Origin of the sequence: Agaribacterium sp. ZY112 (assembly GCF_041346925.1) — a bacterium.
In the GTDB taxonomy this organism is placed as follows: domain Bacteria; phylum Pseudomonadota; class Gammaproteobacteria; order Pseudomonadales; family Cellvibrionaceae; genus Agaribacterium.
The window spans coordinates 4,114,045-4,171,715 of sequence record NZ_CP166840.1 but is presented as its reverse complement, the minus strand read 5'-3'; the positions used below and the strand labels follow the sequence as shown (position 1 = coordinate 4,171,715).

The following is a 57,671-nucleotide window of genomic DNA, read 5'->3' as shown; positions in this document are numbered from 1 at the left end:
TACCGCTACTAGCGGAAAGTTTTCCAGTGATCGCACGATTCGGGAGTACGCGCAAGATATCTGGAAGCTTCTATAAAACCAATGGAGTAGAACTATGTTAGATCCTAATTCACGCTATGTAAGTCGTCTGACGCGTGACACTGTTGCGGTTATTCTCGCTGGTGGGCGAGGCAGTCGTCTGCATGAGTTGACGGATTGGCGTGCCAAGCCGGCTCTGCACTTTGGTGGGAAGTTTCGTATTATCGACTTTCCATTATCAAACTGCGTGAACTCAGGTATTCGCCGTGTTGGCATCCTCACTCAATATAAAGCGCACTCCCTTATTCGACATATTCAAGCGGGTTGGAGTCACTTTAAGAAAGAACTGGGGGAGTATGTTGAAATACTTCCTGCATCGCAGCGCTATTCACCAAACTGGTATCAAGGCACTGCCGATGCTATTTACCAAAATATGGATATTCTGGCGGAGCAAAGCCCTAAATACGTGATTGTTTTAAGTGGTGATCATGTTTATCAAATGGATTATGGTTCGATGTTGGCTGCTCATGTAGAGAGTGGCGCAGATCTAACGGTTAGCTGCATAGAAGTTCCTATCGAGGAGGCTGCAGGTGAATTTGGGGTGATGACGGTCGATGGTGATAACCGTATTGTTCGTTTTGATGAAAAGCCAGCTCACCCAACTGAGCTTGCCGATAAGCCCGGCCACACCTTAGCGTCGATGGGTAACTATATTTTTAATGCCGACTTCTTATTTAATCAGCTAAGAGAAGACGCGTCTGAAGACGACAGTGAACATGATTTTGGTAAAAATATCATTCCTAAAATCATCGACAACCAAAAGGTCTGCGCTTATCGTTTCCGTGATCACGATACGGGCGAACAGTCGTACTGGCGTGATGTCGGTACCTTGGATAGCTTCTGGCAAGCAAATATGGAGTTAGTGGAGCCGAGTCCGGCTTTAAACCTTTATAATCATGATTGGCCTATTTGGACCTTTCAGAAACAATTGCCACCTGCGAAATTTGTTTTTGATGACGATGAACGTCGCGGTTCAGCAGTTGATTCTATGGTTAGTGGTGGTTGTATTATTAGTGGCGGAACCGTACGTAAGTCTTTGTTATTTTCTGATGTTCGTGTGAACTCTTATGCCGAAGTCGAAGAAAGCGTGGTACTGCCAGAAGTAGAAATTGGCCGAGGGGCAAAAGTCCGTAAGGCTATTATTGATGCCGGTTGTAAAATTCCCGAGAATACGGTTATTGGTTATGATCACGAGCACGATCAAGCTCGTGGCTTCCGTGTAAGTAAAAAAGGCGTTGTGCTCGTCACACGTAAAATGCTTGGTCAGCAAGAAGCTTTCTAAGTGCTGAGGGAGGCTTGTCTTTGAGTCTCCCTTTAATATCTGCAAAAAGCACTGTTATATAAGGTTTAATAAGCAGTAATGGAAAATAAAAAAATACTCATGGTCGCGGCTGAAAACGATGCGCTTCCAGGTGCTAAGGTTGGTGGTGTTGGTGATGTTATTCGTGATCTTCCCAAAGCTTTAGTTGAACAAGGCTACTCTGTACAAACCATTATTCCCTCTTACGGTATGCTCTCACGTTTACCTCAAGCTAAAGTGGCCGGTGAAATCAAGGTTGATTTTGCAGGTGCGTCTCACCGTGTTCTTTTTTACCGCTATCAGCATAGCGGTGTGGATGCTTGGATTGTTCACCACACACGCTTTTCTCCTCAAGGGGAGACAGTGTATTGCCATGACGGTGCCGATGCTCCTTTTGCTACAGATGCGACTAAATTTGCTTTTTTCTGTATGGCCATTGCCGAAGCCTTAGAGCAGGGGGTAATTGAGCGTCCTGATATTATTCATGCCCACGATTGGCACGCCGCGTTTTTATTGATACTAATGCGCTTGGCACCACAGTTTGCCAACTTAAACTCTATACGTACGGTGTACAGTATTCACAATTTGGCGATGCAAGGTGTTAGGCCGTTTCGTGGACACGAGTCTTCATTTGAGCAGTGGTTCCCCCAGCTAGTACTCGATCCTCGTGGTATTGCAGACCCAGATTATCCGCACTGTATTAACCCAATGCGTGCAGGTATTGTCATTGCAGATAAAGTTCATACCGTTTCGCCGACCTACGCTGAGGAAATTCAGCAAGCTTCGAACCATGCTGCGGGTATTTATGGTGGCGAAGGTTTAGAAGCAGATTTACAGATGCGAGCAGAACAAGGTGCTTTATTTGGTATCTTGAACGGCTGTGATTACAATGCAGTCAAAAAAGTAAAACCACTCGCTAAAGTCTCATTTGTAAAGTTGGCGCAAGCAACTCTACTTAGTTGGGCGGCGAAAGAGGCATCGTTAAAAACGGCGCACTGGCTAGCCGAAAAACGCTTAGCGTCTTGGGCCGCCTCTCGCAAAGCTAAAATGATCTTAAGTTCTGTTGGTCGTGTGACTGAACAAAAAATGCGTTTGTTGTGTGCAAGTACAAGCACGGGTGAAACGGTATTATCAGCGATGCTCAAACACGCAGGTAATGACGCCTTGTTATTGATGGTCGGTAGTGGTGATACGCAACTTGAGCAGCAGCTGGTACAGATAAGTGCAGAGCATGAGAACTTTGTGTTCTTAAATGGTTTCTCACCTGCACTTGCGGATCAGCTTTATAGCCAAGGTGACTTATTCTTAATGCCCAGCTCATTTGAGCCCTGTGGGATCAGTCAGTTATTGGCTATGCGTGCCGGCCAGCCTTGTTTGGTCAATCGCGTTGGTGGCTTAAAAGACACGGTAGCCCATCTGGAAACCGGCTTTTGCTTTGAGGGACACGATGAGCATAGCCAAGCTGAGGCCATGCTGAATTGCTTTAAAGACAGTTTGGCGTTGTTTAAAAACGATAAAACGGCCTTTGAAAAAATTGCCCAAAACGCCGAAGCGGTGCGTTTTAGTTGGGATAGTGTCATTTCTGAATACAAAGCTAAGTTATATAACTAACTTGGCATTAAGTCCAAAGCATGAGTCTGGGAGTTGGCTCATGTTTTCTCTGCTCTTTTTATTTCTAAGCTTGGTCTGCGTTGTCTTGTTGGTATAATTAGTGGTTTAGCCATTCCAGTTGCGATAATAATAAAATGGATTCCAAAGATAGCACAGAGACTAGCTCTGAATTAGGTCTTGAAACTAATAGCCCTTCTGCTTCTCAAACGCTTTTGTCCAATGAGCAGGAGTTTGGCGTAGAGGCAAGAAGTGATAAGCAAAACCCAAGTGAGCAAGCCGATTCTGTTAGTGACCTAGCCGGTGAGTCTGCCGAAGTTAAAGATATCACACGTGATGATGCGCCTTATTTTGATACTGCAGTGAATATCCCTCAAATTACGCCAAGTGTTATTAGTGCCAGTGAGGCTGCATTAATGCGCTCACGAGTGATGAAAGACGAGGGCCTTATCGCTCGCTCACAGTGGCTGAAGATATATCTTGTAGCGGCGCTGTTGTTTAATCTATTGGCTTTATTTTTATCGGGACATCTAAGCGACATGACCTTTTGGTCAAACTGGACCAAACAGTTGGCCGGGGGAGGTTATAAGGCGTTTCATGGAGACTACCCCCCTATTTATATTCACTGGCTGTGGCTGGTTTCTAAGTTTTACCTTGCCACAGAGTCGTTTATTGCAACAAATTTACAGTTAAAGTTCTTTGCCCAGCTTCCGATTGCTCTTTCGCATTGCGTGTTAATTTCTGTTGTTTATAAACTTTTAAATCATGAAAAAAGTTCTAAGGTTCAATTCCACTCGGTATTACTATTTACGGTATTTAACCCAGCATTGTTATTGGATGGGCCTATATGGGGGCAGGTTGATGTCTTCCCTACAACAATAGCGCTGATATCCATTCTCTTAGGGATGGATAAGCGTTGGGCTGTAGCAGCTGTACCCTTATATTGTTTAGCGTTGTTAACTAAGTTCCAGATGATTTGTTTTGCTCCTGTATTTGCAATTTTATTCTTCACAAGACCGAAAGTGCATATCATCGGTTGTTTACTAGCGATCCCTGTCTTTTTACTCGGTTTTGCTCCTTTTATTCTGGTTGGAGAGTTTAAAAGTGCCTTTGAGCATGCGTATATCAATACCTTGGGGCAATATCCTTACGGTTCACTAAATGCTGCAAATTTGCCGCTATTGTTGTTTGGCAATATGGGGGCAGATTCAGATCCAATACTGCAGTCGATTCAAGATCCGACCTTGCGTAATGTCTTGAGTGTTAAGCATGTGGGGATGTTGTCGTTTGCGTTGTTTTGCTGTGTAATTTTTGTACATGGTCTTTTTGATTTAATCAAGCAGAAGCACCTAGGTTTTGAGCGTGATTTTCAAGTTTATATCCTGCGGGTAGCGATGCTCTGTGCTTTGGGCTTTTTTACCTTACTACCAGCTATGCACGAGCGCTATATCATGCCTAGCGTGATTATCGCTCTTGCTTATGTCGGTTTAGCTCGAACTCACTATTTTTACGCCATTATGCTTACGCTGATAGCGTACTTAAATATCGATATTATTTTGCGTCATCACAGCTTAAATATATTTCCATCATTGGCTTTAATGACAAGCCTAACTTTTGCTTATGCCTTTGTAGATCATATGAGCCAGGGGCGTTTAAACAACGTCGTTGTGATGGGGCTAAGCAGGCTTATCAAATCGCCAAAGCTTGCATTAGTGGCAATGCCGCTAATGCTTTTATTTATGGCTTATTACCTTACCTTTGGAGGGCGACCAGACACGCTCACCCTAGATAAAGAGCAGCTTCTTTTAAGCAAGCTTGAGCCTCTCTATAGTCGTCAAGATCACGGTAAACTACATGTCGATCGAAGTTATGATGGTAATTTTTTAAGCCTTGATGGACAGCGCTACGGGGACGGTTTAGGTACCCATTCTAATTCTGTTATACGTTATAAATTACCGGATCAAGCTCAGCGTTTTAGTTTTATCGCCGGTATTGATGATGAGGTTGGCAAAGCCGGTGCGGTGGTGTTTGTTGTGCGAGCAGATAACAAAGAGATATGGCGCTCGCAGAGAATATCGGGCTCAGGCGCTGCGGTCAGCGCAGATTTGGATGTGAGTGGTACCAATATGCTCGAGCTTAAAGTGCTGTCGGTCGGTTCACCCAATAGTGATCACGCGAACTGGGTAAATCCAATCATAACACTTGATACTGAAGCGCCTGAATTGAACGCGGTTGATGCGGATAAAGAAGTAATTGTGCGTTAGACAGAGGCCGGCTATTTATCGTGCCGGCCCTTAGTGTTGTTTCTATTTGTCTTTTTCTTAGGCGCTTTATTCTTAAGTTGCCCTTGCCTAGCTTAAGATGTGATAAACAAGGTTCAGTCAGACTGATGTTTATTGCTGAGTGAGCTTAGCGGGTTTTGAGCTCTTTATTTGCGTTTTGGCTCTTTTCTATATGAAAGCGTGGGCGCCTTTTTACTTCATCAAAGATTTTAGCTAGATACTCACCAATAATACCAAGGCTGACTAGCTGTACACTGCCAATAAAGAGTAGGGGTAATAAGATGGATGCCCAGCCGGGTAGGGCGCTATCGGTAAATACTCGAGTTAGCAGCACCCAACATAGAATACTAATCGATACTAAGCTGGAGAAAAAACCAAGGACGGTAATTGCACGTAAGGGCGCTGTAGAAAAGGCACTAATGCCTTCCCAAGCAAAGCTAAGCATCTTGCGTAGAGGGTATTTACTTTCGCCAGCAACACGTTCTTCACGTTTATAGCTAACCGTTGAGCTTGCGAAGCCTAGCTCTCGAACGAGGCCGCGCAAAAACAGGTTGTGCTCGGGGTAGCTTAATAGGGCATCGAGTGCTTGGCGCGAAAGCAAGCGGTAGTCGGCATGATTAAATACCAAGTCTACGCCCATCTTACGCATCATGAGGTAATAGCCCTCGGCGCTCAGGCGTTTAAAGGCGGTATCTTTTTTTCGCTCTTCGCGCACACCATAAACCACATCTTTACCTTCTAAGAAGTGCTGCATCATTTGCTCTATGCAGTCTGGGTCATCTTGAAGGTCGGCATCAATACTGACAACAGCGTCTTCGGTTGTTGCGCATAAGCCTGCATAAAGGGCGTTTTGGTGGCCTCGGTTATGGCTTAATTTAAGAGCGCATACGTAGTCGTGCTCATCGGCAAGCTGGCTTAACGTTGCCCATGTTTGATCTGCGCTGCCATCATCAACAAAGTAAAGTTTGGAGCTGGAACTGATTAACTTGCTCGTAACAAGGCGTTCGCGTAAGGCATTCAATCTGGCAAAGCTAAATTCAAGAGCCTCTTCTTCGTTATAACAAGGCACAACGATTGCGAGGCTTTTATGTTCTTCTGTCATTGTATTATCACTTGTATTGATACGGGGCTTTAAGGTAGTGATGGCTTAAGGTGCTCCATCATAAGTGCAATAGAAGTATTTGTCGCTGGGAGGAAAGTCGTATTCACTCACAATTTTGATGATTGGAAAGTTTGAATTAGATCTGTCTGCGCTAGGAGAGTCGGTGAAATATGTTAGTATCCGCGCTCTGTTTTTAAGCATAGATAGTGCGTAGATACTCATGGCTAAGAAGAATAAACATAAGAATACGGGCCGTAGCTCAACACCCGAAATGCAAGATGTACAAGCGTCGTCGGCGGTTATTGCCAATCCTGTAGCGCAGGGGCTCGACTGGGGCTTATTGCTCAATGGTCGCCGCTATTGGGTTATTCTTGGGCTACTGACTTTTGTGGCTGCTGTGATCCGCTTTTGGACTCTATCGCGCTTTGATTCGATGGTCTTTGATGAAGTCTACTTCTCACAATACGCTTATAACTATCTGACCGATGTTACCTTCTTTGATGCCCACCCGCCCTTAAGTAAGTACATTATTGGTACGGGAATCTGGCTCTACAATTTGATGCCCTTTACCGAAACCTATGAACTCACTCAGGTCGAGTTGGCGGAGTTATCCCCTACGGCAAGGCGCTGGGTAAATGCGGTTACCGGGACTTTATTAGTACCTATCGCTGCTAGAACGGTATATGCACTTTGGCCAAACCGTCTCGCGTCCTTGGTCATGGCCTTTTTGGTGTGCTTTGAAGGTTTATTAATTGTTGAGTCGCGCTATGGCTTAAACAATATTTATATTGCCACCTTTGGTATGTCGGCGCTCTACTTTCTAGGTAAAGTGACGACGGCTGAGTCCCATAAGAAACTTTATTTCCTTGCCGCTTGCTCAGCAATGTTGGGCCTGACTTACAGTATTAAGTGGAATGGTCTTGGCTTCTCTGCCGTGGTTTGGGGTGCATGTGTACTGAGTTACATCTTGTATTTACGCTCTAAATACCTAGGTTTGGATCTAACTGCGAAACCCTTGGCGGTGTTTAAAGCCATTGTAAAAATAAACCCGTTTTTATTAATCCCCATTCTGCTGGTGCCGGGGTTCGTGCTGTATTGTTTGTTGTGGATTCCCCATATCAGCATGATTCCTGATTATGGTTTTGCTGAGGTTCACCACCAAATCTTTGCGTATCATGGCCGAGTAGAGGCGGATGCCCACCCTTATTGTTCCAGCTGGTACGGCTGGCCTGTTATGGCAAGGCCCATGAGTTACCTCTTTGAAAAAGAGGTGGTTGATGGTGTGAAGATGTTTACCGACGTACACCTAATGGGGAATCCGGCCATTATTTGGTTGGGTGCTGCAAGTGTCTTATTGATGTTACCGGTCTGGGATTACCACCTTCAGCGCGCTTTGCGTAAAGGCGTCATCCATTCTGAATTGATGTTTATGTCGATTTGTATTGGCGGATATGCTGCGAATTTCCTACCTTGGGCCTTTGTAAGTCGCTGCCTCTTTTATTACCACTATATTCCAGCGTCGTTGTTCTCTTTATTGGCTTTGGCTTGGGTAATTACGCATCTTTTAAGTGGGCGGCCATTGCTTGATCTTTGTAAAGGGTGGATATCACGTGGCTTAGGTATTTTTATTGTCTCGCTTATATTGGCCGCCTTTATTTACTGGCTACCGATTTATTTGGGTATTACAACAACTGCCGATGGTTTTTATCAGCGTATGTGGTTTACCAGTTGGATTTAATAGCTTGTTTGATTTGTAGACAGTAAGCGAACTTATTTACTTGTTACATTAGCCCTTATTTGATTGGTTACTGGTTAAATAAACGGCTTACAAAGCGCCCGTGTGGAAGGTCTTCATACGGGCGTTTTTAGTTGTGATTATTGTTGTCCACTGCGTTTTTTGGTGAAGCGAGTCGCTTGAGCTTGCACAGGATCATCTGGCCAAGGGTGTTTGGGGTAACGACCTCTCATTTCTTTTTTTACTTGCTCGTAGCTGTTTTGCCAAAAGCCAACGAGGTCTTGCGTAATTTGCAGGGGGCGTTGGGCGGGGCTCAACAAGTGCAACATCAAAGGCAGTTGGCCTTTTAAGATACTGGGGCCCTGCTGCCAGCCAAACATCTCTTGTAATTTACAGGCGAGTACGGGAGGTGACTGGCTGTAATCAATACTGTATTGGTTACCTGAGGCAACGCCGATGCGCTCTGGGCACAGTTCATTTAAGGCGCTTTGCTGGGCCCAATTAAGTCGTTGTTTTAATAGCGGCTCAAGCTTTATTTTTTTGAGTTCACTTAGGCGCTTTACCTTAGTAAGACTTGGCGCGAGCCAAAGCTCAAGCTCTTGTAATAAATCACTTTCAGTAAAACTAGGCCAGTCTTTACTTTCAAGCTGAAACGCGGCAAGCAAAGAGGCTTTATGTTTAAGCAGTTCGGCACGGGCTTGCAGGTTGATACAGCCGTCATCCCAATTAAGTATGTGTAAGCCTTGCTTGCGAATAAAATTAAGTAGCGCTTCACGGCGCTGCTCATCACTTACCTTCTTTTGCTGCTCACTGCCGATTAACAAAGCCCCTACATAAGATTCTTTTAAAGCAATAAAGCGGTCTTGATCGGCCTGCCATTCAAAGCGGTGCTGTTTGTGACAGAGCGCTTTAAGTTCGTTTTTTAATAAAAGCTCTGGCAGTTCAATCGCAGCGTAGATACGGTCAACGCTTTGTTCAGCATGACCGCCAAGTTCAGCAATAACGATATAGGGGCTGGCACTTAAGGCTTCGTTAGTGGCTAAGCTTGCTCGTCTTCCATTACTTAGCTTGTAGCTGCCTTGCTCAAGGTTTTGCAGCTTGGCGATTCGGTCAGGAAACGCACAGGCGAGCAGAAATGCCATGGCTTCTATGGGTTTGTCATACTCAGCTTGCATGCCTTTGCATAAGGATATAAAGCGTTTTTGCTGCTGCTTGATCTGATACCTAAAGCCTTGTATTTGCTTGTTAGCCGCTTGTTTCTTGCTATGCGTGCTGGCAGGCAGCTGCAGCTCGTTAAGTAGGGCTTGTAGATCGGCGCCTGCAAAGTTTGGGCGACGGTTTTCACTTAATACGGCTGCCAATAAAGCAGCTTCAGATAGGCATTGGTGCTGAGCTGCACGCAGCAACATATAGGCAAAGCGGGGGTGGCAGGGTAGCTTGGCCATGGTTTGGCCTTGGGGAGTAAGCTTGTTGTGCTCATCAATGGCTTCAAGTTTTTGTAGTAAATCGACAGCTTGCTGAAACATACCTTCGCGGGGCTGGTCGAGTAACTCTAACTCGCTTGGGCTTTGTAGCCCCCAGCTAAAGAGCTGCAAGGCAAAGTTACACAAATCGGCCTGTAATATTTCGGCTTGGCTGTGCTCGACTAGGCTGCTTTGTTCGTCTTCGGGCCATAAGCGCCAACAGCTTCCCGGGCCGAGGCGGCCTGCTCGTCCCGCTCGCTGTATCGCTGATGCCTTGCTAATACGTTGGGTGTGCAAACGGCTCATGGCGTTGCGAGCATCGTATTGGGCGCTGCGATGTAAGCCGCTGTCGATAACAAGGCTGATGCCATCAATGGTTAAGCTGGTTTCAGCTATATCCGTTGCCAAAACAACTTTGCGTAAGCTTTGTTGAGCTTGCTGGCTTAAAGGTTCAATAGCTCGCCGCTGCTCCTCTAAGCTTAAACCGCCATGCAGCGGTAATAGTTCAAAACCGCTGGCCATATTTTTACTTTGCAGCAAGCTATTGAGTGCGCTTAAGCAATCGCGAATTTCTCGCTGTCCAGGTAAAAAAACAAGGCAGTTGCCCTCGTTTTTAGATAGGGCTTCAAAGCAGGCCTGGGCAATAGCTTCTGCAAAACCATAAGTTCGTTTAATCGTGTGAGGATAATAATGGATCTCAACAGGATAGCTGCGCCCTTGGCTCTGCACCGTGGGGGCATCGTTTAAAAAGTGGCTAAGTACTTGGCTATTTAGGGTGGCCGACATTAACAGTAATTTAAGCGCAGGACCTTCATCACGAAGCAGGCTTTGACACTGTAAGCTCAAGGCAAGGCCAAGGTCGCTCTCTAGGTTGCGCTCATGGAACTCATCGAAGATGACAAGGCCAACACCTTCTAAGCTCGGGTCTTGTTGTAGCCAGCGAGTCAATACGCCCTCTGTTACAACAAGTATGCGAGTACTTACACTGCTACGGTTTTCTTGGCGAATACGATAGCCAACCTGCTGGCCACAGGGCTCGTTTAAGCTAGCAGCCATACGTTCGGCGGCGGCACGTGCGGCCACCCGCCTAGGTTCAAGCATGACAATAAGTTGTTCTTCGAGCCACTCTTCTTGCATGAGCTCTAGCGGCACAACCGTGGTTTTACCGGCCCCAGGTTCAGCTTCAAGGATGACTTTATCGCTGCTGTTGAGCTTGTGTTTTAGCTCATCAATAACGCCATAGATAGGCAGTTCATTCATGGCTTATGGTCTTAATCAAACTGAAAACGCAACTTGGCATCAGTGAGTTTTAAGTCGGCCTCAAAGAGTTGCACGCCGTTTTCTGCAGAGGCTTTGGCGTACCATAGTGTATCGCGCCAATCACCGAGTACTAATCGAGTTTGTGCCTGTTGTTGATGTAAATTGGGCAGGTGGGTATGGCCCATAATAATCGTATTAATCGGACTGTATTTATTGAACCATTGTTGGATTAAGCCGGCATTGGCATCGTAACTGCGGTTACCACCGCGTTTGTGTGCGGCAATGCTATTAGCTCGAATCTTGTTGGCGATGTTTTTGCGGCGGCTACTTGGCAGGCATTTAAACAAGAACTGGAATAGCTTGTTACGGCTGATGCGGCGAAAACGACGATAGCCTACTTCATCAGTGCAGAACCAGTCTCCATGAGTTAACAAAGCCTCTTGGCCGTTAGGAAGTACCCACTTAGTTGGATCGTTTATAAGCTTGCAGCCAGTTCGTTTGGCAAAGGCAGGGCCTAGCATAAAGTCGCGATTGCCATGCATTAAGAAGAGCTTTACGCCACGCTGAGTAAGCGCTAACAACTGCTCTTCAATTGCTACATCACTTGGGCGGGCAAGATCATCCCCGATCCAAATTTCAAAAATATCACCAAGTAAGAGCAGGCTATCACCAGCTTTAGGCAGCTGACACAGGCGCGTAAATGCATCGATATGCTCGGGGCGGCTTTCACAGAAGTGGGTATCGGCAACAAACCAATGTGTTGGAACTGTACTCATAAATGCGTTACTGACTTTTATGGACCCAGTATTTACTGGCAAAGAAGTTATAGATAAACACCAAACCGGTCGCGCCGATCTGGGCGATTAGGTAATGAATAAAAGAATTTAAATAAGCCAAGGCAATGGCGTTGATCAACAGTCCCCCGCCGATCATAAGTACATAGCGTAGGCCGGCGTGTTTCCAAGGCGCCTTGCTATCAAAAACCAAGTAACGAGCGAGTAGGAAGTTCACAACCGCTGAGCAAATAAAGCCAATGCTACTGGCTAGCCAAGTTGGCCGCATTCCGAGTTCTACTAACCAAATCATAAGGGCGTAGTGAATAGCTGTTGCACCAAGGCCGCTAAGAAAGAAGCGTTGGAACTCTTTGTATATTTGATGCTGGCGCAGGCGGCTAAACCAGTGAGAGCCGCTTGAATCACTTGTCATAAACGTTAGATAAAAGGCTTTTGAGATAAAGCTTGCAGCATAACACAGAGCTGCAGCATAAGATGGGCAGGGATATAAAAGGCGGGCAGCAGAAATCTGTTGCCCAATCGATCAAGGGGGGGATTAAGTTTTAGGGTCTAATCAGCTCTAAAGCTAGTCCCACTCTAGGCCCCCTGCTTGGTATTCGGTGACGCGAGTTTCAAAGAAATTTTTCTCTTTGCGAATATTGGCTTGCTCATCGAGCCAAGGTAGAGCGCATTTTGCTCCAGGGAAAGGCTCAGGCAGGCCAAGTTGTTTGGCGCGGCGGTTGGCAATGTAGCGGAATTGTTCAATATGGTCTTCTGCGTTGTAACCAAAAACACCTTGTCGGCATATATAGTTGCCGTAGACTTTTTCTGCTGCTTCGGCTTCATCCCACATTTCTCTGATGGCCTGCATATCGAGTTCAATGTCATTCTCTATGAGGATCTGGCTGACAACACGAATACCAAAACCGGCATGTAGAATTTCATCACGCATAATGTATTGAAGTTGTTCGGCAGTGCCCTTCATCATGCCACGGCGCTGCAAACTGAAAATAGGGCTGAAACCGTTGTAGAACCAACAGCCCTCAAAGATCGCGGCAAAGAACATATAAGCCAAGACAAAATTGTGTAGTTCGTCTTTATCAGTCAGATCAATATCTGATCGCAAGACACTATGCAGGCGACGGTTGGCAATTTGAATCTTTTGGTTGATCTCAGGCACAACGCGGTAGCGGTTGTAAATCTCACTTTGGTCTAAGTTCAGTGTCTCGATACAGTGTTGGTAGGTCCATGTGTGTAAGCTTTCTTCATAGACTTGCCGGGCCTGATAAATTTGTAGCTCAGGCGCAGTCATTTTTTCCATCACCGCAAGGCCGACATTGCGCATGGCAAGAATATCTGAGGTGGTTAAGTACGAGAGTACGTTCTCATACATATGTCGTTCGGCATCATTGAGCTTGTGGTGATAGTCGTACACGTCTTGTGACATGTTGATATCAAGTGGGGTCCAGTGGTTTTTATTGGCGTTTAAAAAATATTCCCACGCCCAAGGGTAGGCAAAAGGAGCAAGTTGGTTGACGTCACTGACGCCATTGATAACACGCTTATCCGAGGCTTTTACTGCCTGCTGTGCCGTTCCCGCTTTTGCCCCGTTTTTTTGTTTTTCAGCTTCACGAAATTCTTTCGCAAGCGCTTCAGTATTGTCGCAGTCCCAATCTAGCACGGTGACTTTTCCCCATTCTCTGTTCATCTCAAGCCGAGCAATGTAGCGGGGTGGTTAAGGGGGCTCTTGATGTGGGTCAGTTAGCGGGGAATGTTACTTAGAACTTTCTGTGAACGCGTTATTCAGCACCTGCCAATCTCGTACCCATAGTGGCGCCGAGCCAATAAAATCTTCCACATCCATTGTTTGGTGAAGCTGTTCTAAACCTTGGTTGATAGCTTGCAGTATAAGCTCCGCTTGAAGGTGTTGTTTATCGATAAGGAAGTGGCGAGTACCCATGAGTTGCACTTTGACTCCTTTTAACGGTAGGTAACGCTGGCCGTGGATATCGATACTGAGATCTTGGCTTTGGGGGAACTTAAATAAAGTAAAGTCAGCACGTCCAGCAACAAGCATATTGTGTAAATTATCAAAAGCGGCAGCACTGTAGCTGAGCGGAGTAATGTCTTCGAGGGCTTTACGATCGGTTTTCCAGAAATCCACCGTGATGCCTCGTAGACCTTGAACGCTTTGAGCATCTTGAACTTGTTGTTGGGCGGGGTGCTCGGCCTTGGTGTAGAGGCCTTTTTCGAGCTTGCCTAAGCGAATCACGGCAGAGCTGATCAGTACTTCATTTGGATTGGCGTTACGCAACCATGTTGTTTCACCTAATATGTCCGCCGCGCCAGACTCAACCATGCGTATGGCACGGGCGTGGCTCGGTGTATCGACAATCTCTATTTTAAACTCTGCGCCAGCAGTATGTAGGGCGCGGCACAAAATCATCACCTCTAAAAAGCCTCTAGTGAGGTTGTGTTGAACAGGGGGCTGGTATTCGTAGCAAGCTTGTGTGGCGGTCGCGGCTTGCCACAGTGCTTTGCTTTTATGTACTGCAACCTTCAGAACGTGCTGTTGAGTCTCGGCTCGTTGATGCTGCTGGGGCTTGATTAAGCCTTCAATACTGATGCTTTGCGTATGGCCTGTTGATGCGAGCACAAGGCCAAAAAGCCAGCTGCTGAGAAGGTTTTTAGCCCACAGGTATTGGCGCTTCTGACTTAGTTGGTTTCGGCGGCGATTCATGGCCTTAGTATAGATGGCCTAATTCAAACAGTGTGTAACACTTATAACCAGCGTCTTACGCTGCGTTGATAACCTCGAAAGGCTTCATAAAAGCGTTCTTTTAAGGCCCGTTCTTCGGCTCGAATCTGAAATAAATCGATATAGATAACAAAAGCTAATGCAATGCCAAAACCGAGCACAGAGCGGAAGAATATAGCGGATGCTACCAGCAATAGAGCCATGCCTAAATACATCGGATTACGACTGAAACTAAATACGCCATGTGTGACTAGGCAGCGGCTGTTTTCAGGTCGCAAAGGGTTGATGGTGGTGTGGGCTTTGCTGAATTGGTATTTGGCAATCAGCATCAACGATATAGCAAGTGAGCCCAAAAGCAGGGCAGAGATTTTGGCTGCTTTCTCGGAAATGGCTAAAAAAGAGCCATTAAAAATGTAACTTAAAGGCGTGAGCGCCAAGCACAATAAGAACGGCGGAATAGGGTTTCGCATAAAACTGATCCATAGTTACATGCTAGTTAAATAGGGTCTATAAGGTAAGTAAGTACTTAACTTGGCTGCTTGCTTTAGACCTGAAGTAACTACTATAACCAATCGCCTTTTGAGTACAAACAACAAAATAGCACAAGCTACTGACGCCTTAACTTTTTATGGCTAGAATGCGCCACAAATAGCCAAGTCCTCAACTTGAGTATCAACAATGATAAATACTATTTCAGACCTATTTGGGCGCTCTCCTATTAAGCCCATTCAACAACATATGGCTTCTTCTGTCGCTGCCGCAGCCTTACTTCCTGATTATTTTAAAGCGGGTAGAGCTGGCGATTGGGAGCAAGCAAAAAGTGTCTATGATGAGATTACCAAGCTTGAGCATAAAGCAGATGAGCTTAAAGTAGAGATTCGTTTACACCTGCCCAAGAGCTTGTTTTTACCTGTGCCACGTCAAGACTTACTTGAACTGCTTACCGTACAGGACAAAGTCGCTAATACCGCTCGTGATATTGCCGGTTTAATGCTTGGCCGCAAGATGTGCTTTCCTGAAACCTTACAAGATGCAGTTGATGCTTACGTTGCTTCGGCTGTAGCCACGGCTAACGCGGCACTTAAAGCGGTTAATGAGCTAGATGAATTACTCGAGTTTGGCTTCAAAGGTAAAGAACTTGGCATCGTTGAATCGCTAGTCTCTGAGCTTAACGCTCAAGAGCATATTGCTGATGAGCATGAGCGTTCTTTGCGTTCCGCGCTATTTGCAGTAGAAACCGAACTGCCACCGGTTGAGGTTATGTTCCTCTACCGTGTGATTGAACAAATTGGGGCACTTGCAGACCGTGCTGAACGCGTAGGTAGCCGTTTGTTGTTGCTTGTTGCTCGTTAATTTTCTTTTATTTAGGTATTCATCATGACTGTTCTGGCTGATTACGGCACGATTTTATTAGTGCTGGCCTGTGTTTTTGGGATTTTCATGGCCTGGGGTGTGGGCGCAAATGACGTGGCTAATGCCATGGGAACATCCGTGGGTGCAGGCGCACTGACCGTTAAACAAGCGATTATTATTGCTATGATCTTCGAGTTTGCCGGCGCTTATTTAGCCGGTGGTGAAGTCACGGCAACTGTACGTAAAGGTATTATTGATCCGGCGGTGATGGCCGGAACACCGGAATTACTGGTTTACGGCATGCTCTCCGCACTATTGGCTGCGGGTACTTGGCTTTTAATTGCCTCGATGATGGGCTGGCCTGTTTCAACCACGCACAGCATTGTTGGCGCTATTGTTGGTTTTGCCGCTGTAGGCGTATCGTTCTCTGCTGTTGCTTGGGCTAAGGTGGGCACCATTGCGGCGAGTTGGGTGGTTTCACCTATCTTGGCGGGTACGATGTCTTTCGCTTTGTTTGTCAGTGTGCAAAAGCTGGTATTTAACAATAAGAACCCTTTAGCGGCTGCACGCCGTTATATTCCTGTTTATATGTTTGCCGTTGGTTTCCTCATCTCTATGGTAACCATGATCAAGGGCTTAAAGCATGTATTTAAAGCTGAAGGCGTAAATATTAGCTTTTTCCAAAGTGCCGGTGTTGCCGTTATTGGTGGTCTGATTGTGGCGGCGATTGGTGTCTATATGCTTAAACGTGTGAAACTAGATGCCGATACTGATGACAGTCGTTATGCCAATATTGAGAAAATCTTTGGTGTATTAATGATCTTCACCGCTTGTGCGATGGCCTTTGCTCACGGTTCCAACGATGTCGCTAACGCGGTTGGACCTCTTGCTGCGGTTGTTAGCACGATTCAAAGTGGTGCTATTGGTGCTAAATCTGCCCTACCAGGCTGGATCCTTCTCTTAGGTGGTGCCGGTATTGTGCTTGGTCTGGCGACTTATGGCTTTAAGGTGATGGCCACGATCGGTAAAAAGATTACCGAGCTGACTCCAAGTCGTGGTTTTGCTGCTGAGCTTGGTGCTGCGGCAACCGTGGTGCTCGCATCGGGGGTTGGTCTACCTATCTCTACTACTCACACCTTAGTGGGAGCTGTATTGGGCGTAGGCATGGCGCGAGGTATTGCGGCATTGAACTTGCGAGTTGTCGGCTCTATCTTTTTAAGTTGGATTGTAACGTTACCAGCCGGTGCGATTTTAGCAATTATCTTCTTTTATATCTTTAAGGCCATTTTCGGCGCTTAATCTGAGTGCGCGCTGGGCTTAACTGGCGCGCTTTTACATCTGCTAGTATCATGAATATATGGTACCTCAGCCCCACTCTATACATATCTCTAAGTTACGAGCCATATCTGGCTTCTCTCTGGTCGAAATACTTGCCGTTATGCTTGTCCTTGTTGCGCTGGCTGTGGTCGCGATTCCTAAGTTCGTCGAGTTAAGCAGTGCCTCTAGAAACAGCGCCTTAGAGGTGATTAATGGCGCCGCACAGTCAGCTAATGCCCTTGTGAAAGCCAAAGTATATGGGGGGGCTGATACCCGAGAGGTCCCCTCTCGAGATGATTTATTGGATGTCGATATGACCGGCGACGGCAACTATGATACCCGCCTAAAGTGGGGTTGGTTGGATAATACCGACATTCATAAATGGATAAACCTTTCTGATGACTTTGGACGCAATACCCAAGGCATCGATAAAACCTTTATCGGCTACGACTTAGATAACAATGGCACGGTGATAAATGATCGTTGTTACTTTCTTTATACTCAAGCCTCGGGTGCGGGGCGTTCTCCTGGTTATGAGGTTGTGGCGGATGGCTGCTAAGTTTTTTAGCCCTATAAGCTCAGCCTCAGCTGCTATACCAGCGCCAAACCAAAATACATTGTCAGTGCGCTTAGTACATTATCTACTGCAACTGATGCGAGAATTAAACCCATTACACGGCTAATGACACTTGCGCCGCCATCGCCTATTAAATTCTGCACGGCTTTTGATAAGCACAATAAAACAAGACTGATCAGTAAAATGCAAATAACGATACTGGTGGTCACCAATTGCTCTTTAAGCGAGTAGATATGATTATCTGTCTGCATGACCACCGCAAGCATGGCGCCGGGGGATGCCAAAGACGGTATCGCGATGGGGTAGACGGCGAGTTGGTAAGCATCGCTATCGGTGATCTGTTTCTTTTCTTCCCCGGGCTTGCCATCACCAAAGATCATTGTTAAAGCAAATAGAAACAATACCACGCCACCGGCTATTTGGAATGCGGCGAGTGAGATACCCATAGCGCCAAGTAATAGCTGGCCAAAAGCGACAAAACCAATCAGTGTAAGGCTTGCGATTAAGGTCGCTTTTAGTGCGATTTTTCGTTGCACCGTCGCTGACAGGCCGATGGTTGCGGCAATAAAAACAGGAATGGTACCAATAGGGTCGATCACAACCCAAAGAGAGACAAACTCTTTAATAATATCTTGCCAGTGAATCACAAAAGGTCCTTAGTGGTGGCTAGAACAAACAGTGAATCATAGCAGCAAAGTGTTACAACAGCTTCCGTTCAGTACCTGTTACTTTTACAAACGGTCTATGTCGCCCTAAGCTATTCGAACGAGTAATTTATGACGCAGATCATACTCTTTGCTTTGTTCTATAAAGCTTAGAATCATAGCCACGTATGATGATATTTTTTAAATGCATGAGGACGGACCAGCATGAAGCTTGAGTCTATTGCTTTACATCACGGCTATGAATCTGAAAGCAGTACCAAGGCTGCGGCAGTGCCCATTTATCAGACGACTTCCTACACCTTTGACAATACTCAGCACGGTGCAGACCTATTTGACTTAAAAGTGCCTGGTAATATTTACACTCGCATTATGAACCCAACTACGGATGTGCTAGAGCAGAGAGTAGCAGCGATGGAAGGTGGCATTGCTGCCTTGGCTTTAGCCTCAGGTATGGCTGCTATTACTTATGCCATTCAATGTTTGTGCGAGGTAGGGGATAACATTGTTAGTACCAGTGAGCTTTATGGTGGCACTTATAATTTATTTGCCCACACCTTGCCTAAGCAGGGTATAGAAGCACGACTGATTTCACACGATGATTTCAGTGGTTTTGAACAAGCGATTGATGATAAGACCAAGGCGGTGTTTTGTGAGTCGATAGGCAATCCTGCTGGTAATATTGTTGATATTCAGCGCTTAGCCAGCATTGCTCATAAACACGGCGTGCCATTAATTGTTGATAACACCGTAGCCACACCTATTTTGTGTCGACCGTTTGAGTTAGGAGCGGATATCGTTGTGCACTCACTCACCAAGTATATTGGTGGACACGGTACTTCGATAGGTGGTGCGATTGTTGACTCTGGGAAATTCGATTGGGCTGCAAGTAAAGCGCGTTTTCCTGTGTTTAATCAGCCAGACCCTTCCTATCACGGTGTTGTATATGTGGATGCTTTTGGTCCGGCGGCTTTTATTGGGCGTTGTCGTGTGGTGCCCTTACGTAATATGGGGGCGGCAATCTCTCCGCTGAATGCATTTCAGATTTTGCAGGGGCTAGAAACCTTAGCCTTACGTATAGAGCGCCACTGTGAAAATGCCGAAAAGCTTGCTCAGTTTTTACAACAGCACCCCAAGGTTAGCTGGGTTAATTATGCTGCTTTAGTAGATAGTGAGTATTATCAAAATTGTCAAAAAATCACGGGCGGCAAAGCATCGGGGATCTTGAGCTTTGGAATTTCGGGTGGGGCAGAAGCGGGCGCACGTTTTATTGATGCCTTAGTCATGATTTTACGCCTAGTAAACATTGGTGATGCGAAATCACTGGCTTGTCACCCCGCATCGACAACACATAGGCAGTTAAGCGAAAAAGAATTAAAAGAGGCGGGTGTGAGCCCGGACTTGGTAAGAATCTCTGTGGGGATTGAACATATTGACGATATCATTGCTGATGTAAGCCAGGCTTTAGATAAAGCCTAATAGTCTGAGATAAGAAACGATAAGCATAAGCTTTGCAATGAAACGCTTGCAGGTATGCGAACCTTGATACTCTGTACCTGCTTGTAAAATCGATTCCGCAGGCGGCTATGTTGTTTCTCTTTATCGTGTTGTATTTGATTTTGCATGTCTTTGTCAGAGCATGCTTCGGCTTGACTTTGGTTTAAAGGCGATAGTTTGTAGTAGGTCTCGTTTTTATATTTAACAATGTGCGTAGTTAACATAATTAAGCACGTTAAATAAGCCTTGCTTGTTGCAATAACAGGCTTTGTTATGATCAATGTACTCTTGTTGTCTAGACTTTCGCAGTAGTTTTTATGTCTTTTTGCTCTTTTATTTCTGTTTTTCGTTTTACGCGGCCCTTTTTTGTCTTGCTATTGTTACTCTTACCTACTTATAGCATTGCTCAAAATCAGGTTGATATTCAGCTGAATATGCAGCGGTTTATTGGTGGTGAGTCAGCACTTAGTCGAGAGAAATACTTTAATTTGCACTCCAATTGGTCTGAGAATCAAGTTACCTTAGATGAGTTGGAATATATCACGACAGAATTGAATGTAGGTTACGGGAGAAACTTCTGGGGGCCTTATTCTGTTCATAGTGGGGGAGCGCCTTACCCCAGTGAAAGTGACGCTATGACCAACGGTGCCGCTAATATTAGTAGCATTAAAAGACATAATAATTATCCCTATTTTAGTAAACGCAATGTGATTACCCAGCACCCTAGGGATGCCTATATTGCCAATGAGGATCCAGTGCAAAGAGCTGCTTGGGCTGCGCTGTATTTTAAATACTACTTTGATGATGAGACCCGGCCTGAATTTTATGAGCCAATTAATGAACCCTTTGTGCATGCTGGCGAATTTGGTATTGATGCAGACGAAGCTCGGGCTCAAATAACTCAACTGTTTAAAGAAATAGGTAAAGCATTTGATGAGCAGGATATTCCCGTTAAGGTTATTGGTTTTGCTAGCGCTTGGCCTTCATTAGAGTTGTGGGATTTTCGTCATTTTAATGAGCGTTTAAAAATGTTTATGGATGAGGCCGGCCCTTATATGGATGCGATCTCTGTTCATTTATATGATGGCATTAATGTAACAGGCTCAAATTCTCAGCGTTCTGGCTCTAATCTTGAAGCTATTATAGATTTACTGGAAACCTATAGTTACTTTAAGTGGGATTTTGTTAAACCATTAAGCATTAGTGAATACGGTGGTATTGAGCGTGGTTATGGTGATGATTACAGTGATATTAAGCATGTTCAAAGTGTGCGTTCAATCAATAACATGCTGTTTCAATTGCTTGAACGCCAAGACCGCATGTTGACCTCTATTCCTTTTATTACCGGTAAAGCTGCTTGGTATTATAGTGCTGAAAATAATTGGCAGCCTTATGGTGCGACTTTATTTCGACCCGACCCAGATTCTATTGTTAATGGGCGTCCGACACGGTTCTTCTACACTCCTCGAGTGTATTTCTATCAGCTTTGGTCCGATGTGAGTGGTCAGCGTGTTGCATATTCAAGCACAAATGAAGATATTCAAGTGCAGGTCTTTGTTGAAGGGAATAAGGCTTATATTGCACTTAATAGCCTTTCAGAAGTTGATGAAATGATCAGTCTTAATATTCATCAGCAGGCAGAACCCCCCTCAACCGTTAGACGTAAAGCTCTGAAGATTTATCCAAATGAATCCCCTATTTATAGCGATGAAATGCTTGATCAAATACCATCGAGTGTTCGCTTGGAGGCCGGTGAAACGGTTATTTATTCTTTATCTTACGAGAAGCCTCTTGCTTTTGATTCACGTCGTGATCTGAAACACTATTATGCTGATGAGCATTTATTAAGTATTCATGCCGATCAGACCTTGGACTTTCATTTTAACGGTTTGCAAACGGGAACCGGACGCTCGTTGTTAAAGCTCGGTATTGGCCGCGCTCACGACAAATCTAAAGTGCCTGAGTTACGTTTAAATGGCCATGAGTTAGCTGCGCCTACTAATTGGAAAGGTGGTGATCAAGCTACGCGTGATTCTTTTTTTGGCGCCTTACATGTTGAATTTGATAATTCTATCTTGCAGGAAAATAACCTACTGACAGTGACTTTCCCCGATAATGGTGGGCGAGTAAGTTCGGCTGTATTACAAGTTAATATCGATACTGTAGAGTCTGCTCCGGCATCCGATAGCATCGCATTTGTAAACTTGGCTACTAGTTTATTGTATGATGGAGCGTTTAATTTAAGTGTTGATTATGACGCTGCCCAAACTCGAGATATTGTGTTTGAACTGTGGAAGTCTGGCACTTGGTTGCATACTCACACTCTGAGTGTTGAGGCGGGGGCTGCTCGGGCTGACATTCAATTGGTATTAGAAAACACGCCTGTTGCCGCGGCTGATTACCAATTAAAATTATCGATTAGACCGACAGGGGCCGGCTGGGAAGACAATTTAGAGCTTGTGACTCAAGATAATGTTGAGATACGTCTGCCAAGCCCAAGCCCAAGCCCAAGCCCAAGCCCAAGCCCAAGCCCAAGCCCAAGCCCAAGCCCTGAGCCGACTTCTGAACCCAGTCCAGAGCCTAGTATTGAGCCCAGTCCAGTACCTAGTCCGGTATTCAGTTCACAAGTGATTCCTGCGCCTAGCCCTGAGCCTAGTCCAGATTCCAGTTTAGAGGCCGGAGTGAGTGTTGACGAAGCCCTTAGTGGTGGCGGTGGTTCGATATCTGGCGGGCTTGTGTTTATGCTTCTGATGCTCTTAGTGGCTAGTTTTAATGCTAGGCGAGGCCAGTTACATTTAAACTGACTAATAGCTTATAGCCGTCAAAAGCTAAACGGTGGGGGTGTTCTGTTTATTGGTTTATTTTAGGGAACGTAGTATTTAAAAAGCCCTGCGCTAAGGCAGGGCTTTTTTGTTTAAGCGCGTTTACTGAAACTTAAACTGTTGGTTGTTGCCATTGCCACAAGCCCACTGCTGAATATTACCGCCATTCGCTGTTGATGAGCCTTGCACCGTTAAACATTTATTACTGTGCTTGGCCTGCAGTTGAAACCAGCCGTTACTTTTATCAACCAGTTTGAATTTTTGGTTATCGCCGTTGTAGCAATTCCATTGCAGCACATTGGCACCGTTGGTGGTTTGTTTTCCACCGATATCGACGCATTTGTTGTGCTTGGTTTTAACAAGGTAATAACCGCCGCCTGCAGACTGGAAAGTAAAGTCTTGGTTGGTGTTATTGCCATTACAACCCCACTGCTGAATATTCGCGCCGTTGGCACTGCTGCCCGCTGCTAGGTCTAAACAACGATTGCTGCTACGGCTTTTCATTGAGGTTTTACCACTAGGCGCTGTTAGGTCACCGCCACTGTTGCCACCGTCATTTCCACCATTATTACCCCCTGAATTAACGGGCTTATAAACGCGAATCCAGTCAACAAAAAAGATACTCTTATTACTGTCGTTTAGCTCAGCCGTGGTTGGGCGAACATCACGCCAGTCTTGGTGCTCCATATCAATAATGATGTGCATGGCTTTGTTTAAGCCAGTGCCGTTAGTAAAGTCATTGGGGTCAATCATGGCTTTACCAGAAACACTTCGAACTTTTACGCCGTCAATGTAGTAGTCCAAGTTCCACGGATCTTTCCAATGAACACCATAGCGTTTCATGCCCGAGCGATAGCTTTCACCGCCATTATAAACCCAAGAACCTGCATCTTTAGGTTGGTAATCTTGAAAAGGGTCGCGAATAAATACGTGATGACTTACATGCATACGCTGGTCGTACCACTCTTGGCCTGGGCGATCACTACCGTAAGACTCCATTGCATCAATTTCTTGAGTCGAATCTGGACTAAGTAACCAAACTGCATTGGCCATCGTGTTGTTAGTAGGTTTAACTCTTGCCTCCATATAAAGAGGGTAGGTAAAGGTTTGTTTTGAAGAAATAATTCCCGCATAGATCTTATTGGTGCCGGCTTTAGCAGAGGCTTGAAGGCCTAAAGAGCCGCCGGTGGTATAAGAGTGACCTGGATTAAATTCTGTATCGCCCGGCCCTTTCCAAGCATTGATAAAACTATCCTTCCAGCGATTAGTAAACTGAGAGGGTTTGTTAGTGGGGCTTGCGGAGTAATTAAAATCATCGGAGACTGATTGTAGCTGCCATGTTTTACCAGAGCCTGCCGAGGCGGGAATAGAGATACCATCCCAGTCGGCTGCATGTGCTGAAGCACAGACAAGTAGGGCGCTTGCGCATAAAGAAAGTTTTTTTATCATTATTACTATCCTTTTATCGTATTGGATTAATGTACACCGCACACTAGTCATGAGCTTAAGCAGCTGCATGGCTGTAAGGCGAGTTGTTACAACAATCAGCGATACAGCAAAAGAACCTCGCTAATCTAGGGGGGTGTTCTGTGCCTTGGGCTCTTAGCCAAGGATCACTGATACGGAGCTCATATGGTTAAATTAGAGCTGTATCGCTTTTATATCGTTCTGCATTAGGGGCTAACTCTTCTTCAGCCTGCATCGATAGCGAAGAGAACTTAAATCACCGTCTTGTTGTTTATAGCTCCAAGCCAAGATTGGCTGAACTAGGAACTGTTAGATTTATTCTTACAAGTATCGGGCTTATGAACTTCTAAAAAGAAAGCTAACACTTACGAAACTTAAGCGCAAAAGAATCTGTTCTAATATTGATCTCAATGCATAATAGTGAAAAGTTATTAGTAGAGTTGATGCGCTCATTGGGCTCTCGGTTGGCATGGATGTTCTTGTGGGGTTTTAGGCGACACCTTTGATTGAGATGTGGTTCACTGTTTGTACGTTTTTTGAATTCACCACGAGGGTAGATCGGTGATTGCGCGAAGCGCTTTAATTGATCAAGGTTTTCGCTGCACGATTATGTGTTATAGCTGCTAACTGCTACTCAATTGTGCTTAAATAGCTGCTTTATATGCTTTAGCCGCAATAGGATTTGCACATGTCCCTTTCCTTGTTTTCTCGTATCTGTCTTTTACTTTCCCTACCTTTATTACTGCTCTCTTGTGGGAAAAAAGAAGCCCCTCAAATGCCGACCCAAAAAGTACTGCTTGCAGAAGCGGTCGAGCATGAATACACGCCTAAGCATTCCTATGTCGCGCAAATTAAAGCTGTGAGTGACATTAAGGTATTGCCTAAAATTAGTGGCTATTTAGAAGAAATAGCCTTTACAGAAGGGCAGTTAGTAAAAAAAGGCGACTTGCTCTTTCGTATTGATGACAAACCCTATAAGCCGGCGTTGACTCAGGCTGAGGCCCAGCTTAAGAGCAGTAAGGCTAGTTTGATTGATGCACGCGGTAACTATGAGCGTGGCCAGCAGTTGATCGCCGATAATTTTATCTCTCAGTCAGATCTTGATCAGCTATTAGCGCGCTATGAATCAGCTAAAGCTTCAGTTGATAGCGCTGAAGCGGCCATTGAAGATGCTAAAAACAACCTAGAATACACCCGTATTACGGCTGCCTTTGACGGCCGAGTTGGCCGAGCAACTTATGCGGTGGGTGACTTGGTCAGTGGCAGTGATGAAGCACTGACAACACTGACCTCAATAGACCCTATTCGTGTGCAATTCAGTATTACTGAAAAACTCTACCTACACAGTAAGCGAGTTAAAGATGAGCATTCGGTAGATGAAAAAGATGGCCGTGAGTTATTTCAAGTATGGGTGCAGTTGAATAATGACTATCGCTACCCTGAGCCAGGTAAAATTGATTACGTAGGTAATCGTGTTGATACCAATACTGGCACCGTGCGTATTCGTGCAGAGTTACCTAACCCCGATGGTTTTTTGCGCCCAGGTATGAACGCCACCGCTGTGGTTGAAACCTTAATCAGTATGAAAGGCGCGTTTATTCCACGTGTTGCCACCCAAGCAGATCAGCAGGGTACCTATGTTTTTGTGGTGGGTGACGACAATGTTGCTAATAAGCGCTATATCACACTAGGCAAAACCAACCTTAATGATCTGATCGTGGTTGATAAAGGCATAGAACTAGGTGAGCGAGTTGCTACCAAAGGTTTGCAGCGTTTACGCTCTGGCCAAAAAGTAGAAGTGGCTGAAGCTAAACCCATCATGCCCGAAAAGCCGGTAGACCCTACAACCGCAACCAGTACCGAGGGTTAAGGCATGATCAGCGAAACGTTTATTCGTAGACCCAAGTTGGCCTTGGTGATCTCGCTTGTATTGACCTTAATGGGGTTGATCTCTTACGTATCTTTACCTGTTGCCGAATACCCACCGATTAGTCCGCCAACCATCAGTGTTAGTGGTGCTTATGCGGGGGCTTCATCGAGTGTGGTAGAAGAAACTGTCGCAAGGCCTATTGAAGATAAAGTGAATGGCGTAGAAGGCATGATCTATATGAGCTCTAAGAGCTCAAATGACGGTAGCTATCGCCTTGATGTGACTTTTGATGTTGGCGAAGATCCCGACATGGCCTTAGTGCGAGTACAAAATAGGGTCAAACTGGCCGAACCTATGCTACCAAGCGAAGTGACCTCGGCCGGTTTAAGCATTGATAAAAAATCACCTGATATTTTGATGATTGTGAGTTTTTTTAGTGAGGATGAAAGCCTCTCTTATACGACTATTTCAAACTATCTGAAAATTAATGTGCAGCCGGTTATTAAGCGTATTAACGGTATTTCAGATGCCTCTATTATTGGTGCCGCCGATTACTCAATGCGTTTATGGTTAAACCCCGTAAAGATGGCCAGCCTTGGTTTAACAACCAACGATATTGTTAATGCTCTACGTGAGCAGAACGTACAAGTTGCCGCAGGTAAAATTGGCGCACCGCCGTTTTCAGAAGAGCTGCAAATGGAGTACAGCTTGGTCGCAAAAGGTCGCCTGACGACTGCTGATGAATTCGGTGAAATAGTACTGCGAACGGGAGACTCACAAAACATTGTTTATTTACGTGATGTTGCACGCGTAGAGCTAGGCCAAGCAGACTACAGCGTAACTGGTAAGTTAAATAACAAGCCTGCGGTTAATTTATCGATGTATTTGTCTCCGGGGGCTAACGCCTTGGATGCCGCCGAAGAAATACTTGCCGCCATTGAACAAGAGAAACTCTATTTTCCTGACGGTCTTAAATACGTTGTTAGTTACGACACCACCGCTTATATCAGCGAAAGTATTAACTCGGTAAAAGAGACACTGATTCAAGCCGTTCTCTTGGTGGTCATCGTGATCTTTGTGTTTTTGGGTAACTGGCGTTCGGCATTAGTACCTGCGGTGGCGATTCCGGTATCACTGGTAGCGACCTTTACCGTATTGCTTGTTACAGGCATGAGTATTAATACCGTTAGTTTATTTGGTCTTGTACTTGCCATTGGTATTGTGGTGGATGATGGTATTTTGGTTGTCGAAAATACCGATAGGCAGCTACGTGACAACCCTGACTTCAGTGTGCCACAAGCCGCTATTGCCAGCATGAAGCAGGTAACAGGCCCAGTTTTGACAACGACCTTAGTATTGCTTGCGGTATTTGTTCCTGTTGCTTTGTTGCCAGGTATCACCGGGCAAATGTATCGACAGTTTGCCATCACCATTTGTGTGGCGGTGCTTTTTTCTAGTGTGAATGCACTTACCTTAAGCCCTGCTTTATGCGCCATTTTACTTAAACGTGAAGAAAAGCAGCCTGCTTGGTATCGCTGGTTTAATTCAAGCTTTGAAGCTATAACTGCACGCTATTCACAGGGTGTGGCTTTTTGTGTACATAAAAGCATAAGGGTGATGTTTATCTTTGCTTTGATGCTGGCAGGTTTAGCTTGGTTAGGCTTAACCACACCTACGGCTTTCGTCCCGCCTGAAGATAAAGGCGTGATCTTGGTGAATGTGCAATTACCAGATTCCGCTAGCCTTAATCGTACAAGTGAAACGGTTGAACATGTCAGTGATATGCTCTTACAAGACCCCAATGTTAAATACGTTACCAGTTTTGCAGGTTACGGTATTTTATCGGGTACGGCAGAAAGTAACTCGGGTACCTTATTTGTATCTTTAAAGCCTTGGGAAGAGCGAGAAGGTTTAATTAACAGCTCTTTTGCCACCACCCAAAAAACCAATGGTAAAGCCTTTGTAGGGTTTCCAGAGGCTCAGGTTTATGCACTTAATCCGCCGGCTATTAACGGTATGAGTGTGGCCGGTGGTTTAGAGTTTGTGATGCAAAGCAGTGAAGGTCAAAGTCCTGAAGAGTTATCTAAAGCCATTAATACTTTTATCGGCAAGGTGCAAGAAAACCCAGGTATAGAGAGTGCTTTCACGACCTTTAGTGCATCGACACCTCAATACTTCTTAGATATTGATAGGGTGAGAGCGAAAAAACTGGGAATTAATTTGCAGGAATTGTTTTTAACCTTGCAAACACAATTGGGCTCTTTGTACGTAAATGACTTTAGTGTTTATGGCCAAAACTATCGTGTAATGATGCAAGCTGATGCGCAGTATCGTATGAGCTTAAACGATATTCAGAGTATCTATATTCGCAGTGTTGATGGTGAACCCATCCCACTAGCGACATTAATGAATATTCGCCAGGTGACAGGCCCCAAAACCATTGAGCGCTACAACACTTTTTCTAGCTCCGTACTTCGTATTAGCCCAGGGCAAGGTATGAGTTCAGGTGAAGGTATTCACTATCTACAGGAACTCGCAAAAACAGATTTACCAGCGGGTTATAAATACGAGTGGACAGGGCTTACTTTCCAGCAAATTAAAGCCGGTAGTGTTGCAGGTATTGCCTTTGCTCTTGCACTTATTTTTGTTTATTTGTTTTTGGTGGGGCAATACGAAAGTTGGAGTATTCCTGGCGCTATTTTGTTGGTGGTTCCTATCGCTTTATTAGGTGCTATTGGTACCGTAGCCATACTTGGTTTGTCTCTGAATCTGTATGCGCAAGTGGGTTTGGTTTTACTCTTGGGCATGGCTGCTAAGAATGCGATCTTGGTTGTTGAGTTTGCCAAAGAGCAACGCGAAAAAGGCCTAGCGATAGATGATGCCGCTCGTGAAGGTGCAAGCCAGCGTTTTCGTGCAGTGTGCATGACAGCCTTCTCATTTATCTTAGGTATTATTCCTTTATTAATGGCATCCGGCGCCGGTATGGTCAGTCAGAAGTCACTCGGTTTTACCGTATTTGGTGGCATGCTTGCCGCACTGTTATTAGGAACCTTCTTTACCCCTGTGTTTTACGCAATTATCCAAAGGATAAGGGAAAAATTCAAAGGGGAGGCCGCAGCCAAACCATTAGCTTAAAGCCAGAGGCAGGGTTAACACCCTGCTTTTTTGTTTGTGGGTTAGGTAATTTATAGATTGTATTTATAGATGCTTGGGTATTGGGTTTGTTAGATTGAATGTGTGAATATAGATATAAGGTACGGGCTAGGCTGGTCCGTCTATATCTAGATGCGTGTTTAGATATGAGTATTACGATAAATAACAGTTATGAATTAAGTTGAAATATAGAGTAGTCAGGTGACTTTACTCCTTACAAAGACGGTTGATGTTGTTTTTAACAGGAAGTTCTTTATGTCGAGTGTAAGCGGGAGCTGTTTAATTGCGTGAATAGAGTCTAGGAGGCCTAGGCTTTTTCGTCACGGTTCAAGTAATAACTAGGGTTTTTCAATTCTTGGTCTTAGTAAAAAGGTGCAGGGATAGGCAGTGGCGCCCTAAGGAGTAGTGAGAATGAATATACGAAAATTTTACACGCCACTAACTATTGGTTCTTTTTTGGTTGCTTCAGCTAGTGGTATGTTGATTTTTTTTGAAATGGGGCCAGGCAGTGTAAGAGCTACTCATGAATGGTTAAGTGTTGTTTTTTGGGGGCTAGCCTCCTTCATATCTATAACCACAAAAAGTCATTTTTTAAGTACTTTACCAATAATAGTCGCTACTTCATATTCGCAGGTTTATTCCTTGGTTGCGTCTTATTTTTGGTGTCATTTAAAGATATCTATTCAGCTGATGCAGCGTTTACAAAGATCTCAAATGCAAAAATAGAACATATAGCCCCCTTATTCGATGTTGATCCCAAGAAAATTGTGTCAGAGTTAAATGATGCAGGTATGAATCATGTCAGTTCAGAACTGTCGCTTAATGAAATAGCTGTATTGAACAACGTTGATATCTATGACGTGATAGAGCCGTTGTGGTTAATTGAATCCAAATGAATGCCCTCATGAATATATACGCAAGTCGCTTTAGAATATCTCCGTTGTTTTTTGTTGCTCTTGTTAATACTCTCTTCATTTCTGCTTGCGAGAATGTACCGATGAAAAAAATACTTACTTTGACAGCTGTTGCTGCCTTTTGGGTGTCATCACCCTCAGTGGCTATGACGCCTACAGGGAAAAATTTTAACGATACAGGTAATATTTTAGCCCGTTCTAAACAGCACGTTAACATTGAATATGAGATCATGGTTCAGCGTGCAACTCAAGCTGCTATTTATTATATGCCTGCGGTTGCTCAGGTGGACTTTATTAAAGCCACTAGGCGAGCCGGGGGCGATTACGATACCGTTAATTTTGTAACTAAACCTTTTGGTTCTGAGAAAGGTTTTTTAACTGCAAATGATACTACCGCTTACGCCTGGGGTTCCATCTCTACGAAGAATGGCGCAATGGTTGTTGAAGTGCCGCCAATGAGTGAAAAGATAGACTATTTCGGTTCGTTTATTTCTGCGTGGCATGTACCGATGCTTGATGTTGGCTCTAAAGGCGTTGACGAAGGTAAGGGCGGTAAATATCTATTCTTGCCACCAAACTATGACGATAAACACGGCAGTGCACGAGAACTTGAGGCTAAAGGTTATATCATCGTACCCAATATGGATGGACATGACGCTTCTTACTCATTCCGTCCGACACTTTTGAATGGTGCTACTCACGCGGATGCTGGTAAACATGCTAAAGGCATAAAAGTGTATTCATTAGAGGAAGCTATTAAGGGGGTAATCGAGCCTACTGAATATCTGGATGTCACGGCCCTTTCGTACGATTGCTTGCCTTATTACAATATGACATTTATTGAAGATATAAACGATGTTGTACAAAACAACCCAATACGTGAGAAAGATCGCGCTATGTACTCACTGTTGCAAAGTATTGGTATTAAAAAAGGCGAAGCGTTTAATCCTACCCCAGCCCAGAAAAAAGCTGCACTTGAAGGCTTAGAGCTTGCTTATTCTTATATGCAGAAAAAATTTGTTACAGAAGGGGAAACAGTAGCGCCACTTTGGGTTAAAGATGGTGAAAAGCGCTCAGAGTGGTCATTCTGGAATTTTGGTGAGCAGGCTAAGCTGGGTTTCCCATTTGAAGATGGTGAAGAAATCTTAATCGATAAACGTGCGGCTTCCTATTTTTATGTAACTTTTTTACCGAGCAAACTCGGCGGCGCTACTTTCTATCTAACCGGGCTGCGCGACTCTGATGGCAATCTGCTTAACGGTGAAGACACCTACAAACTCAATGTGCCTGCGGATGTGCCGGCAAAAGATTTTTGGTCGGCTATTGTGTACAACATGGAGACTAAGAACTTTAACCGTGATGTGGATCGTGTTGGGGCATCGACTAAAGACTTAGATAAAATGGTTGCGAACGCTGATGGTTCCGTTGATGTTTATTATGCTCCTAACCTAGATAACGTACCCAAAGGCTATGAAGCTAACTGGGTCACCACAGAAAGCGCTACAAACGCTAACGATTGGTTCTTTCTGTTTCGTTTATATCGCCCTGAAACTAAAGACTGGTTTAAAACTTGGATGTTGAACGATATAGAAAACATCTCTAAGTAAGGCCATTAAATAAGTGAAACTAAAAAGGCTATATTAGTTAGCCTTTTTAGTTTGTTGATTGCTTGTGTAGCGTAAGTTCCTTATTGAGGCTGTAAATTCCAAATATCATTTCGTTGAGCGTCTAATACTTGCTGATCGATAGCAGCAATTTGACCGTAAATTGCTTGCCAATTACTGGTTCTCATTTTTAGGTCATCAGTAATGCCAGCGCTATAGTCAATACCGTTGGCGGGATTTAAAGCAATCGTGCGAGTATCCTCGTGCGCTTGGCGTAATGTTATCCAAATGTTGGGGTTAAATTCTGACGTGTAGGTAATGGCTTGGCGCATTTTGGTGGGGACGGGCTCCAACCTTGTATTGCCTTGCCTGTCTGTGAATCTTAAGGTTTTTTGCTCGTCGACATTAACAATGTAATAAAAGCTGCGGTCTTGTCTTAGTACCCAGTTTGCTATGCCTTCAAACGGGATCATTGCTGTATTTAAGGCGTGGCTACCAATAACTGTATTAAAATTAGAATAACGGCGTTCATGCAGGATGCCAGCACTCACACCAATCATATGTAGCCTTTCCCAGCTTCGCCCGAGACCGGCTTCGCGATCACCGACAACAGAGCCAAGATCCCCATTAATTAATCCAACTGCTGAGCGGGCCATATCGCCAGGTAATGGGCCTATATTCCCAGCTTGATTATGCAAAGTGCGGTGTAGCACTCCACGAGGTGGGTCATAGGGGGTAGCGCTTGCGAACCATTGAATGTCGCCAGAGACATCATAACCGTTGGGGCTAAGTCGGAAATACATGTGATCAACCTCTTCCATGAAAAATCTAGCGTAAGAGGGTACATAACGGTTAATTTATAAACAAGCTGTTTGGCTGATCAGCCCTCGTAAGCGATGGATGTTCTATATCATAAAGCTTGGCCCGGAAGCCGTTATCATACAGGTAGAGACTAACTTCAAATAGTGAAAGAACATCCCGAGCTCGAGAGAAGAATGTGATAGAGTTGGCATTATTGCGCTGGTTGGATTTTGAGCGAAATGTATATTTCCTTATAATGCTCTGCTGCACTTTAAATGATTATGCTCTATTGATGGTCGGCGCGCACTCTTACTTTTTCCAAAGGATAGTGGCTCTTGCTTTACGAGCCTAGGTAATGGACTTTATATATGAATGCACAAGCAAATCAAATCGCACAACAGGCGGGCTTCTCCCGTACTTCAAGCACAGCAAGCCAATTTATTCTATTTGATGATGACACAGACGGGCGTTGCGGACGCGCGGTTTATATCGATAGCGCTTTGTTAAACCAGTTTTCTGGTGGCAGTGAAAAGGGTAAAGCTGAGTTGCGCTATGTGTTTCATCGCATCAAGCAGCTTAAGGCCAAGGCTGGTGGCCTATCCTCACACTTTGACCCTGCTAACCCTAAACAGCGTGTATCGATGATAGGTAAGGTGAAAGTTTCTTATACCATCCTTCAAGATGGCCATAATCATGGTAAGCCATCGGGGGTTTATATTACAGGTTTGGATTTGGCGAGGTTTAATGACCTTGATCCAGGTCTTTATCATGTTGAGCAAGATCGTCGAGATTTTGTTTTAAATAAAAAACCGCAAACAGAGATTAAAACGACTAGGGCTGCGGTGAATGGGCTTTGTGAAGATGCAGAGCAGGCGGCTTCTACAATTCTACCTCCAATGATAGATACTGCTTATGGTGATCAGAAGTGGGCAAGAGAGGCGGGTGGTTTGGCTGCGGATGATAGCTATACCTTATTTTTTAACCCGCCCCAAATGTATAACAGTGGTAAACCATTAAAATCACAGGCTGAAGGTCTAAATCAGCGTTATGCGGCTCAAAGCCTAGCAAAGGCATTACTGCGTGCTCAGGCAAAAGGTAAAAAGGTGCAGTGGACGGTGCATGGTGATGGTATCCATACTTTTCACAACGCCCTGAAGCTGGCTGGTAATAAAGATCTTAGCTGTCATACAGCCGTGTTTTTAAGCCCCAATAAAGATGTTAGCCAAATACTACCGCTGATGAAAAATACACAAATGGCCATTCACGATAAGGTGTTCGTTAGCCATAAACACGATGTGAACAGCCAAGCGGCACAATCCGGTAACGGTGAACGTTTGCGTAAGGGCCTAGTGAATATGGGCTACGATGCCGGTAAAGCACAAGATTTTAAAACCAAGGCCAATGAAAGGGTGCTGGGTACTGGGCAAGCGATACTTGGCACCTTGGGGGTGGGTGGCGCTATTGGCGCAGCTATCTTGGCTCCGGCAACGGCCATTCCGACTTTATCGGTTGCAGGAGCTGTGGGTTCCGGTTTTGCTTTAAAAGGCATGTATAACAAAACCACAGCAGCTAAAGATATGGTGGCTGCCCGCATGAATTCGACAGAGCGTGAGGCGAACCCCCACTTAAACCCGTTTGCGGATGAGGTTGAAATGCGGCGTCGCAGCAATGCTCACTATAAAGCTCAGGGTATGAGTTTTGTTCGCCGTGTATTAATGTTGGGATAATTGATTGATGAAGTGGTTAAATGTACTAAAAAATAGAGTGCTGGGTTCAGATTTGGCTTTGACCCGGCCAGATTTTACTCACTCCCCAGAGCTTGAACTCGATTTGAGTGGCAATAAGGTGATTTTAAAACATGCTGCGCATACAGCTATGTTCCCTATTGACCAGACTTTCGGAAAACAGGATGTTTTGGATGTCTCTAAGTTGTTAAAAGGGAAGGACGGTAATTATGGTGAAAGAATTTATCTTCGTGGCTGGACAATGCGTGGTCGAGGCAGCAAATCTTGGGGGGGGGTGGAGCTAAGTGGATTTATTGTAAATTATTCACAAGTGGATAAGGACATAAATTTATTCCGCCAACGTGATTTATTAAAAGTTGTTTTGCTTGAAACACACGGGCAGTTTGGACTGCAAAATGAGGGCTCAAAGCTTGGTGATTTAGGTGATGGCTTCTACCAATATCCTGTGTCGGCAAAAGAATTAAAAGCAGTGAGCTTTTCGGGGCTAAAGTGGGTGATGTCTTCTGGGGGAGAAAAAGGGGAACCGAAGTGGCCTTTGTTTTTTATCCCATTAAGCAAAGAGTGCGTTTTATTTTTCAGATTTAAGCTAAAGGCCTATAATGGCTTGGACTACTTCAGCCCAGAAACCAACCTTCAGCAGACCTGTGATGCCGTAGTTAAAGAATTTATGCAGAACGTAACCATAGAGTACTCTGCACAATCGTTGGCCGACAAAAAGCAAGCTGAGGCTACGGCCTAGCTTTATGCTACCTAGTCTCTTTGCGTCTCGGCGTGTGAGTTTAACGCCTCAAAATATCAGTCGTTTCGAAATTTTATTGTTTCGCGATCAATTAAGTTTCGACCTACCTAAAGTTAACGCCCCACCTAAACCACCTGTTTTTTCATCAGATAAAAAAGGGGTGGATTTACGGCCCTTTTTAAATACTTTATCGAAAAGCCAATACCCCTTTTACGAAGATGTTGATAGTCGATCAGTGACCGTATTTACAGGGGGGTGGTGCTTGCCACACAAGCCTTTGTGGGGGCCGCATGTGGCGGAGCTGCATTTTACCTTACAAGCCCATGAGGTGACGGAGCAGCAGAGCTATTGTGATAATGCACTGGATGATCAGCAGTTGCGCCTATGGTTGGCACAGCACTATCAAGAGTGTGATGAGCTTATGGCCATGTTGAACTTTAAAGATGCAGGCAATGGTTTTGCTTTATGGCAAGAAAGAGAACCTGATACCGCTAAGCGGGTTGAACCACTTATAAAGTGTATAACGGTCTCAGGGCGATCGATTTACACGCACGAGAATAATAACTCGATCGATCTTTGGCTACCTTTTGGTAAGCGGGACATAATGAGTTTTAGTTTTAACCTGCAGCTTGTTGCGCCAGAAAAACCAGAGGCTTGGTCTGATATCATGAATAAGGCTCTGCAAATTGTGGACTGTGTACAAGACAGTATTTGCTTGATAAAGGCCGATGACCTGTCTTTAGAAGAGCATTAATGCTCAGTCGGAGGATGTCTGTTTCGGCACGTTATTTTTTAAAATAACATCAGTTTTTCCCTAATACTTTTCTCGCCTAATGAGTATAAGAACCCTTAAATTTACGCAGCATTTCTTTTTAGTATATATCGGTGCGTTATCATATTGGCCATACTCTGGTTAAGGATAAGAGGGATGGCATACAAAGGTGTAACCGAAGAGGTCTGTTCCGCACCCGAGTAATTCATGTTGCATAATGTTGTTATGCAATGGATACAGTGAGAAAGCACGGGTGTTTTTGGTGTTGGCGTTAAAATGATTGAAAGCGCAATGGATTGATAATCTTCCCCCTGGGCGTGTTTGCTTTTTCTATGAGAAAAAACATCCCCCCACTGCTTACACACTGGTGCCCTTATTCTCAAAACTCCTTTAAGAGCACGATGCCTTGTTTGCCTTTACGCCAGCGCTAACGAGGTGTTCGGTAGGTATTGGCAGTGGGCAAGGTGGCGAACAAATGATGTGTCATGCTAACTAACTCTGCCCAGATTGGCTTAGATTGGAAAGGCACAGGGCAATCAGCTGCCCGGCAGGCTCAAAGCCAAGGTGCTCAAATACGTTATAGGCTCGGTGCTGATTCCTCTATGAGCCCTACGGCTTATCGAGCAACGGATAACAGCACTATGGCGGCGGTCTTTGCTATACACGGTTTAGGTCTGGCTTGCTAGCTCAAAACCTTAAGTTATCGAAAAACAGGGCAGTTCATGCGGGCGTGAATGATTATTCGCTTTAAATGATCATGCGAGGGCACGGATTGCACCTCGCTGTTTTACCGTTTCTTTTCCTACCTACACGGAGTTCTCTGTAAGCAAGGCCTTTTCACTTACGCTTCCTTTTCATTTTTATTGCACATTCTTTGCCATTTATTTACTCGCTTTATTGGCAGAGTTGACGGCTGCCCTCTAGCTCTTAAACGTGTTTTATAAAGGATTTGTGTGATGATCTCTCTACAAAAGAACCGTCTTATTCAGATGTTGTATGTCGCTGTGCTTTGTTTGTTAGTCTCTTGTGGTGGCCAAAATAGTGAAGGAGGCAGCGCGGCTTCTGAGGGGGCACTTGATAATGACGTTGTAGATGAGGCCGAAGGTGATTCGAACCCTGCAGAGAGCGTAAGCAGCGCTTTAGCTCTAGGTACTTCGGTAAATGTCTTGTTGATAGTAGGGGATGATATTGGTGTTGATATTATTAGCGGCTACCAAGAGCAGCCGAATTACTCAGCGCAAACACCGACTTTAGATAGTTTAAGCAAAGAGGGGGTGCTTTTCAGAAATGTTTGGGCGAATCCTATGTGTTCGCCTTCACGGGCCGGCCTGCTTACGGGGCGTTATGCTATTCGCCATGGAGTAACTAGCCCAGGCAGTGAGAATAGCGCTTTAGATCATAGTGAAACGACACTTCCTGAAATGTTATCAGAAGCAAATATTAAATCAGCCCTTTTTGGTAAATGGCATTTGGGTAGAGGTTTAGGCAATTACCCAACAGAACACGGTTTTGATTATTACTCAGGCTCTATATCCAATATTGATGATTATTTCAATTGGGTAAAAACCACCATTGCTTTTCCTGGTGCAGAGGCAGAAGAAATAGACGAGTCGGGTTATGCCACTGAGGTGGTTGCCAAAGAAGCTGCACTGTGGATTTCAGAGCAAACGTCACCGTGGTTTGTTCAAGTCAGCTTTAATGCGCCTCACTCCCCTTATCATGTGCCGCCTAGCTACGCTTATTCTTCTGATTATCACTTAGAAGGAGAAGAGGGGGATATGTGTACAAGCTCCATTTTAAACGATGATGCTGCATCTTGTTATCGCGCTGCAGCCGAAGCTATGGATTTTTATATAGAGCAGTTGCTATCTACCATATCTGCTTCGGTACTTTCTGACACGGTTATAATCTTTGTGGGTGATAACGGTACTCCAGGCGGTGTGGTTATTGAGGAGAGTCACCTACCTTTTAGTCAGGATCACGGTAAACGAACCATGTACGAAGGTGGTGTTAATGTGCCGATGATTATTTGGGGGGGAGAAAATACAGGAATCGATGCCTCTGAAGTGCAGGCCTTGGTTAGCATTCAGGATGTTTATTCTACCGTGTTGGCTCTGGTTGGTCTGCCTCAGCCTTCGGGGGTTAATATAGATGGCTTTAGTTTAATGGCATACTTAGACAATGAAAGCAGTGTGTCTCTAAGACGGCAGACTCAATATTCAGAGCTAAAAAACATTGAGGATGACCTAGATAGATGGGCGATAAGCAATGGTGATGTTAAGTATATAAATAATGAAGGTATGGAAGAGTGTTACCAACTTAGCGTCGACCCGAGTGAGAGCGCTAATCTTTATTTTTCTTCAAATGAAGTAGCAGAACTGTGTGATCAATTAATACTAATGAGACCTCTTGCTGATTAAGCTACAGGCGCTTATCTTGTGCAAGGTTCTTGTGGTGCTTCCTGTGGTGTCACGGCTAGGGATGTTACAAGGAGTATAATTTGACTAAACATGTATTGGCTTTTGAGCACACTACCGCCATTATTACTGGTGCCGCCTCCGGTATTGGTAAGGCACTTGCGTTAGAGCTGGCGCAATTCAAACGCCCATTCTAGAAGGAGGCAAGTACGGTAAGCTACCCAAAGGCATGAGCCCTGATCAGGCCAAGGTGTATTGGGGTAAGTTACCTATTCCAGCTGATGTTTTTGCAGAAAAGGCACTTGATCAAATCGAAAAAAAATAAGGCTGTTATTATCAGCCCCAAACTGTGGGCCTTACTATATTGGTTGTATCGCTTCTCATGGCGGCTGTGGTTTAGGCTGTCTAGCCAAGGTTTTATTAAAGCGAAAAAATTAATAGATAAGGTGTCAACCTAGTTTTATATCTTTCTGTATGTGTATCGATAATGATTAGCTGGATGAGATGCGGGGTTTAGAGGGAGTAATGTATTACTTTGGTTTTCTTCTTTTGTTCAGTTTATCCGGCTGCTCTTCGGGTTTTTATTCTGGTACCTATAAAGGCATAAACCTTGGGAAACCAAAAATTCATCTGTTCTTATATGGTGAGTATAAAAACGATTCTTCGCGCTTTTTAAATGCTTTTGGTGATGGGGGGTATGAGGTGGTTTTAAGAGAGGGCCTGCCTCCACCCAATCAAGGGTCTAACTTTATAATTCATAGTCCTGACTTAAGTCCAGACCATTTTTTAGAAGTTGATGCTGTTTTAGGTATTTTGCATAGAGAAGGGGTGAAGGATATTCTTCAATACCAATACCGTCTTGCTAATCATTCCTATACCTCTAAAAACATCGGCGTATATTTATTATAAAAAAACTATTAATGGTCACATGTTGCTATAACAGTTTTATGGTATGTGTGCGGCCTAATCAGGCTCCTTGTGCTCGATTGCTCTGTTTTTGAAGAGCAAACCCCCTATCCTGTTGCTATATTGTTAACTCGATAGAAATAGCATTGCTCAAGGAGATAATAATGTTGACGGTTCCACGCCAGTTTAATGATGGACTTGTACTTCTACTTGCGACCCCTAGCGGCTCTAAACTATTGGAGTCTCGGGCATTAGATAACGCTATAGGGGTATCTAATGTTGATCTTCAAGCTTATGGTTCCGCCATTGATGCGACGACTATCCATCTTGGTTCCATGCGGCTGTCTGCGGCGAACCAAGCATGTGTTTTAGCTCATGAATTAACACATTGTTTGGATTTTACTTTTTTAGGTAAGCGTTTAGATGAATTAACAAGCGCCATGATTGGGGCAAGTGAAATTAACGCTCATTATAATCAAGGTTTGATAGCTAAAGAGCTTTCTTGTATTTCTGGCTTGGAAGACACATGGTCCAATATGGTTCAGCAGATGAATAGAGGTAATTCGACATTTGGTCGTATGTTTGATGCATGGACTCGAGATGACGTCTATAGCTACCTCAGTTCAACAAAACAATATGGACGACATGTTGAGGCTCTAAGGCAGTCAAAGATTTTGTACTTGTGGACTAGAGACGATCAGTGGGAGAGTGGAAATACAATGTTTCACTGTGAAGCACACTTGGAGGCTAATAATACAGCCGGCCCAATGCATTCAGTGTGGGGCTAGTTAACTATATTGGTTGGTGCTAGGTTTGAGCTGTCTTTGACACTCACCTAGCTTGTTGTCATATTTATAGGGCAAATATCACTCATCTTGAAGTGATATTCTCTAGACTTTGATTTTTTTAATGTGGCTTTTTCTTAGCTATTGTTTAGTCGTGATTGATTGGCCTGTTCTGCTTAAAAAACGTACTTTTATCTGTTTGTATTCTTGCTCGTAGTTTTCTCTTTATACCTTTCTAGTAACACCTTCCTATTTATATTTCGTCCTTATAAGCGCTTCTTGTTTATAAATTACTTTTCTTTGATTCGTTAAATTTTTATTGCTTATATGAAAAGTGAACTGCTTCACTGTTTTCTTATTTGTAATAAAAAAAATAATGTTTATTTGGGTTTTTTATGTAGGAAGGCTTTGGTGAAGGAATGATAAATAGGGTGTCATTTTAAGTGCTTTTTAATATTAAAAATTCAAGCTCTAGGTGATGAGCTTTGTTTAGGTGTGTTCTATTTTATGTTATGTCTGGTTTCTTGGAGCTTAAGGTAAGTGAGGGGGGTAATAAAACGTATTTGGCTAAGTTAATAAATTTGATTTGTTAATTTTTTAATGGAATTGATTGCATTTTTATAGCTCGGTTTAAAAAATGAGACTTGGCATAGATAAAAATGTTTTTAAAACAGTGAAAATGGCAAGTGTTAAACAATGTATATTTGTTGCAGGTTGCTTGAACTGTGAAAAAGTTAAGATGAATGGCAAAGCTGTGGACTGTGTCGCGTTTTTATCTTGGGTTTTATGAACGGATCTGTAGCGCTGCTTATTCAATTACAACTATTAGCCTGAACGGTAATTTAAAAACATAACTGGAGATGGATATGGATATAGTCAATAAGTGGCGGTTTATGTTGCTTTTTGCTGGCATGCCCCTTGCGGGAAGTCTTCATGCCGCCGAATGTGAGCATACCATTGTGAATCAATGGGGTACGGGTTTTACAACCATGCTCAACATAAAGAATAACACAAACGAAACCATTGATGGTTGGGAACTTACCCTTGATTTTCCCGATGGCTCGAGCGTAGGGCACCTGTGGAACGGTAGCGTAAGTGGCACTGGCCCCTTTCAGGTGGCTAATGTCTCATATAATGGCACGATTAAACCTGGGGCCAGCATTACACTTGGATATAACGGTGTTAAAGGAAAAATAAATACGGATGTGGTGCCTCCTGTCTTAGGTGGTATATGTTCTGACAGTGGAACGGGCCCAGTTATTCCTACGAATGAAGCGCCTGTTGCTCAGGTCGAAGCTTCTGTTCTCTCTGGTACGGTGCCTTTACAAGTAAGCTTTAATGGCAGTGGCTCTTCGGATCCTGATGGCGATAGCATGAGTTATCTATGGGACTTTGGTGATGGCACTACGTCTACAGAGGTTGCACCTTCACATACCTATACCCAGCAAGGTAATTATTCCGTTTCACTTATTGTAAGTGATCAAAGTCTTAACTCGCCTGCTGCAACACTAACTATTGATGCTAATAATCCAGTAGATCCAGTAGATCCAGTAGATCCAGTAGATCCAGTAGATCCAGTAGATCCAGTAGATCCAGTAGATCCAGTAGATCCAGTAGATCCAGTAGATCCAGTAGATCCAGTAGATCCAGTAGATCCAGAAGTTATTTACAGTCTCGATAGCAGTAAATCTTCTTTGTATTTTGTTTCTACCAAAAAGACCCATGTGATGGAAACTCACGAATTTACATCGTTGTCGGGTGCTATTTCTAATACTGGTAATGCTCAATTAACTATTGCTCTAGCCAGTGTTGAAACCGGCATCGAACTGCGTAATCAGCGTATGCAAGAGCACTTATTTGAAACCTCGGTATTTGAGCAGGCGATGGTAACACTGCCTGTTGATGTGTCGGCCCTTACCGCTATGGCAACAGGGGCTACGCAGTTGCAAGATATTGCGGCGACTCTGGATCTTCACGGTATTAGTTTAGAAATTTCCACTCAGGTTAATGTGACAAAACTCAGTACCGGGCTATTGGTTGAATCAACTAATCCAATACTGCTTAACTCGAATGACTACGGTCTTGCAGTAGGCGTTGATACCTTAAAAGATCTCGCGAATTTAGATCATATAAGTTACACCGTGCCTGTTAATTTCACTTTGTTTTTTAACACACCTTAATCGAGTTGGGAGAATACGTAATGAACATACTATGTAATAAATTACAGTTCTCGAGTAACTCGAGAGCAATATCGTCACGTCCAAAATCGTTATTGAAGCGTAATGCGTTAGGGCTTGCTGCGTTATTTTTTGCACAAGTGAGCACTGCTGCTGTGTGCGAATACGAAATAAAAAATGAATGGAACAACGGCTTTGGAGCTGAAATTTCTGTAACCAATAATGGTGATCAGCCTCTTGCGGACTGGAGTGTCGCTCTGGAGTGGGCTGATGGCGCAACGATAGCCGATGGCTGGAATGCAACTTATGATTGCTCTGGCAGTGCTTGTGATATAACTGGGCCAAACTGGAAACGCACTATTGAACCAGGTGCAACTTACAGCTTTGGTTTTAATGGGCAGAAAGCGCAAAGTGGTGCAGCTGCAACGGCCCCAGTTTTTGGTGGAGATTGTATTGCGGCCCCTGTTGGGCCTGATGTTCTTTGGGTACTTAATGGTGGTGCATCTTCCATTAAATATATGTCACTAAAAAAGGGCCAAGTTGCTGAGCTCAATACCTTTAAAGCAGCAAGTGGTGATCCGGCTCTTGCAGGTTCGATTGATAAAGAAGGGCATTCAATTTTGTCGATCGATCTAAATGATGTGTCGACTAATGTTGAAATACGTAATCAGCGCGTCAAAGAAACTTTATTTGAAGTGGATGTTATGCCAACGGCCTTTTTTGAGGTAGAGGTTAATACCGCCGATATTAGCTCTATGGCTGTGGGCTCGACAAAAGTGACCTCTTTAAGCGGCGGTTTTAGTCTGCATGCTGTGCGACAAGATATTACTGTTGATGTATTGCTAACAAAACTTTCTGAGTCTGAGTTGCGTGTATCGACCTTGAAGCCCGTTATGCTAAAAAGTGAAAACTTCGATATGTCTAGAGGCATAGAGGCGCTTAGGCTTGTTGCAAATTTATCGTCAATCAGCCGCACGGTGCCGGTGTATTTCGACCTTCGTTACAGTGCTAATGACAGCGTTGATACCGCGCCAGCTGCTAAGCCTGACACTCCGTCGGCGCCTACTAGTCTAGAAGTTAATTTTGATGCTGTTGCATCGACGGCAACGTTAACCTGGCAAGATAATAGCGACAACGAAAGCGGGTTTATTATTCGCCGTAAGCCGGTTGGTGGTGTGTGGTCAACCTCCAAAGTTGTGGCTGGAAACGTAAATTCATATGAAGAAACTCTGCCAGAGACGGGTGAGTTTGAATACAAGGTAATAGCTCTTAATGAAGGGGTTCCTTCTACTGAGTCTAATATTGCTCTGGTTACGGTGACAGAAGCGGACCCTATTGCTTTAGGCGAGCATCTTTATACCGAATCATGCTCAACTTGCCATGGTGTTGATGCAGAAGGTAATAGCTTTGCCCCAGCCTTAGATACGCCGCGTGATGTTAACCAAATGATTGAATACATTATTGCCGAAATGCCAATAGGTGACCCTACTGCGTGTGATCGTGAATGTGCTGAAAGTATTGCCGCTTATGTGCAAACACTTTGGGAAGTGGCAATTTCGTGTGATCGATCCGTTGCCCCAGTCAGTTACGGTGCTCGTCAACTTAAAATTCTGACTAAAGCTGAATATCAAAATTCACTTGTTGATCTATTTTCCATTGATTTTAATGCTGGAGAGAAACTTTCTGCTGATGACAAAATAGGTTTGTTTTCGAATAAAACACACTCATCTATTGTTGCTTCTTCATACAGTAATTATCTACTGGTAGCCGAAGAGGTTGCACAATGGGCTTATGACAAGGATTTTGCTCCCGCTTTAACGTGTTCGAGTTTTGATGCTGCTTGTGCCGACAACTTTATTGATAACTTTGCTCATAAAGTATTCCGTCGCCCTCTAACGGCTGAAGAAACCAATATGTATCGTGATATGGCCAATGGTACTCATAGCGATAATGATGTAAAAGAGGGGCTTAAAATGGCGGTTGAAGCTATGCTTTCATCGCCGCAGTTCTTATATCGTCATGAGCTTGGTGAGCCTAATCCTGATAACTCAGACATTGATTCAGATGCTTTTGAATTAACCTCTTATGAGATGGCAAGCTTCTTATCGTATACCTTTGCAGGTACAACTCCTGACGATATCTTATTGGCCGCAGCTGCAAATAATGAGTTGCGCACCGATGCGGGTATTCTTGCTCAGGCTCAGCGTTTAGCTGAAAACTCTAAAGGTGTTATGGGTGATTTTATTGGTGAATGGTTAAGTATTTCAGACCTTGAAATGGTGACTAAAGACGCCGAAGCATGGCCTGGTTTTAGTTCAGTTGCCGGGCATATGGAGCAAGAAGCCAAAGAAGTCTTTGCTCATGTTATGTTGGATGAAAATGAGAGTTTTGCGTCTTTTTATTATTCAGACTACACCTTCCTTAATGAGGAGTTGGCTAGCTACTACGGCATACCAGGGGTAACTGGATCAAATATGCGCAAAGTCAGTAGTAGTAATCGCAGTGGTATTTTGGCAAATGGTGCCTTTATGTCTCGCTGGGGTGAATCGTTAGAAACCTCACCGATTTTGCGAGCTGTACGTGTGCGAAACCGCATGTTGTGTCAGGAGGTTCCACCACCACCGGCAGGTACCTTTGAGGCTCGAGAAGAAAAACTTGCTGAGCTGTCTGATTTACTACAAGACCCTGCTACAACCAACCGTGTTAAGTATCATCGTTTAACTGAAGATGCCCCTTGTACGACATGTCATACCACGCAAATTAACCCACTTGGTTTTGGTATGGAGGATTTTGACACCGTAGGTCGTGTGCGTGATGCGGATTTGAATGGCAACATGATTGATGCCATGGGTGAGTTGTTTGCACCAAATGATTATAGCAAGACAGATGAAGTAGAGCCGTTTACAGGTGCTGTAGGCCTGGGTGAAGTTCTTGCGACCTTGCCTTCCGCTCAGGCATGTATTCCTAAGCAGATGTTCCGTTATTTCACTGGTGTTGGTCATGATCAAATCGATCCAAGTAATCCTGAAGGTGCGCAGCTAGCTGAAGCTGAAAAGGTAGGCTACGCCTGTGCGATTGAAGATCTAACTAACTCTATGATGAATAATAGCCCGAGATCCATGCTAGAAAGCTTCGGTGTTTTGGAAGCCGTACGTTATCGAAAAGCTTGGTCACGAAATTAATACGCTCACACGTTGATGAATTTAAGGTTATTAAAATGAATAAAGATTTAGAACATCAAACAAACATGAAACGTCGTAGCTTATTAAAAACATTTGCTGCGTCAGGTATTTCAACTGCGCTACTGCGGAGCTCTCCGTTGTTAACAGGCATGCTGATGTCTCGCCATGCTGACGCTCAGACTTCTTCTGGCCCCAATAAGTGCGTCACGATTTATATTCCCGGTGGTGGTATTCACGATATGTGGGCACCGCAAGGCACGGGGGAAGATATGAGTCTAGGCGCTATGTCTGCTCTGTATGAACCTGTAAAAACGGAATGTAATTTTCTGCTTAACATGAGCCACACAAATGGTGGGCATGGTGTTATGCCTCTGATTTTGTCTAATAATTGGAATGCAGAAAGTTTTGATGTGTTTATGGGACGGCAGCTCGGGCCTAATACGCCTTTTCGCTACCTGAATTTAGGTGTGCATAGTAATGGTCATGGAACCCTAACTAAGGAAGGCACCACCACAGTGCCTTTCCAAGATAACCCGTTTAATGTATTTAATTTGATTTTTGGCAGCAGCACAGGTTCTGCTGGCAATGCTAAAACACAAATTTTAAATGCACATACCCAAGCTTTGAATTCCATTAAAACAAAGCTGGCCGGTTATGAAGTGGAGCGCATGAATGAGCACCTTGATGCTATCTCTGATACGCAAAGGCGTTTAGACGAACTTGCCGGCGGCAGTGTTTCTTGCGCTGCTGCGCCAAGCCTAAATGAATTTGAGCTCACGTTTGATACCTTTACGCGTCAGGCTCATTTGCAAGCTGACCTAATTGTATCGGCCTTAAAGTGTAATTTAACCAGCTCATGTTCCTTGGCTTTTGGTAATCATCAGTCTGAATTTCGTATTCCGGAGTTAAACTATAAAGGCTCTTATCACCAGTCTATTCATGGTGGTAGTAACGGTCTTCCAAACTATCCATATTATGTAGAAATGCGAGCTCACCTAGGTAGCCTTACTGCTTACTTAATTAATAAATTAAGAAGCGAGGGCATTCTTGATAGCACGATTGTTGTTGAAACAACCGATATGGGCCATGCTGATTTACACAGCAATAGCGATGTACCTATGCTTCTTGCAGGCGGTGGCACGGCTATGAATCGCGGTGTGACAACAGCAGGGTCTGGTTATAATCAACGGGATTTATTGCAAACTGCTGCAAGTATGTGTGGTGTTGATTTAGGTTTTGGTAATGTTATACCGGGTGTAGCTGCTAGCGCCTAATGCTCTCTATATCTATGTTCGGGTTGTATATGACCCGGACATAGATTCTTATCCTGCCTCCCTTTTTATTACTTTACTGTTTACCCCCCTTCTTGTGACATAGCGTATAAGCAGCTTTACTAATTTACGCCCGCGACAAGTATGTCGTATGTATTCTTAAAAAAAGAATATGCCTCCGTGCTCATGCTTGGTGTTCTAGCATGACATCTTACTCCATGCTCAAATTTGATCTTATAGTGGTGAATGAAGGTAAGTGAAGTGGCGAGTAACTTATTTCGAGGCCCTATATTACTATGGCAACCGACAGGTTATCTGTAATTGGTTGCGAGAGAAGTATTCCGGCCTCTGCTGAGTGAGTGGATAAGTGAGTTGTATCTATCACTGTATGGGTTCACCTGTAAGGCGCAGAGGGGGGCTAGATGGCTCGATGCTGTGGCAAGGGGAAAGAGGCGACCGAATTCGAGCTATTAGCCTAGTATGATATCAGCTCTGATATCATAGCCTTTAACGCTGCACAATTGAGCTGCCTGGCAGCTGCTTAAGTAAAGAACAGGATAGACATCATGCACGAAATAAACTGCCCTCACTGCAAAAAAGCCTTCAAGGTCGATGAAGCTGGATATGCCGATATCTTGAAGCAGGTACGCGATAGTGAGTTTGAACAGCAAATTCATGAGCGGCTAGAGCTTGCTGAGAAGGAGAAGATTAACGCAGTGCAGCTTGCTAAAGAGCAAGCCGGCAATGAAATGCAAAAAGCGGCTTCAGCGAAAGATGCACAGATTCAAGAGTTAAAACTAAAGCTTGATGCCGGTGAGGTCGCTCAGAAACTTGCTGTTACTGAAGCACTTAAGACGATAGAAAAAGAGCGTGATGCCTTAGCCAGTGAGTTACAGCAGGCAAAAATAGATAGTCAGAATGCTTCTAAGCTGGCCGCTGCCAATCACTCTAATAAGTTGCAGGAAACCTCAGCAGGCAAAGATGCCGAGATCCTTCAGCTTAAGGCTAAGCTAAGCGCCAGCGAAGATGCGCAAAAACACGCTGTGACAGAAGCGGTTAATGCTGCTGAAAAGCAACGTGATCAACTTAAAAATGAGCTTGAGCGAGCCAAGCTAGAAAAAGAACTTGCTGAATCTTCACTCAAAGATAAATATGAAATACGCATTAAAGATAGGGATCACGAAATTGAACGATTGCGAGATATGAAAGCTCGCTTATCGACCAAAATGGTTGGTGAAACCCTAGAACAACACTGTGAAACTGAGTTTAATCGTATTCGCGCAACCGCTTTCCCGCGAGCCTATTTTGAAAAAGATAATGATGCACGAACAGGGAGTAAGGGTGACTATATCTTTCGTGACGCTGATGAAAACGATACCGAGAGTGTATCGATCATGTTTGAGATGAAGAACGAAAGTGATCAAACAGCCACTAAGAAAAAGAACGAAGACTTCTTTAAAGAACTCGACAAAGATCGCAATGAAAAACAGTGTGAATATGCCGTACTTGTTTCACTGCTTGAGCCTGAGAGCGAGCTTTATAATTCGGGTATTGTTGATGTGTCTCATCGCTATCCTAAGATGTATGTTATTCGGCCTCAGTTTTTTATCCCCATCATCACTTTGTTGCGTAATGCAGCCCTGAACTCTCTGAAATACAAAGCAGAACTCGAGGTGGTTAAAGCGCAGCATGTTGATATTACTAATTTTGAGAATGAGCTCGATGCATTCCGATCGGGCTTTGCTCGCAATTATGAGCTTGCTTCTAAGAAGTTTAAAACTGCGATTAGTGAAATCGATAAAACCATTGATCACTTGCAAAAAACAAAAGATGCCTTGCTGGGGTCTGAGAATAACTTACGCCTTGCCAATAACAAAGCAGATGACCTCACTGTTAAAAAACTAACCAAAAAAAATCCTACGATGGCTGCGAAATTTGAAGAGCTTAAAAAAGGCTAAATTATCAGGCTTATGCGCTTTAGCTTGTTTCTGGGAGCAACTATTAGCTCTGACGCTGATAAATATGAATGTGAAGGGCTTACCTTAAATAAGTGGTAAGGAACAAGGGACAATGATGGAAGTCAATAAGCATGTAGAGCCTACGGGCGGCGAACAAGCGTACGAAAGAAAAGTTATTAAGCAGCGTGGATTTTGGTTAAGCGCTTTTTTACTGTTAATGATGCTAACAAATCCATTGACAGCCCTGAGCTATTTTGTTTTTCCGGAATTTATGTCTTTGCTGTCTGACAATTTTGTGGTTTCTATTGTCTACGTTATGGGGATTTTAGCCTTGCTTAATACTGCTTTCGCGATAGCTATGTGGAACTGGAAGAAACTAGGTGTCTATGGTTTTTATGCTACATCGGCTGTTGCATGTGTTATAAATCTTTATGTTGGTTTAGGTGTCTTTGGGTCCTTAATAGGGCTTATTGGTCCTGCCGTTGTTTGGCTGACAACACGTAGTCGCTGGCAGCACTTTTCATAGTGTCTTTACGTTTTATTTAGGTCTGCGTCTCTGCTCTTAATAGAATACCCGTGGTATGCTCCTGAGACGGGAGCTGATCGGCTCCGAGTAAGTTTTGCAATTGAAAGCGGGCTGTCATTATGAGTAGAGCGTGTAAGAGATTTCAGCGCTAATAGTTAAGGGGATTTCCCTTAGTCGTTATGAGTTTAAATCTGGTCCTAAAACATCCGAACCATGCAGCAGAAGAGCGGTTGTTACATTAAGCTCAAAACTCAGCGTTAATTCATACATCAGTTCTTTATAACGGTGCTGAATTGAACTGATCTGAACTGAACTAAGCCAAGCCAAAGCACGAGACCATGATTTTTGGGGCGTTTGAAAGCGAGTCGTTTGGCTAATCTGGGGGCACTGCCAGTAGCCAGAGCAAAGGCTCTGGCTAGGTTGGTTTTTGGCTAGGGCAGTGGCATTGGCTCAAAATCTAATCGGTCTATACGCCATGTACTCTGTTGCTCTGTACTGTCTTTAGCTGCAGTGCGTATGCTTAAGCGATGTTGCCCAGGTTCTACTGAAAAATAACCAATGTAGATACGCTTATAGCCCTCTTCGTTGTTGTCACTCGCTATGTCGGTGGTTTTTATAAGTTCGCCATCCAACAAGAGCTCTATCTGTGAGCCTGTGAAAGGGGCTGAAATAGTCGCATAAACATTATAGGTTGCGTCGTAAAGATTTGTGTCACAGCGCTGGCCACCATGTACGTAACCTGTTGTGATATCGTAGCCTGCAGACGCTCCAGTTAAATCACTGCTAATACCACTGACTGCTCCAGAGCTAAATTGAGTGAAGCCATCGCTGTCGTCAAAATCTTCGGCCTCTATATACAGAGGCATTGCTAAAATAGGTTCGTTGGTATTCTCCTTGAGTGTGAACTCAAAGGCATCGGCGTTCCACTCCCAATCGTTGGTGGTATTACCTGCAGCCTCTACACGCATAGTGATATTGCCCGCTGGTAGTTCCACTAGGCCAACATTAGTTTGGAAGTTGTCCCAGTCTGCGCTAAAGCCTATTTCTTGATAGAGGCTGGCACCATTACTGAAGGTGATCTGAGCCGCAGCACCTTGCATTGGCGTGGCTGCGAGAATATTTAACTCGTAAGTGCCTGCTTCATCGATTCGAATGTCGTACTCTAACCAGTCACCGGTTTGGTTATGATTAATGCCCTGTTCACCGTTTGGTGTTAAGTAAGCCGTTGCGCCTCCGTAAGTACCGCCGCTGCGCTGATAGCGTTCGGCTTCAATTCGGGTTAAGCCTTTAGGTTGTGGAGGCTCGGGGCCAAAAACAATTTTTGATGCATTCCACTCCCAAGTGCTAGCTGTATTACCTGCGCTTTTTACATTGACTGTACTTGAGCCGTAAGAGATATTAACTGGATCGTTAAATCTTACGGGTACAAAGTTGTCCCAGCCACCGGTATTGGGGATATTGGCACGAACGGTACGTCCACCTACAGAAATTTCCGCCACTGCACCACTCTCGGGGCTCGCCGCATAAATCACGGCAGCGTAGCTGCCTTGTGCGTACCAATCATTAAATTCTTGGTAGTATTTTGCCCAGTCGCCGCGCTGATTATAATTAATAGCAATGGTGCCGTTAGCGTCATAAATTTCAAAGCCGTTGTAGTCACCGCCTGTACTTGTGAAGCTGGCAAGATTAAGGGTCGGGAAGTTTATTTTACTAAATGATGAATGTGGCGTTGGGTTGCTAACAGGGTAGGGCTGTGGATATACATCGTTTGCTTCTGCTGGGATGATGGCTGCCGGTGTCATTGTTGGCATTGGTGCGGGACCCGGTGCTGGGCTGTATCCCGGAGAGCCTGGAGGGCATTCATCATATGCCAAGACTACGGGTGTAAAATTTGATACACCGGCAATACACAATCCAAGGGCTAATGGTAATTTCTTTACTTGCATCATTATTATCTACTCCATTATGTAGGCGGCCTACTACCCGTTGTTTAAGCTTCTCTGCTATAGGGTATGCATTAATGACAACCCGATGGGGCTGTATTAGTTGGCCTTAATTAGAAAGTCTTAATTGAATTACAGATGCCATCGGTCGTTATTATTATCTTGTGCCTTAACCGAACTGTAAGTTAAAACCATACCTTAATTATGGGTATTAACAAGCTATTAGTGTAGAGTTAAAAGGGCTAAAGCCGCCTTCTTCAGTTTTAGTTTGGTTGCCTTGGCGTTTTTTAAATGAGTTTGCTGTTTTTACAGGTCTAGCTAAAAACCTAGGTGCTATTGGGTCTTTAAGGATAGGGTTATGTCGCCGTCTTGTGTTTTTTTGTCTGTTGTTATTTTTATTGTTTCTACGCTTTATTCGTTGCCGTCTTTTTCAGACAAGCTAGCTGTTGATTGGGATGCCAATATCGAGCATGGTAAGGTTTTAAAACATCGTCTTTTCCACTCCAAGATAACGGGGCTGAGTTACCCTTATCATGTCTATCTTCCTGTAGCTTACTCTTCGAACTCTAAGTCTTATCCTGTGATCTACGCCACTGACGCTCAGTGGGTCTTTAATATGTTTGCTGAAGAGGCCGACCTGCATTCGCTAGAGCTTATTATCATTGGTATAGAGGAAGGGCCGCGCTTTAGTAAGCGTCGAAATGTCGACTATAGCTTCCCCGGGCAGTTAGATTATCTTCACTTTTTAACAAAAGAATTTATCCCGGTGATTGAGGCGGAATATCGTATTGATAGTAACAATCGCAGTCTTCAAGGGTTGTCGCTAGGTGGCTCGTTTGTGGTTTCAGCTTTGTTCTCACCTAGAGGAGAAGGCAGTTATTTTAAGAATTATTTGTCTTTTGATGCTCCGTTTCAATATCAGTCTAAAGAGCTTAATGAGTTAATTAAGGCACATTATCAGAAGCAATCGAAGTTTGATGCACGCTTGTTTCTCACCTCTGCTAGCAAGGGGAATGCTCGCGCAGTTCAGTCTTTTAGTCAGTGGCTTAATGGTTTAGGTTTTAATGGTCTAGATATTGAGTACAAAGATTTTGATGCTGAACACAATGAGATTTCTAATTATTCACTCCCTTGGGTTCTTGAGCGTTTGTAGTTTATAAAGAATAAGTAGATTGGTTGTTTTTACTCCTTTCCAAGGTGTTAATTTCACTCTTGAGAGGGGGGAGCTGCTTGGGAGGGGGGTATCGAGAGTGTTGCTTAAGAGTAGAAGGTGTTGTCTTGTTTAGTTTGTTATTTAATTGCTATTTAAAATGATTAAAGCGCCACATAAAGTACTTTATATGGCGCTTTCCTAATTTCTTTGTTACTGAACTGTATAGGTAGCCGTATTAGATACAGGCTGATAGTAGCCATCTATAAACTGATGGAGATAAACTTCAAAAGAGCTTCCTGGGCTGTTATTGAAATATGTATAGGAAAGCTCATTTGATGCAAGGCGTTGTAGAACAGTATTTCCATCTTTGATAATAACCCAGGTTAGGCTATCTCCTAAGCTGCCACTTCGAGTTAGCTTAGAGATGAGCTAGCCCGAAGCAATATGCTCTTGAGATATACCTACCCTAACTTCTTGTCGGTCTATTACTCATCGTCGTCCAAATTCATCAGGCTGGTATTGCCTCCAGAGGCAGTGGTATTGATGCTAATGGTTTTCTCCGTTACTAAACGCTGTATTAAGGTGTCGTTATATTCGGCACTAATTACAGGTAAAATGGCTCCCTCGCGTTCGCTTAGTTGTTTACTAAAATAGCCCATTCGAGCGCTATTACTATCGACTACTGTTGCTGTAATATCTTGATGGTGTAGCAGGGCTTTAAGTTGGTTATGTCTAACGACTTGCAGGGCTCCTTCGGTTGCCCCACACGCTATTAGTTGCTCTTTAATTGCTTTGGCTTCTTCATAGAAAATATCTGATACGGCGGTAATAACGGTATTACCCACTGCCAAGGCTGAAATAATGGCCATTAGCCAGAAACTGAATTTAGTATCTTGGTCGGCGTAGCAAACTATACAGCCTCGGGCTTCTAGATATAAAAGGTTGGTTTCGCCTGTGGGGCCTGTTAATAAGGCTGGCTTCTTAAGGCGCTTTTCGATAAGTGTTAGCTGGGCACGAGAATCTGAGAGTGATTTTGCTAGGTCGTCAGCCAACTCATCGACAATATCAACGGTTGCCACTTTAGCTAAGAGTTGGCGCATTACGGAAATACGATCATTAAGCTCGGTACAGCGCCAAATTTTATCGGCTTTTAAAGCAAGCTCCATAATACCGTCTATATGTTCACGAGCAGTGCCAGCATCTTCCATAGTGATATTGGCGTTGCTGTTGTAGTTAATAGAGTCAGCACTAGGTGTGTGTTTTTCTTTTACAAGGCGTTTTAAATAATGAGGGCCACCAGCTTTGGGGCCAGTACCAGAAAGGCCTCTGCCGCCAAAAGGTTGGGTGCCGACAATAGCGCCAATCATATTGCGATTAATATAAATATTTCCTGCGCGTAGCTTGTGGGCAAGCTTGTGGCAGCGCTCTTCTATACGGCTATGTATAGCCATAGTGAGGCCAAAACCACTTTGATTTATTTGCTCTATAACACTATCTAATTCGTCGGCTTTATAGCGAATAATATGAACAATAGGGCCAAAGACCTCTTTGGTTAATACTGAAAGGTGACTTAATTCATAAAGGCGTGGCGCAAACAGATTGTGCTCTTGATGCCCCATATTCGGCATGGGGCATTCAAACAATAATCTATTTTGGGCATCTGTTTGTTTTTGCGCACGCATATAGTTGACATGTTCTTGCAGCGCACTAAGTGCTTTATGGTCGATTACTGGGCCGACATCGGTTGCCAGCCACTGCGGGTCACCTATTTTTAGTTCTTTCATTGCCCCTATAAGCATGGCTATTATTGTTTCTGCAATATCTTCTTGTAGATATAGTACTCGCAGGGCAGAGCAGCGTTGGCCAGCGCTTTGAAAGCCAGATTTAATTACATCGTCACACACTTGTTCTGGCAGTGCGGTGGAGTCTACGATCATGCAGTTTTGCCCACCGGTTTCAGCAATAAGAGGTACTTGCTTACCGCCGCGTTCAGCTAGAATTTTTGAAATTAAACGGCCCGTTGTTGTTGATCCGGTAAACATAACCGCTTGAATACGTTTATCGCTGACTATGTGTTCTCCAGCGGTATGACCGTCTGAAAAAACAAGTTGCACTACATCTTTAGGTAGTCCTACTGTGTGCATAAGTTCTAAGCCGCGTTTTGCAATTAAGCATGTTTGTTCGGCAGGTTTGGCAATAACGGTATTACCAGTCACGATGGCAGCTGCAACTTGGCCTATGAAGATGGCCAGTGGGAAGTTCCATGGGCTAATACACAATACAACACCACGCGCTTCTAAGCGTTCATCCTGCGCTAATTCTTCTGCGCGAGCGGCGTAGTAGCGGCAAAAATCAACGGCTTCACGAACTTCGTCAATGCTGTCGCTGGTGAGCTTGCCCGCCTCTTTGATGCATATTGCTATCAATTCATCGCGATGTCGTTCGAGAATATCGGCGCTGCGGCGTAAGATATTTGTGCGTTTTTTAATTTTGTAAGACGACCAGCTTTTAAAAGCAGATTCTGCTTTGCTCACCAAGTTTTTTATTTCCTTGGCACTGTGGAATTGCAGCTGTCCTAAGCATTCACTGTGTAGTGCCGGATTGACGATATTCTTTGTATTGGAATTTACTTTGTTGGAAGTGCTAATGTTACTGTCTGCCCAGGCATCAACATGTTTTTTTAGTGCGCTAAGGCGTTTTATATCAGTGATGTCCAAGCCTTTTGAGTTTTTGCGCTCGGCCCCATAGAGTTGGCTGGGCAGCTTAATATGAGCGTTGCGTTTATTCTCTAGGTCTTGCAGTTTCTCTACGGGGTCTGGCAATAATTCTTCAACGGCTTTGCTGTCGTCGACAATCGCATTAACAAATGAGGAGTTGGCTCCGTTTTCTAATAAGCGGCGCACTAAATAGGCCAGTAAGTCTTCATGCTCTCCTACTGGAGCATAAACTCGGCATTGCACATGCTCATTTAATACAACTTGGTCATAGAGTGATTCACCCATGCCGTGTAAGCGTTGAAACTCAAAACCTTGTCTATCATCTTGGGCGAGTTCCAAAATGGTGGCTACGGTGTAGGCATTATGGGTCGCAAACTGAGGGTAAATAACATCGCGAGCAGCCATTAATTTAATCGCGCAGGCCTTGTAACTGACATCCGTTGTGGCTTTTCGAGTAAACACGGGGAAGTCGTGCATACCACTTTCTTGTGCGGTTTTTATTTCTGAGTCCCAATAGGCTCCTTTGACCAGCCTCAGCATTATTTTTCGGCCTGTGCGCCGAGCTAGAGCTTCTATCCAGTCAATAACAAAAATAGCGCGTTTTTGATAGGCCTGTACGGCGATGCCAAAACCTTGCCAGTTGCCTAGTTCGGCATCACTAAATACGTTTTCAATAATGTCCAGAGAAAGTTCAAGGCGACGCGCTTCTTCTGCGTCGATGGTAAAACCGATGTCATAGTCTTTAGCTACAAGGGCTAAGGCTTTTAATTTGGGTATCAGTTCAGCCAAGACTCGCTCTTGTTGTTCAAACTCATAACGCGGATGTAAGGCAGATAATTTAACTGAAATACCCGGGCTTAAAATAGGGCCTCTGCTAGCGGCAGCTTTGCCTAGAGCGTGAATAGCTTTAAGGTAGGCATTGTAAAAACGCTCGGCGTCAAGCATGGTTCGGGCGCCTTCACCAAGCATGTCGTAGGAATAGACATAGCCTTTGGTTTCTGTGTCTTTGGCGCGTTCAATGGCTTGATCAATATGGCTCGCCATGACAAATTGCTTGCCCATAACTTTCATGGCGAGCTGTACCGAGGCGCGGATAGCGGGTTCTCCTAAGCGGCCTAAGGTGCGCTTTAATAGGCCAAATTTATCAGCTTGGTTTTTGTTGCCATAGTTAACCACTTTACCGGTAATCAATAGGCCCCAGCTTGAAACATTAACAAACAGGCTATCACTATGGCCTAAGTGTTGGCTCCATTCGCCTTTTGCGAGTTTATCTCGAATCAATTCATCTTGAGTCTCTTGGTCGGGTACCCGTAATAAGGCCTCCGCTAAACACATAAGCATCACACCCTCTTCAGAGGAGAGGCTGTACTCATTTAACAACGCATTAACACCGGACTCTTCGGTTTTACGAATATTGATCACAAGTTGGCGCGCACGCTCCCAAGCTCGGCTGCGGGCGCTTACCCCAATTTCGGCCAGAGGCAGGATATGGTCAACAACTTGCTCCTCATCGGCGCGATAGAACTGCCTAATCGTTTGTCGCAGGGGGCAATCTGTATCTAGCTTGTGTTGAAATAACATAGGCCTTTATTTCCTAGTGAGCTGTGTTGTTGCTGTTTTTTATGTCTCTTTGCTGGCGTATATTTCTTTAATTGTAGCTCTGCATTTATGTGTTTTAGTCTGTAGCTGTTTTAAGTTCACTATGCCATTTAGGGTTTTGCCAATGGCCTTAGTCATAGTGCCATGAAGCGCCTAGTGTAGGTGAAAAAATAAAGAATGATTGAATGTGGTTAGTCGGCAGTTGATAAGCCGTTTTACTGTGAGGCTATATAGTGGCTTGAGTTATAGTCTTATGATCAATTTATTGTGATTGTTTAATGATGATTAATCTCGGTTCTTAGTCTTATAACGTGTTTATTTAGGTTCGAGTTTTATTGAGAGGAAGTAAACTGATTACTTTTGAGTTGATAGTTAACCGTTTTTTTTAATAGTGTTTGAGCTTTCTCTCTTGGCTCGTTTACACCTGTTTATTCTGATGACTTGGTTGCGGCTAAGATCCCTCAAACTGAGTATTGGCGGGCCTTATTGGCAATAAGGTCTATATTAAAGCTAGCCATATCAAAACTTCAGTCTTGAGCTTTGGTACACTATGTCGAAATGTTTTGAGAACTACACTATGAAACTTGGATTAAGAACACTGCTTACGTGTTTATGTACATTATTTGTCACAACAGTGTCCGCTGCGGACAAAAGGCCTAACATTGTTGTCATCCTTTCTGATGACGCAGGTTATACCGATTTAGGCAGTTTTGGTGGCGAGATTGATACGCCCAATTTAGATCAGTTGGCCGCTGAAGGTATGCGTCTTAGCTCTTTTTATAGTAATGCGCGTTGTAGCCCTACACGTGCATCATTATTAACGGGGGTTGATGCCTCTCATGTTGGTTTTGGCGGTGGTGTCGTTGGGGACTGGGTGCGAGAGTTACCTTTCCCTGCTCACCGAGGTCGTCTGCCTTATAAGCAACCCTTAATCTCTGAGCTTCTAGCTGGTAACGGCTATCAAACCATGATGGTGGGTAAGTGGCACTTAGGTGGCAGCTATATCATTGATAACCCTAAGGGTATGAGCCAGGCGTGGATAGATAGCCATCCGCCGAGCATGAAACTCACCAAAGAAGAAATGGAGCTCGATTATTTGGGGCTGCCTCCTCAGCGTGGTTTTGAAGAAAGTTTTGTCTGGATAGGGGCTCAAGGTAATTTGTTTTTTACTGCTCAAGATAGGCATGAGTATTATGAGGGCAATAAAAAAGCGACTTTGCCTTATACGCAAGAATATACCATGCATCAATTTGCGGATAACCCTTGGGCGCGTAAGAATTACACTGCTAACCATGGTCGAACAGCCAAAGCTTTTTACGCCACTGATGGTATGACCGATCGTGGTGTTGAAATGTTGGATGAAGCTGCAAAATCAGATAAGCCGT

At 44.2% G+C, this 57,671-nt stretch carries 41 protein-coding genes (2 of these 41 only partly in view); 29 read left to right on the top strand and 12 right to left on the bottom strand.

Features of this window, described 5'->3' with window-relative positions; translation table 11 throughout:
- From AB1S55_RS18125 to AB1S55_RS18110, 4 genes are all read left to right on the top strand, one after another.
- Positions 1–76: the 3' portion of a glycogen/starch/alpha-glucan phosphorylase gene (locus AB1S55_RS18125; protein WP_370979601.1), read on the top strand. It extends 2,420 nt beyond the left edge of the window; 76 of the gene's 2,496 nt are visible here — the last part of the coding sequence; its start codon lies off the left edge, out of view; its stop codon occupies positions 74–76.
- An 18-nt stretch (positions 77–94) separates the two neighbouring features.
- A complete protein-coding gene (gene glgC / locus AB1S55_RS18120; RefSeq protein WP_370979600.1) occupies positions 95–1,360 on the top strand; it encodes a glucose-1-phosphate adenylyltransferase in 1,266 nt (421 codons plus the stop codon).
- 78 nt (positions 1,361–1,438) lie between these two features.
- A complete protein-coding gene (locus tag AB1S55_RS18115) occupies positions 1,439–2,989 on the top strand; it encodes a glycogen synthase (RefSeq protein WP_370979599.1) in 1,551 nt (516 codons plus the stop codon).
- Between the two features lie 134 nt (positions 2,990–3,123).
- Positions 3,124–5,250: an NPCBM/NEW2 domain-containing protein gene (locus AB1S55_RS18110; protein ID WP_370979598.1), complete on the top strand. Its 2,127-nt coding sequence runs from the start codon at positions 3,124–3,126 to the stop codon at positions 5,248–5,250.
- A gap of 145 nt (positions 5,251–5,395) precedes the next feature.
- Here AB1S55_RS18110 and AB1S55_RS18105 read toward each other — a convergent pair whose 3' ends face one another.
- A complete protein-coding gene (locus AB1S55_RS18105; RefSeq protein WP_370979597.1) occupies positions 5,396–6,370 on the bottom strand; it encodes a glycosyltransferase family 2 protein in 975 nt (324 codons plus the stop codon).
- Positions 6,371–6,590: 220 nt separating this feature from the next.
- On the opposite strand from AB1S55_RS18105, the gene AB1S55_RS18100 reads away from it, so the two are divergent.
- Positions 6,591–8,108: a phospholipid carrier-dependent glycosyltransferase gene (locus AB1S55_RS18100; protein WP_370979596.1), complete on the top strand. Its 1,518-nt coding sequence runs from the start codon at positions 6,591–6,593 to the stop codon at positions 8,106–8,108.
- 137 nt (positions 8,109–8,245) lie between these two features.
- Here AB1S55_RS18100 and hrpB read toward each other — a convergent pair whose 3' ends face one another.
- The 6 genes from hrpB to AB1S55_RS18070 form a co-directional block, all read right to left on the bottom strand.
- Positions 8,246–10,828 (bottom strand): ATP-dependent helicase HrpB, encoded by a 2,583-nt coding sequence (gene hrpB, locus AB1S55_RS18095; RefSeq protein WP_370979595.1) that lies wholly within the window; start codon positions 10,826–10,828, stop codon positions 8,246–8,248.
- An 11-nt stretch (positions 10,829–10,839) separates the two neighbouring features.
- Entirely contained in the window at positions 10,840–11,604 is a 765-nt protein-coding gene (locus AB1S55_RS18090; RefSeq protein ID WP_370979594.1) for a UDP-2,3-diacylglucosamine diphosphatase, read from the bottom strand.
- Positions 11,605–11,611: 7 nt separating this feature from the next.
- Positions 11,612–12,034, bottom strand: coding sequence for a GtrA family protein (locus AB1S55_RS18085; RefSeq protein ID WP_370979593.1), 423 nt, complete (start codon positions 12,032–12,034; stop codon positions 11,612–11,614).
- 153 nt (positions 12,035–12,187) lie between these two features.
- Positions 12,188–13,309 (bottom strand): ribonucleotide-diphosphate reductase subunit beta, encoded by a 1,122-nt coding sequence (locus AB1S55_RS18080; protein ID WP_370979592.1) that lies wholly within the window; start codon positions 13,307–13,309, stop codon positions 12,188–12,190.
- 66 nt (positions 13,310–13,375) lie between these two features.
- On the bottom strand, positions 13,376–14,341 hold the full coding sequence (locus AB1S55_RS18075; RefSeq protein WP_370979591.1) for a hypothetical protein: 966 nt from the start codon (positions 14,339–14,341) through the stop codon (positions 13,376–13,378).
- 41 nt (positions 14,342–14,382) lie between these two features.
- Positions 14,383–14,829, bottom strand: coding sequence for an isoprenylcysteine carboxylmethyltransferase family protein (locus tag AB1S55_RS18070; protein WP_370979590.1), 447 nt, complete (start codon positions 14,827–14,829; stop codon positions 14,383–14,385).
- Between the two features lie 208 nt (positions 14,830–15,037).
- Here AB1S55_RS18070 and AB1S55_RS18065 point away from each other — a divergent pair, with 208 nt between their 5' ends.
- From AB1S55_RS18065 to AB1S55_RS18055, 3 genes are read left to right on the top strand one after another with little or no spacing between them, the layout of a single operon-like run.
- Positions 15,038–15,712, top strand: a complete 675-nt coding sequence (locus AB1S55_RS18065) for a TIGR00153 family protein (RefSeq protein WP_370979589.1) — start codon at positions 15,038–15,040, stop codon at positions 15,710–15,712.
- A gap of 24 nt (positions 15,713–15,736) precedes the next feature.
- Entirely contained in the window at positions 15,737–17,011 is a 1,275-nt protein-coding gene (locus AB1S55_RS18060; RefSeq protein WP_370979588.1) for an inorganic phosphate transporter, read from the top strand.
- Positions 17,012–17,069: 58 nt separating this feature from the next.
- Positions 17,070–17,588, top strand: coding sequence for a hypothetical protein (locus AB1S55_RS18055; protein ID WP_370979587.1), 519 nt, complete (start codon positions 17,070–17,072; stop codon positions 17,586–17,588).
- 32 nt (positions 17,589–17,620) lie between these two features.
- Here the strand turns inward: AB1S55_RS18055 and AB1S55_RS18050 are convergent, their stop codons facing one another.
- Positions 17,621–18,253, bottom strand: coding sequence for a MarC family protein (locus tag AB1S55_RS18050; protein WP_370979586.1), 633 nt, complete (start codon positions 18,251–18,253; stop codon positions 17,621–17,623).
- 222 nt (positions 18,254–18,475) lie between these two features.
- On the opposite strand from AB1S55_RS18050, the gene AB1S55_RS18045 reads away from it, so the two are divergent.
- Together AB1S55_RS18045 and AB1S55_RS18040 are read left to right on the top strand one after the other, a co-directional pair.
- Positions 18,476–19,747: an O-acetylhomoserine aminocarboxypropyltransferase/cysteine synthase family protein gene (locus AB1S55_RS18045; RefSeq protein ID WP_370979585.1), complete on the top strand. Its 1,272-nt coding sequence runs from the start codon at positions 18,476–18,478 to the stop codon at positions 19,745–19,747.
- Between the two features lie 335 nt (positions 19,748–20,082).
- The gene (locus tag AB1S55_RS18040) at positions 20,083–22,569 is read left to right on the top strand and encodes a hypothetical protein (protein WP_370979584.1); all 2,487 of its coding nucleotides are present in this window, start codon (positions 20,083–20,085) and stop codon (positions 22,567–22,569) included.
- A 120-nt stretch (positions 22,570–22,689) separates the two neighbouring features.
- Here AB1S55_RS18040 and AB1S55_RS18035 read toward each other — a convergent pair whose 3' ends face one another.
- On the bottom strand, positions 22,690–24,036 hold the full coding sequence (locus AB1S55_RS18035; protein ID WP_370979583.1) for an RICIN domain-containing protein: 1,347 nt from the start codon (positions 24,034–24,036) through the stop codon (positions 22,690–22,692).
- Positions 24,037–24,742: 706 nt separating this feature from the next.
- Between AB1S55_RS18035 and AB1S55_RS18030 the strand changes: the two genes are divergently transcribed.
- The 5 genes from AB1S55_RS18030 (at position 24,743) to AB1S55_RS18010 (ending at position 31,598) form a co-directional block, all read left to right on the top strand.
- Positions 24,743–25,924 carry an efflux RND transporter periplasmic adaptor subunit gene (locus AB1S55_RS18030; RefSeq protein WP_370979582.1) on the top strand — a complete coding sequence of 394 codons (1,182 nt, stop codon included), beginning with the start codon at positions 24,743–24,745 and terminating at the stop codon, positions 25,922–25,924.
- 3 nt (positions 25,925–25,927) lie between these two features.
- Positions 25,928–29,059, top strand: coding sequence for an efflux RND transporter permease subunit (locus AB1S55_RS18025; protein WP_370979581.1), 3,132 nt, complete (start codon positions 25,928–25,930; stop codon positions 29,057–29,059).
- 429 nt (positions 29,060–29,488) lie between these two features.
- Positions 29,489–29,803 carry a hypothetical protein gene (locus tag AB1S55_RS18020; protein WP_370979580.1) on the top strand — a complete coding sequence of 105 codons (315 nt, stop codon included), beginning with the start codon at positions 29,489–29,491 and terminating at the stop codon, positions 29,801–29,803.
- Between the two features lie 41 nt (positions 29,804–29,844).
- Entirely contained in the window at positions 29,845–29,973 is a 129-nt protein-coding gene (locus AB1S55_RS18015; RefSeq protein ID WP_370979579.1) for a hypothetical protein, read from the top strand.
- Between the two features lie 8 nt (positions 29,974–29,981).
- On the top strand, positions 29,982–31,598 hold the full coding sequence (locus tag AB1S55_RS18010; protein ID WP_370979578.1) for a DUF1214 domain-containing protein: 1,617 nt from the start codon (positions 29,982–29,984) through the stop codon (positions 31,596–31,598).
- An 80-nt stretch (positions 31,599–31,678) separates the two neighbouring features.
- On the opposite strand, the gene AB1S55_RS18005 is transcribed toward AB1S55_RS18010, so the two are convergent.
- A complete protein-coding gene (locus AB1S55_RS18005) occupies positions 31,679–32,416 on the bottom strand; it encodes a hypothetical protein (protein WP_370979577.1) in 738 nt (245 codons plus the stop codon).
- Positions 32,417–32,764: 348 nt separating this feature from the next.
- Here AB1S55_RS18005 and AB1S55_RS18000 point away from each other — a divergent pair, with 348 nt between their 5' ends.
- From AB1S55_RS18000 to AB1S55_RS17945, 12 genes are all read left to right on the top strand, one after another.
- Entirely contained in the window at positions 32,765–34,123 is a 1,359-nt protein-coding gene (locus AB1S55_RS18000) for a hypothetical protein (RefSeq protein WP_370979576.1), read from the top strand.
- A 118-nt stretch (positions 34,124–34,241) separates the two neighbouring features.
- Positions 34,242–34,880, top strand: a complete 639-nt coding sequence (locus AB1S55_RS17995) for a hypothetical protein (protein ID WP_370979575.1) — start codon at positions 34,242–34,244, stop codon at positions 34,878–34,880.
- A gap of 4 nt (positions 34,881–34,884) precedes the next feature.
- Positions 34,885–35,634, top strand: coding sequence for a hypothetical protein (locus AB1S55_RS17990; RefSeq protein WP_370979574.1), 750 nt, complete (start codon positions 34,885–34,887; stop codon positions 35,632–35,634).
- A gap of 503 nt (positions 35,635–36,137) precedes the next feature.
- On the top strand, positions 36,138–36,338 hold the full coding sequence (locus tag AB1S55_RS17985; protein ID WP_370979573.1) for a hypothetical protein: 201 nt from the start codon (positions 36,138–36,140) through the stop codon (positions 36,336–36,338).
- Positions 36,339–36,608: 270 nt separating this feature from the next.
- Positions 36,609–38,072, top strand: a complete 1,464-nt coding sequence (locus AB1S55_RS17980) for a sulfatase-like hydrolase/transferase (RefSeq protein WP_370979572.1) — start codon at positions 36,609–36,611, stop codon at positions 38,070–38,072.
- 522 nt (positions 38,073–38,594) lie between these two features.
- Positions 38,595–38,978 (top strand): hypothetical protein, encoded by a 384-nt coding sequence (locus AB1S55_RS17975; RefSeq protein ID WP_370979571.1) that lies wholly within the window; start codon positions 38,595–38,597, stop codon positions 38,976–38,978.
- Positions 38,979–39,139: 161 nt separating this feature from the next.
- A complete protein-coding gene (locus AB1S55_RS17970) occupies positions 39,140–39,763 on the top strand; it encodes a hypothetical protein (RefSeq protein WP_370979570.1) in 624 nt (207 codons plus the stop codon).
- Positions 39,764–40,626: 863 nt separating this feature from the next.
- Entirely contained in the window at positions 40,627–41,940 is a 1,314-nt protein-coding gene (locus AB1S55_RS17965; RefSeq protein WP_370979569.1) for a cellulose binding domain-containing protein, read from the top strand.
- Positions 41,941–41,960: 20 nt separating this feature from the next.
- Positions 41,961–45,119: a DUF1592 domain-containing protein gene (locus AB1S55_RS17960; RefSeq protein WP_370979568.1), complete on the top strand. Its 3,159-nt coding sequence runs from the start codon at positions 41,961–41,963 to the stop codon at positions 45,117–45,119.
- Between the two features lie 35 nt (positions 45,120–45,154).
- A complete protein-coding gene (locus AB1S55_RS17955; RefSeq protein ID WP_370979567.1) occupies positions 45,155–46,393 on the top strand; it encodes a DUF1552 domain-containing protein in 1,239 nt (412 codons plus the stop codon).
- 563 nt (positions 46,394–46,956) lie between these two features.
- The gene (locus AB1S55_RS17950) at positions 46,957–48,348 is read left to right on the top strand and encodes a DUF2130 domain-containing protein (RefSeq protein WP_370979566.1); all 1,392 of its coding nucleotides are present in this window, start codon (positions 46,957–46,959) and stop codon (positions 48,346–48,348) included.
- Between the two features lie 112 nt (positions 48,349–48,460).
- Positions 48,461–48,874: a hypothetical protein gene (locus AB1S55_RS17945; protein ID WP_370979565.1), complete on the top strand. Its 414-nt coding sequence runs from the start codon at positions 48,461–48,463 to the stop codon at positions 48,872–48,874.
- A 431-nt stretch (positions 48,875–49,305) separates the two neighbouring features.
- Here the strand turns inward: AB1S55_RS17945 and AB1S55_RS17940 are convergent, their stop codons facing one another.
- On the bottom strand, positions 49,306–50,823 hold the full coding sequence (locus AB1S55_RS17940; protein WP_370979564.1) for a carbohydrate-binding protein: 1,518 nt from the start codon (positions 50,821–50,823) through the stop codon (positions 49,306–49,308).
- Positions 50,824–51,175: 352 nt separating this feature from the next.
- On the opposite strand from AB1S55_RS17940, the gene AB1S55_RS17935 reads away from it, so the two are divergent.
- On the top strand, positions 51,176–51,970 hold the full coding sequence (locus AB1S55_RS17935; protein WP_370979563.1) for an alpha/beta hydrolase: 795 nt from the start codon (positions 51,176–51,178) through the stop codon (positions 51,968–51,970).
- A 485-nt stretch (positions 51,971–52,455) separates the two neighbouring features.
- Here the strand turns inward: AB1S55_RS17935 and putA are convergent, their stop codons facing one another.
- Entirely contained in the window at positions 52,456–56,268 is a 3,813-nt protein-coding gene (putA, locus tag AB1S55_RS17930) for a bifunctional proline dehydrogenase/L-glutamate gamma-semialdehyde dehydrogenase PutA (RefSeq protein ID WP_370979562.1), read from the bottom strand.
- Positions 56,269–56,863: 595 nt separating this feature from the next.
- Between putA and AB1S55_RS17925 the strand changes: the two genes are divergently transcribed.
- Positions 56,864–57,671: the 5' portion of a sulfatase-like hydrolase/transferase gene (locus AB1S55_RS17925; RefSeq protein WP_370979561.1), read on the top strand. Its footprint extends 905 nt past the window's final position; only the first 808 of its 1,713 coding nucleotides appear in the window; it begins with the start codon at positions 56,864–56,866; the stop codon falls past the right edge of the window.

What these genes read in the sequence shown, in the direction of transcription:
- glgC (WP_370979600.1), top strand. Translation starts at nt 95, where the DNA reads ATGTTAGATCCTAATTCACGCTATGTAAGTCGTCTGACGCGTGACACT.
- AB1S55_RS18115 (WP_370979599.1), top strand. Translation starts at nt 1,439, where the DNA reads ATGGAAAATAAAAAAATACTCATGGTCGCGGCTGAAAACGATGCGCTT.
- AB1S55_RS18110 (WP_370979598.1), top strand. Translation starts at nt 3,124, where the DNA reads ATGGATTCCAAAGATAGCACAGAGACTAGCTCTGAATTAGGTCTTGAA.
- AB1S55_RS18105 (WP_370979597.1), bottom strand. Translation starts at nt 6,370, where the DNA reads ATGACAGAAGAACATAAAAGCCTCGCAATCGTTGTGCCTTGTTATAAC.
- AB1S55_RS18100 (WP_370979596.1), top strand. Translation starts at nt 6,591, where the DNA reads ATGGCTAAGAAGAATAAACATAAGAATACGGGCCGTAGCTCAACACCC.
- hrpB (WP_370979595.1), bottom strand. Translation starts at nt 10,828, where the DNA reads ATGAATGAACTGCCTATCTATGGCGTTATTGATGAGCTAAAACACAAG.
- AB1S55_RS18090 (WP_370979594.1), bottom strand. Translation starts at nt 11,604, where the DNA reads ATGAGTACAGTTCCAACACATTGGTTTGTTGCCGATACCCACTTCTGT.
- AB1S55_RS18085 (WP_370979593.1), bottom strand. Translation starts at nt 12,034, where the DNA reads ATGACAAGTGATTCAAGCGGCTCTCACTGGTTTAGCCGCCTGCGCCAG.
- AB1S55_RS18080 (WP_370979592.1), bottom strand. Translation starts at nt 13,309, where the DNA reads ATGAACAGAGAATGGGGAAAAGTCACCGTGCTAGATTGGGACTGCGAC.
- AB1S55_RS18075 (WP_370979591.1), bottom strand. Translation starts at nt 14,341, where the DNA reads ATGAATCGCCGCCGAAACCAACTAAGTCAGAAGCGCCAATACCTGTGG.
- AB1S55_RS18070 (WP_370979590.1), bottom strand. Translation starts at nt 14,829, where the DNA reads ATGCGAAACCCTATTCCGCCGTTCTTATTGTGCTTGGCGCTCACGCCT.
- AB1S55_RS18065 (WP_370979589.1), top strand. Translation starts at nt 15,038, where the DNA reads ATGATAAATACTATTTCAGACCTATTTGGGCGCTCTCCTATTAAGCCC.
- AB1S55_RS18060 (WP_370979588.1), top strand. Translation starts at nt 15,737, where the DNA reads ATGACTGTTCTGGCTGATTACGGCACGATTTTATTAGTGCTGGCCTGT.
- AB1S55_RS18055 (WP_370979587.1), top strand. Translation starts at nt 17,070, where the DNA reads ATGGTACCTCAGCCCCACTCTATACATATCTCTAAGTTACGAGCCATA.
- AB1S55_RS18045 (WP_370979585.1), top strand. Translation starts at nt 18,476, where the DNA reads ATGAAGCTTGAGTCTATTGCTTTACATCACGGCTATGAATCTGAAAGC.
- AB1S55_RS18040 (WP_370979584.1), top strand. Translation starts at nt 20,083, where the DNA reads ATGTCTTTTTGCTCTTTTATTTCTGTTTTTCGTTTTACGCGGCCCTTT.
- AB1S55_RS18035 (WP_370979583.1), bottom strand. Translation starts at nt 24,036, where the DNA reads ATGATAAAAAAACTTTCTTTATGCGCAAGCGCCCTACTTGTCTGTGCT.
- AB1S55_RS18030 (WP_370979582.1), top strand. Translation starts at nt 24,743, where the DNA reads ATGTCCCTTTCCTTGTTTTCTCGTATCTGTCTTTTACTTTCCCTACCT.
- AB1S55_RS18025 (WP_370979581.1), top strand. Translation starts at nt 25,928, where the DNA reads ATGATCAGCGAAACGTTTATTCGTAGACCCAAGTTGGCCTTGGTGATC.
- AB1S55_RS18020 (WP_370979580.1), top strand. Translation starts at nt 29,489, where the DNA reads ATGAATATACGAAAATTTTACACGCCACTAACTATTGGTTCTTTTTTG.
- AB1S55_RS18010 (WP_370979578.1), top strand. Translation starts at nt 29,982, where the DNA reads ATGAATATATACGCAAGTCGCTTTAGAATATCTCCGTTGTTTTTTGTT.
- AB1S55_RS18005 (WP_370979577.1), bottom strand. Translation starts at nt 32,416, where the DNA reads ATGGAAGAGGTTGATCACATGTATTTCCGACTTAGCCCCAACGGTTAT.
- AB1S55_RS18000 (WP_370979576.1), top strand. Translation starts at nt 32,765, where the DNA reads ATGAATGCACAAGCAAATCAAATCGCACAACAGGCGGGCTTCTCCCGT.
- AB1S55_RS17990 (WP_370979574.1), top strand. Translation starts at nt 34,885, where the DNA reads ATGCTACCTAGTCTCTTTGCGTCTCGGCGTGTGAGTTTAACGCCTCAA.
- AB1S55_RS17985 (WP_370979573.1), top strand. Translation starts at nt 36,138, where the DNA reads ATGCTAACTAACTCTGCCCAGATTGGCTTAGATTGGAAAGGCACAGGG.
- AB1S55_RS17980 (WP_370979572.1), top strand. Translation starts at nt 36,609, where the DNA reads ATGATCTCTCTACAAAAGAACCGTCTTATTCAGATGTTGTATGTCGCT.
- AB1S55_RS17975 (WP_370979571.1), top strand. Translation starts at nt 38,595, where the DNA reads ATGTATTACTTTGGTTTTCTTCTTTTGTTCAGTTTATCCGGCTGCTCT.
- AB1S55_RS17970 (WP_370979570.1), top strand. Translation starts at nt 39,140, where the DNA reads ATGTTGACGGTTCCACGCCAGTTTAATGATGGACTTGTACTTCTACTT.
- AB1S55_RS17965 (WP_370979569.1), top strand. Translation starts at nt 40,627, where the DNA reads ATGGATATAGTCAATAAGTGGCGGTTTATGTTGCTTTTTGCTGGCATG.
- AB1S55_RS17960 (WP_370979568.1), top strand. Translation starts at nt 41,961, where the DNA reads ATGAACATACTATGTAATAAATTACAGTTCTCGAGTAACTCGAGAGCA.
- AB1S55_RS17955 (WP_370979567.1), top strand. Translation starts at nt 45,155, where the DNA reads ATGAATAAAGATTTAGAACATCAAACAAACATGAAACGTCGTAGCTTA.
- AB1S55_RS17950 (WP_370979566.1), top strand. Translation starts at nt 46,957, where the DNA reads ATGCACGAAATAAACTGCCCTCACTGCAAAAAAGCCTTCAAGGTCGAT.
- AB1S55_RS17945 (WP_370979565.1), top strand. Translation starts at nt 48,461, where the DNA reads ATGATGGAAGTCAATAAGCATGTAGAGCCTACGGGCGGCGAACAAGCG.
- AB1S55_RS17940 (WP_370979564.1), bottom strand. Translation starts at nt 50,823, where the DNA reads ATGATGCAAGTAAAGAAATTACCATTAGCCCTTGGATTGTGTATTGCC.
- AB1S55_RS17935 (WP_370979563.1), top strand. Translation starts at nt 51,176, where the DNA reads ATGTCGCCGTCTTGTGTTTTTTTGTCTGTTGTTATTTTTATTGTTTCT.
- putA (WP_370979562.1), bottom strand. Translation starts at nt 56,268, where the DNA reads ATGTTATTTCAACACAAGCTAGATACAGATTGCCCCCTGCGACAAACG.